The 57,671-nt window shown below is 72.8% G+C and carries 44 protein-coding genes and 3 pseudogenes (1 of these 47 running past the window's edge); 28 read left to right on the forward strand and 19 right to left on the reverse strand.

Annotated elements, in window-relative coordinates; all coding sequences use genetic code 11:
* Positions 1 to 141: 141 nt before the first annotated feature.
* The 5 genes from ACZ499_RS08115 to ACZ499_RS08135 all read right to left on the reverse strand — a co-directional run bounded on the left by ACZ499_RS08115 (position 142) and on the right by ACZ499_RS08135 (position 2,899).
* Positions 142 to 450: a glycine-rich domain-containing protein gene (locus ACZ499_RS08115; RefSeq protein WP_468673248.1), complete on the reverse strand. Its 309-nt coding sequence runs from the start codon at positions 448 to 450 to the stop codon at positions 142 to 144.
* A gap of 289 nt (positions 451 to 739) precedes the next feature.
* A complete protein-coding gene (locus ACZ499_RS08120; RefSeq protein ID WP_468673249.1) occupies positions 740 to 958 on the reverse strand; it encodes a hypothetical protein in 219 nt (72 codons plus the stop codon).
* Between the two features lie 303 nt (positions 959 to 1,261).
* Complete coding sequence (locus tag ACZ499_RS08125) at positions 1,262 to 2,110, reverse strand: helix-turn-helix domain-containing protein (protein ID WP_468673250.1); 849 nt, start codon at positions 2,108 to 2,110, stop codon at positions 1,262 to 1,264.
* Between the two features lie 26 nt (positions 2,111 to 2,136).
* Positions 2,137 to 2,667 (reverse strand): DUF6879 family protein, encoded by a 531-nt coding sequence (locus tag ACZ499_RS08130; protein WP_468673251.1) that lies wholly within the window; start codon positions 2,665 to 2,667, stop codon positions 2,137 to 2,139.
* Complete coding sequence (locus ACZ499_RS08135; RefSeq protein ID WP_399957440.1) at positions 2,642 to 2,899, reverse strand: hypothetical protein; 258 nt, start codon at positions 2,897 to 2,899, stop codon at positions 2,642 to 2,644. The genes ACZ499_RS08130 and ACZ499_RS08135 overlap by 26 nt, the downstream gene beginning before the upstream one ends.
* Before the next feature lie 432 nt (positions 2,900 to 3,331).
* Between ACZ499_RS08135 and ACZ499_RS08140 the strand changes: the two genes are divergently transcribed.
* From ACZ499_RS08140 to ACZ499_RS08155, 4 genes are all read left to right on the forward strand, one after another.
* A complete protein-coding gene (locus ACZ499_RS08140; protein ID WP_468673252.1) occupies positions 3,332 to 3,727 on the forward strand; it encodes a hypothetical protein in 396 nt (131 codons plus the stop codon).
* 521 nt (positions 3,728 to 4,248) lie between these two features.
* On the forward strand, positions 4,249 to 5,952 hold the full coding sequence (gene qcrB, locus ACZ499_RS08145; protein WP_468673253.1) for a cytochrome bc1 complex cytochrome b subunit: 1,704 nt from the start codon (positions 4,249 to 4,251) through the stop codon (positions 5,950 to 5,952).
* Between the two features lie 176 nt (positions 5,953 to 6,128).
* Complete coding sequence (locus ACZ499_RS08150) at positions 6,129 to 8,186, forward strand: phosphocholine-specific phospholipase C (RefSeq protein WP_468673254.1); 2,058 nt, start codon at positions 6,129 to 6,131, stop codon at positions 8,184 to 8,186.
* A gap of 134 nt (positions 8,187 to 8,320) precedes the next feature.
* On the forward strand, positions 8,321 to 8,500 hold the full coding sequence (locus tag ACZ499_RS08155; protein ID WP_468673255.1) for a hypothetical protein: 180 nt from the start codon (positions 8,321 to 8,323) through the stop codon (positions 8,498 to 8,500).
* 159 nt (positions 8,501 to 8,659) lie between these two features.
* Here the strand turns inward: ACZ499_RS08155 and ACZ499_RS08160 are convergent, their stop codons facing one another.
* The gene (locus ACZ499_RS08160) at positions 8,660 to 9,541 is read right to left on the reverse strand and encodes an NAD(P)-dependent oxidoreductase (RefSeq protein WP_468673256.1); all 882 of its coding nucleotides are present in this window, start codon (positions 9,539 to 9,541) and stop codon (positions 8,660 to 8,662) included.
* A gap of 88 nt (positions 9,542 to 9,629) precedes the next feature.
* Positions 9,630 to 10,091 (reverse strand): MarR family winged helix-turn-helix transcriptional regulator, encoded by a 462-nt coding sequence (locus tag ACZ499_RS08165; protein ID WP_468407262.1) that lies wholly within the window; start codon positions 10,089 to 10,091, stop codon positions 9,630 to 9,632.
* A gap of 190 nt (positions 10,092 to 10,281) precedes the next feature.
* Here ACZ499_RS08165 and ACZ499_RS08170 point away from each other — a divergent pair, with 190 nt between their 5' ends.
* Genes ACZ499_RS08170 through pcaDC form a run of 5 tightly spaced genes read left to right on the forward strand, consistent with a single transcriptional unit; the run spans position 10,282 to position 14,299 of the window.
* Positions 10,282 to 11,085, forward strand: coding sequence for a CoA transferase subunit A (locus ACZ499_RS08170; RefSeq protein ID WP_468673257.1), 804 nt, complete (start codon positions 10,282 to 10,284; stop codon positions 11,083 to 11,085).
* Positions 11,082 to 11,849 (forward strand): CoA-transferase subunit beta, encoded by a 768-nt coding sequence (locus ACZ499_RS08175; RefSeq protein WP_468673258.1) that lies wholly within the window; start codon positions 11,082 to 11,084, stop codon positions 11,847 to 11,849. Before ACZ499_RS08170 ends, ACZ499_RS08175 begins: the two co-directional genes overlap by 4 nt.
* An 11-nt stretch (positions 11,850 to 11,860) precedes the next feature.
* Entirely contained in the window at positions 11,861 to 12,649 is a 789-nt protein-coding gene (pcaH, locus tag ACZ499_RS08180) for a protocatechuate 3,4-dioxygenase subunit beta (RefSeq protein ID WP_468673259.1), read from the forward strand.
* On the forward strand, positions 12,646 to 13,167 hold the full coding sequence (pcaG, locus tag ACZ499_RS08185; protein ID WP_468407254.1) for a protocatechuate 3,4-dioxygenase subunit alpha: 522 nt from the start codon (positions 12,646 to 12,648) through the stop codon (positions 13,165 to 13,167). The genes pcaH and pcaG overlap by 4 nt, the downstream gene beginning before the upstream one ends.
* Positions 13,154 to 14,299: a bifunctional 3-oxoadipate enol-lactonase/4-carboxymuconolactone decarboxylase PcaDC gene (gene pcaDC, locus ACZ499_RS08190; protein ID WP_468673260.1), complete on the forward strand. Its 1,146-nt coding sequence runs from the start codon at positions 13,154 to 13,156 to the stop codon at positions 14,297 to 14,299. Before pcaG ends, pcaDC begins: the two co-directional genes overlap by 14 nt.
* Before the next feature lie 7 nt (positions 14,300 to 14,306).
* Here pcaDC and ACZ499_RS08195 read toward each other — a convergent pair whose 3' ends face one another.
* The 3 genes from ACZ499_RS08195 to ACZ499_RS08205 form a co-directional block, all read right to left on the reverse strand.
* Complete coding sequence (locus tag ACZ499_RS08195) at positions 14,307 to 15,068, reverse strand: hypothetical protein (protein ID WP_468673261.1); 762 nt, start codon at positions 15,066 to 15,068, stop codon at positions 14,307 to 14,309.
* Complete coding sequence (locus ACZ499_RS08200; RefSeq protein WP_468673262.1) at positions 15,068 to 16,348, reverse strand: VWA domain-containing protein; 1,281 nt, start codon at positions 16,346 to 16,348, stop codon at positions 15,068 to 15,070. Before ACZ499_RS08200 ends, ACZ499_RS08195 begins: the two co-directional genes overlap by 1 nt.
* An 89-nt stretch (positions 16,349 to 16,437) precedes the next feature.
* Positions 16,438 to 17,115, reverse strand: coding sequence for a helix-turn-helix domain-containing protein (locus ACZ499_RS08205; RefSeq protein WP_468673263.1), 678 nt, complete (start codon positions 17,113 to 17,115; stop codon positions 16,438 to 16,440).
* Between the two features lie 288 nt (positions 17,116 to 17,403).
* Between ACZ499_RS08205 and ACZ499_RS08210 the strand changes: the two genes are divergently transcribed.
* The 5 genes from ACZ499_RS08210 to ACZ499_RS08230 all read left to right on the forward strand — a co-directional run bounded on the left by ACZ499_RS08210 (position 17,404) and on the right by ACZ499_RS08230 (position 25,102).
* Positions 17,404 to 18,120: an MmyB family transcriptional regulator gene (locus ACZ499_RS08210; protein ID WP_468673264.1), complete on the forward strand. Its 717-nt coding sequence runs from the start codon at positions 17,404 to 17,406 to the stop codon at positions 18,118 to 18,120.
* Between the two features lie 40 nt (positions 18,121 to 18,160).
* Entirely contained in the window at positions 18,161 to 21,523 is a 3,363-nt protein-coding gene (locus tag ACZ499_RS08215) for an AfsR/SARP family transcriptional regulator (RefSeq protein WP_468673265.1), read from the forward strand.
* Between the two features lie 171 nt (positions 21,524 to 21,694).
* Positions 21,695 to 22,723 carry an L-threonine 3-dehydrogenase gene (gene tdh, locus ACZ499_RS08220; RefSeq protein WP_468673266.1) on the forward strand — a complete coding sequence of 343 codons (1,029 nt, stop codon included), beginning with the start codon at positions 21,695 to 21,697 and terminating at the stop codon, positions 22,721 to 22,723.
* Positions 22,724 to 23,009: 286 nt separating this feature from the next.
* Positions 23,010 to 24,191, forward strand: coding sequence for a glycine C-acetyltransferase (locus ACZ499_RS08225; RefSeq protein WP_385533398.1), 1,182 nt, complete (start codon positions 23,010 to 23,012; stop codon positions 24,189 to 24,191).
* The gene (locus ACZ499_RS08230) at positions 24,188 to 25,102 is read left to right on the forward strand and encodes a LysR family transcriptional regulator (protein ID WP_406341563.1); all 915 of its coding nucleotides are present in this window, start codon (positions 24,188 to 24,190) and stop codon (positions 25,100 to 25,102) included. The genes ACZ499_RS08225 and ACZ499_RS08230 overlap by 4 nt, the downstream gene beginning before the upstream one ends.
* A gap of 339 nt (positions 25,103 to 25,441) precedes the next feature.
* On the opposite strand, the gene ACZ499_RS08235 is transcribed toward ACZ499_RS08230, so the two are convergent.
* Together ACZ499_RS08235 and ACZ499_RS08240 are read right to left on the reverse strand one after the other, a co-directional pair.
* Complete coding sequence (locus ACZ499_RS08235; protein ID WP_468673267.1) at positions 25,442 to 25,876, reverse strand: hypothetical protein; 435 nt, start codon at positions 25,874 to 25,876, stop codon at positions 25,442 to 25,444.
* The gene (locus tag ACZ499_RS08240) at positions 25,870 to 26,334 is read right to left on the reverse strand and encodes an ATP-binding protein (RefSeq protein ID WP_468673268.1); all 465 of its coding nucleotides are present in this window, start codon (positions 26,332 to 26,334) and stop codon (positions 25,870 to 25,872) included. Before ACZ499_RS08240 ends, ACZ499_RS08235 begins: the two co-directional genes overlap by 7 nt.
* Positions 26,335 to 26,518: 184 nt before the next feature.
* Here ACZ499_RS08240 and ACZ499_RS08245 point away from each other — a divergent pair, with 184 nt between their 5' ends.
* Positions 26,519 to 27,379, forward strand: coding sequence for a helix-turn-helix domain-containing protein (locus ACZ499_RS08245; protein WP_468673269.1), 861 nt, complete (start codon positions 26,519 to 26,521; stop codon positions 27,377 to 27,379).
* The gene (locus ACZ499_RS08250) at positions 27,380 to 27,616 is read left to right on the forward strand and encodes a DUF397 domain-containing protein (RefSeq protein ID WP_385533412.1); all 237 of its coding nucleotides are present in this window, start codon (positions 27,380 to 27,382) and stop codon (positions 27,614 to 27,616) included.
* A 58-nt stretch (positions 27,617 to 27,674) separates the two neighbouring features.
* Here the strand turns inward: ACZ499_RS08250 and ACZ499_RS08255 are convergent, their stop codons facing one another.
* Together ACZ499_RS08255 and ACZ499_RS08260 are read right to left on the reverse strand one after the other, a co-directional pair.
* Positions 27,675 to 27,881 carry a hypothetical protein gene (locus tag ACZ499_RS08255; RefSeq protein WP_468673333.1) on the reverse strand — a complete coding sequence of 69 codons (207 nt, stop codon included), beginning with the start codon at positions 27,879 to 27,881 and terminating at the stop codon, positions 27,675 to 27,677.
* A 142-nt stretch (positions 27,882 to 28,023) separates the two neighbouring features.
* A pseudogene (locus ACZ499_RS08260) lies at positions 28,024 to 28,623 on the reverse strand (FAD-dependent oxidoreductase); the annotation flags it as partial.
* A gap of 166 nt (positions 28,624 to 28,789) precedes the next feature.
* Here ACZ499_RS08260 and ACZ499_RS08265 point away from each other — a divergent pair.
* Positions 28,790 to 29,206: a YchJ family protein gene (locus ACZ499_RS08265; RefSeq protein ID WP_468673270.1), complete on the forward strand. Its 417-nt coding sequence runs from the start codon at positions 28,790 to 28,792 to the stop codon at positions 29,204 to 29,206.
* Positions 29,207 to 29,274: 68 nt separating this feature from the next.
* Positions 29,275 to 31,109 (forward strand): annotated as a pseudogene (gene phsA / locus ACZ499_RS08270) (O-aminophenol oxidase PhsA).
* A gap of 42 nt (positions 31,110 to 31,151) precedes the next feature.
* Here phsA and ACZ499_RS08275 read toward each other — a convergent pair.
* Entirely contained in the window at positions 31,152 to 33,230 is a 2,079-nt protein-coding gene (locus ACZ499_RS08275; protein WP_468673271.1) for an MDR family MFS transporter, read from the reverse strand.
* A 571-nt stretch (positions 33,231 to 33,801) separates the two neighbouring features.
* On the opposite strand from ACZ499_RS08275, the pseudogene ACZ499_RS08280 reads away from it, so the two are divergent.
* From ACZ499_RS08280 to ACZ499_RS08310, 7 genes and pseudogenes are all read left to right on the forward strand, one after another.
* Positions 33,802 to 34,113, forward strand: a pseudogene (locus ACZ499_RS08280) (long-chain fatty acid--CoA ligase); the annotation flags it as partial.
* 685 nt (positions 34,114 to 34,798) lie between these two features.
* The gene (locus ACZ499_RS08285) at positions 34,799 to 41,632 is read left to right on the forward strand and encodes an SDR family NAD(P)-dependent oxidoreductase (RefSeq protein WP_468673272.1); all 6,834 of its coding nucleotides are present in this window, start codon (positions 34,799 to 34,801) and stop codon (positions 41,630 to 41,632) included.
* 1 nt (position 41,633) lies between these two features.
* The gene (locus ACZ499_RS08290) at positions 41,634 to 46,127 is read left to right on the forward strand and encodes a beta-ketoacyl synthase N-terminal-like domain-containing protein (RefSeq protein ID WP_468673273.1); all 4,494 of its coding nucleotides are present in this window, start codon (positions 41,634 to 41,636) and stop codon (positions 46,125 to 46,127) included.
* The gene (locus ACZ499_RS08295; RefSeq protein WP_468673274.1) at positions 46,124 to 46,477 is read left to right on the forward strand and encodes a phosphopantetheine-binding protein; all 354 of its coding nucleotides are present in this window, start codon (positions 46,124 to 46,126) and stop codon (positions 46,475 to 46,477) included. The genes ACZ499_RS08290 and ACZ499_RS08295 overlap by 4 nt, the downstream gene beginning before the upstream one ends.
* Positions 46,468 to 47,325 carry an alpha/beta fold hydrolase gene (locus ACZ499_RS08300; RefSeq protein WP_468673275.1) on the forward strand — a complete coding sequence of 286 codons (858 nt, stop codon included), beginning with the start codon at positions 46,468 to 46,470 and terminating at the stop codon, positions 47,323 to 47,325. Before ACZ499_RS08295 ends, ACZ499_RS08300 begins: the two co-directional genes overlap by 10 nt.
* Positions 47,322 to 48,554: a glycosyltransferase gene (locus tag ACZ499_RS08305; RefSeq protein WP_468673276.1), complete on the forward strand. Its 1,233-nt coding sequence runs from the start codon at positions 47,322 to 47,324 to the stop codon at positions 48,552 to 48,554. The genes ACZ499_RS08300 and ACZ499_RS08305 overlap by 4 nt, the downstream gene beginning before the upstream one ends.
* Complete coding sequence (locus ACZ499_RS08310; RefSeq protein ID WP_468673277.1) at positions 48,541 to 49,599, forward strand: class I SAM-dependent methyltransferase; 1,059 nt, start codon at positions 48,541 to 48,543, stop codon at positions 49,597 to 49,599. The genes ACZ499_RS08305 and ACZ499_RS08310 overlap by 14 nt, the downstream gene beginning before the upstream one ends.
* A 9-nt stretch (positions 49,600 to 49,608) precedes the next feature.
* Here the strand turns inward: ACZ499_RS08310 and ACZ499_RS08315 are convergent, their stop codons facing one another.
* Positions 49,609 to 50,679, reverse strand: coding sequence for an ATP-dependent DNA ligase (locus ACZ499_RS08315; RefSeq protein ID WP_468673278.1), 1,071 nt, complete (start codon positions 50,677 to 50,679; stop codon positions 49,609 to 49,611).
* Positions 50,680 to 50,744: 65 nt separating this feature from the next.
* Here ACZ499_RS08315 and ligD point away from each other — a divergent pair, with 65 nt between their 5' ends.
* Positions 50,745 to 51,770: a non-homologous end-joining DNA ligase gene (gene ligD, locus ACZ499_RS08320; protein ID WP_468673279.1), complete on the forward strand. Its 1,026-nt coding sequence runs from the start codon at positions 50,745 to 50,747 to the stop codon at positions 51,768 to 51,770.
* A gap of 7 nt (positions 51,771 to 51,777) precedes the next feature.
* On the opposite strand, the gene ACZ499_RS08325 is transcribed toward ligD, so the two are convergent.
* Positions 51,778 to 53,394 carry a serine/threonine-protein kinase gene (locus tag ACZ499_RS08325; RefSeq protein ID WP_468673280.1) on the reverse strand — a complete coding sequence of 539 codons (1,617 nt, stop codon included), beginning with the start codon at positions 53,392 to 53,394 and terminating at the stop codon, positions 51,778 to 51,780.
* Between the two features lie 372 nt (positions 53,395 to 53,766).
* Positions 53,767 to 54,516, reverse strand: coding sequence for an IclR family transcriptional regulator (locus ACZ499_RS08330; protein ID WP_468673281.1), 750 nt, complete (start codon positions 54,514 to 54,516; stop codon positions 53,767 to 53,769).
* 427 nt (positions 54,517 to 54,943) lie between these two features.
* Between ACZ499_RS08330 and ACZ499_RS08335 the strand changes: the two genes are divergently transcribed.
* Both ACZ499_RS08335 and ACZ499_RS08340 read left to right on the forward strand, forming a co-directional pair.
* Positions 54,944 to 55,210 (forward strand): WhiB family transcriptional regulator, encoded by a 267-nt coding sequence (locus ACZ499_RS08335; RefSeq protein ID WP_468673282.1) that lies wholly within the window; start codon positions 54,944 to 54,946, stop codon positions 55,208 to 55,210.
* 162 nt (positions 55,211 to 55,372) lie between these two features.
* Positions 55,373 to 56,977 (forward strand): GMC family oxidoreductase, encoded by a 1,605-nt coding sequence (locus tag ACZ499_RS08340; protein WP_468673283.1) that lies wholly within the window; start codon positions 55,373 to 55,375, stop codon positions 56,975 to 56,977.
* Positions 56,978 to 57,063: 86 nt separating this feature from the next.
* Here ACZ499_RS08340 and ACZ499_RS08345 read toward each other — a convergent pair whose 3' ends face one another.
* On the reverse strand, positions 57,064 to 57,671 hold the 3' portion of the coding sequence (locus ACZ499_RS08345) for an acyl-ACP desaturase (RefSeq protein ID WP_468673284.1). The gene runs 367 nt beyond the window's last position; the window shows 608 of its 975 coding nt (coding positions 368-975); the start codon falls outside the window, past its right edge; its stop codon occupies positions 57,064 to 57,066.

Consider the following 57,671-nt stretch of genomic DNA (forward strand, 5'->3'; position numbering starts at 1 on the left):
ACCGTACAAAACAGCACAAAAACCGGAACCGGATTTCTTCCGGTCGACCCCTTGTCGTTGCTGTTCGTTTTTGAACCCTTTTGCTGTGGTGTTCCCCCCCCCCCACCCCCCCCCGCCCCGCTTCCGTTCAGTGAGAGTGGATCAGCAGCCGTCGCCGTCACCGCAGCACGCGGGCGGGTTGCAGTCCTTCGCCGCGCCCCACAGCCGGTCGTCGACGTGGAACCCGGCGGCCCTGACGCGGTCCACCACGGAACCGATCAGCGGGCGGGTGCGGACGGTGGCCTTGGGCTCGTCTCCGAGGAAGAACCCGAACTGTTCCTCGCACCACGTGGCGTACGCCTGGGTGTGGAGCACGAACGAGTGCCATCCGGGGTCCACGGTGTCGGACGGGGTCATGTCGAACGCGCGGGTGTCGCCCATGACCTTGAGGAAGGCAAGGGCCTGGTCCACGATCCGGCGGGCGGTGGACAGCTCGTGTCCTTACTGCTCCGCGCAGAACTCCGACACCCTCTCGAACAGCTCGGGACTGACGAGGTCCCGCTCGTGCCGTAAGGCGACGGGGGATTCCAGCATGGTCGTCACAGTGACGTTCCCTCTCTCGACGGTTGGGGGCTGGCTGCGCGGCGGGCGGGGGCGGGAACTTCTCTCCGCCGCCCTCGGTCTTGTCGCGGGGGGGGGGGGGCAGTCGTGCCTGCACCTCCTGATCTGCTTGACGGCCTGGTGAGGCCGTCTCCCGCCCTCAGCGCGCGGAAGTCTCCCTGACCCTCATGGCCTCGGCAATCTGCTCCAGCACGGCGGCGGGGAGCATCCCCAGGTGCACGTACGGGAGGCCGTTGTAGGTGACCGTGGGCCGTATGCCACTCCATGCCGCTTCGGGGATGCCGAGGGTGGCCAAGGCGGCCCGTATGGACTCGGCGGCATCAGTGGCTCGTGTTCGGCCGTCTCTCCAGGTCTGCATGTCCATCAGTGGCCGGTCCCGTGCATCCGCAGCAGGATGTTGCAGTCAGCGATCGTGCCGCTGTCCCGCTCCATCGCAGCGGCCTTCCGGAGCTGGCCCAGCCGCGCGCACTCGGGGCAACCGGCCACCGGCCGGGGCGAGGGGCGTTCCTTCCGCGTAGGCGGCGTCACCGTTGGTTCGTGCCACCGATTCGGTTCCGTCTTCATCACGCCGCGCCCTCCCGATCGCTTCCGAAGTCGATGGAATGACCCTAGAAAGCGGGGAACGGAGCGGGCCACGGTCTTGCACAAGCTTGCACGCGAACTAACCGAGAGACGTGATCGCATCCGAGATCAGAGCCCGGGCGGGTGCACCGTAGACAGCGAGCTTGGACAGCTCGGAGAACGCCTTGGCGTACGTGGCAACCTCGCTGGGCGCCGTGACGTTCACTGCGGCCGTGAGCAGCTCCACGCTCGCTTGGCGGCCGTCGAAGAGATAGAAGGCTTCCAAGGGCCAGACAAGCCGCTGGGCCGTGAAAGGGATTACCCCGAGGCTCACGTTCGGAAGCGCCATGACGGCTAGCAGGTAGCCGAGCTGTCCAGCCATGGCGGGAGCGTCGCCAATGCGATAGCGGAGCACCGTTTCTTCCAACAGGAGAGCGAAGCGGTGGTTGCCGTCATGGAGCACGCGTGAGCGCTCGATTCGGGATGCTGCCGCCGTCTGTGAGTCGTCAGGGGTGCCTTGAAAGGCGGCAATGGTCGATAGCAGAGCTGCCGCGTACGCCTCGGTCTGGAGCATGCCCGGCACTACGTTCGAGCAGTACACGCGGAAGTGGCGGGTCTGCTCGTAGAGAGGGACAACCTCCTCCTGCGCCCGGCGCATGCCGTGCCGGTGCAGCTTTTGCCAGTGGACGTACATCTGGTCGGCTTGGCGGTTCGCCGCGATCAGGTCGTCTGTCTGGTCCTCCGCTCCGCACGCTTTGCACCAGGCGCGGATGTCGGCGGCCGATGCAGGGGTCTTGGCCCGCTCAATGCGGGACGACTTCGCGGGACTCCAGCCACACCGAAGAGCCAACTCATGCCCGGTCAGCTCCGCGTCTGTGCGTAGGCCCCCGAGGCGGGCGGCGATGGCTTCACGGGCGGCCTGGGCGCTGGACGAGGGGGACGCAGACATGAGTGGGCTCTTCGTTTTCCGTCAGGTCAGACCGTGTACTTCTCGTGCGGGATGCCGCGCTCCCAGACCGCCTCGAACGCAGCCGAGGCCAGTCGTGCCACGGCGGGTTCGGAACGAACCTCCCAGCCAGGCTCGGACCAGTTCCCATCACCGGAGAAATGGTTGAAGAGCACGATCTCTCCGTCGAACACCCAGCAGTCGTTTCCGGGAAGCGCGATGTCCGAAGCCTGCCGCCTGGGCAGCCAGCGAACCTGCTCCCCGGCGTGAAGGTTGACCACGGTGCCGGCGTGCTCGTACCGGATGTAATCCGTTACCGGTTCCGATACGACGCGGGCACGCCGGACGGTCACTCCTCGGGCCACGGTGCTGCGAATCAAATCAACCCACGGCGTCCAGTAGGTGGACGCCGGGTCGATGTCGCGCTGGCCCGTACGCTTCCAGGTCTCGAAGTCCTCGGCCTCATCACCCACGCCGTACGAGTCGCGCAGCTCCAGGTGCACAGCCGAGTGCTTGGCTGCGGCCAGCAGCTCGTTAAAGCCCGGCTCGTTCTGCGACATCGCACGCCTCCCTGAGCATCGGCACCATACGGGCCGGAATCCGAATCACGGCTTCGTGCGGCGGGATGCCCGGAGCGTGCCCGGGAACCTCGAACGCTGCACACTCTGCCTCAAGCTTCTCGTCTGGCTTCCAGCCCTGAAGCACCAGCTCCCCCTTCTCCTCGTCCACCCATACGGTGGGGGAACCCTGCTGCCCGGTGTCTGGATCAATCCCGATGAACCGTAGTGCCATGGCTGCCTCCGGTGTCGAGTGGCTTACGCCAACTTGCACGAGCTTCGTCCTGAGGGCGTGGCAAACGTCAAGGTTGACGAGCGCGTGCACGGCCGGTGTAGAGCGGTTCTCAGCCAGCCTGGAGGCCCTGCTGTGTGAAGGAGCGGACCGGGATGGTCACGTGACCAACGCATGACCAACAACGGTCCGAAACAGCCTGGAACAGCAGGTGAGGGTGGCCAACCGTGGCAGGCCCTGGACGGCCTCCACGCGGGCATTTATGCAGGTCAGCTACGTAAGAAGCTGGTGCCCGAGTGGAGAGTTCAAGTCCCCCTCGGACACCAGCGAAAACCCCCAGTTGATCTGGGGTTTTCTGCGTTTCTGGGGACAGTGCGCGTGCGGCTCGATGTCCCCCGCGACTCTCGCTATAGCCGGATGCGATACACACGGTCCATGTCCGTAGTGAGCGTCTTCCTGACCCGTCTTGATGTGAAGGACGCCGTGGTCGCCCTGCTGGCGTCGCCCGCCGGGAGGCAGGAGGCGGCCGGCGAGCCCACGGTGAAGGCCGAATTCAGCGGCAGGCCGGTCAAGGCCGCCCTGGAGCGGGTCCATCGGTATGTCGACGAGCAGCTTGCCGACGCCGGGACGTGGGGTGTGGACGAGCAGTCCGTACGGGATGAACTCGTCGAGCTTCTTGCCGCGCGCCGGGACGCGGGCGAGGAGGGGCCGCTCCTCGAAGAGGCCGACCCGGATGCCGACCGGGACGTGGCCCATCAGATCATCGCCGCCCTTGCCCGGGTGTACCCGCTCCCACGGGAGCTGCGGGCCGCGCTGCCCGTCGCGGAGTGAGCGAAGGGAGAAGGGACGAAGAAGGGGACGAGCAGATCAGACCGCTGTGCCTGGTTCTGCTCGATAGAAGGTCCCGTTAGTTTGGCTTCTGTGGCATTTGGGGCCTGATGAAGTTTGCGTCGTCGCTGGCAAAATGAACCGCTCGGTTGGTATTCTTGAGCGTTCCATCGCGAGCCGCCGTTGTTACGTCTCCGCCAGTCACCGCCATCACCCCCACCCCACCGAACACCTCGCAGGGGAGCAGCACTTGAACGCCACAGCCACAGCCGCAGCCACCGCCATGTCCGAGCCCACTTGGGAACTCGTCGCGCGCGAAGCCCCCGTCGTCGGCTGACTCGCGGGCGTCCGCCGGGCGCATCCGAGGCGCTCGGCGGACGCCGTAGCCGACCCCGCATGGAACGCAGCGTCACCGCGTGGCCCGACTCACTCAAGTCGCGGCCGGGTAAGGGCTGTTGGCCCGGGTGTTCCGATGTCTACCCTGTTACAGGCCTTGAGGGATGGAACGCCTGAGGGGGAGACGCATGAGCACCGATATCAGGAGCGGCACCGAGGACTCAGCGCGACCGGCCGAGCCGGCGAAGGGTGAGAAGCTCGCCGACTGGGCGGACGGGCGTCTTGGGATCTACTCGATCGCCAGGACCCAGATGCGCAAGATCTTCCCGGACCACTGGTCCTTCATGTTCGGCGAGATCTGCCTCTACAGCTTTCTCGTCCTCATTCTCACCGGTATCTATCTGACGCTCTTCTTCGAGCCGAGCGGTGTGGAGGTCGTCTACAACGGCTCGTACACCCCGCTGAGCGGCGTGCGGATGACCAGGGCCTACGAGTCCACCATCGACCTCAGCTTCGATGTGCGCGGCGGGCTGCTGATACGTCAGGTCCACCACTGGTCCGCGCTGGTGTTCTGCGCCGGGCTGCTGGTGCACATGATGCGTGTGTTCTTCACCGGGGCCTACCGCAAGCCGCGCGAGCTGAACTGGCTGTTCGGCTGGACCATCCTGTTCACGGCCCTCATCACCGGTCTCACCGGCTACTCGCTCCCGGACGACCTGCTCTCCGGCACCGGCATCCGGTTCGCCGACGGCGCCATCCTGTCGATCCCGGTGATCGGTACGTACATCTCCTTCTTCCTCTTCGGCGGAGAGTTCCCCGGGCACGACATCATTCCGCGGCTCTACTCGGCGCATGTGCTGCTGCTGCCGGGCCTCATCCTGGGGCTGGTCGTCACCCATCTGATCCTGGTCTTCTACCACAAACACACCCAGTTCGCCGGGCCCGGCCGGACCGAGAAGAACGTCGTGGGTGCGCCTCTGATGCCCATCTACACCGCCAAGGCGGGCGGGTTCTTCTTCCTGGTCTTCGGGCTGCTGACGATCATGGGTGCGGTGGCGACCATCAACCCCGTCTGGGCGATGGGACCCTATCGGCCGGACCTCGTCTCGACCGGCGCCCAACCCGACTGGTACCTGGGCTTCTCCGAGGGCCTGATCCGGGTGATGCCCGGCTGGGAGATCAACGCCTGGGGCCATACGCTCGCCCTCGGCGTCCTCATCCCCTTCACGCTCTTCCCGGTGCTGCTCGCCGCGATCGGCGCCTATCCGTTCATCGAGGCGTGGATCACCGGGGACAAGCGCGAGCACCACATCGCGGACCGGCCGCGCAACCACCCCGTCCGCACCGGCCTCGGTACGGCCTGGCTGGCCATGTACTTCATCTGTCTGGTCGGCGGTGGCAACGACCTGTGGGCCACCCACTTCCACCTCTCGATCAACTCGATCACCTGGTTCGTACGGATCGGCTTCTTCGCCGGACCGGTGCTGACCTTCATCGTCACCAAGCGCATCTGCCTGGGACTCCAGCTACGGGACCGGGACAAGGCGCTGCACGGCCGGGAGAGCGGCATCATCAAGCGGCTGCCGCACGGCGAGTACGTGGAGGTGCACGAGCCGCTCGACCAGGGCCAGCTCTACAAGCTCACGCAGCACGAGCAGCCCGCGCCCTTCGAACTGGGCCCGGAGGTCGACGAGAACGGCGTACGGCGCAAGGTCACCCGCTCCCGGCGGCTGCGCGCCAAGCTCGCCAAGTCCCTTTACGGGCCGGGCTCGCACGTGGCCAAGGCCACCGTCGAGGAGTACAAGCGGATCCAGAGCTCGGGCCACGGCCACGAGCCGGAAGAGGAGCAGGGGCAGGAGCAAGGGCCGGGGCAGGCGAGTCGGCCCCATTAGGACCCCATGAGGACCGGTACGTGCGCAGGGCGGGCCCCGTCGGTCGCGGCGGGGCCTGTTCGTCTTTTGTACCGCCGCGCGACACGGATACGCCACTGGGTCTTCCGTATTCGTCGCTGTTCTTGGAACACTCCAGTCGCTTCTGTCCCCACACCCTTACAGAGGTCACCTCACTCATGGCTGAACTCAATCGGCGCCGGTTCATGCAGCTCGCCGGCGGCACCGCGGCCCTCACCATGCTGTCCGACAGCATCGCCCGCGCCGCCGCCATCCCGGCGCAGGGCAGCACCGGCAGCATCCAGGACGTCGAGCACGTCGTCGTCCTGATGCAGGAGAACCGTTCTTTCGACCACTACTTCGGCTCGCTCAAGGGCGTGCGCGGCTTCGGCGACCCGCGCCCCGTCACGCTCCCCAGCGGCAAGTCGGTCTGGCACCAGGAGAGCGGCGGCAAGGAGGTGCTGCCGTTCCGGCCCAAGGCGGACAACCTCGGCCTCCAGTTCATCCAGGACCTCAACCACGACTGGGCCGGCGGCCACAAGGCGTTCAACAACGGCAAGTACGACCAGTGGGTGCCCGCCAAGACGTCCACCACGATGGCGTACCTCACCCGTGAGGACATCCCGTTCCACTACGCGCTGGCCGACGCCTTCACCATCTGCGACGCGTACCACTGCTCGTTCATCGGCGCAACCGACCCCAACCGCTACTACATGTGGACCGGGTACACCGGCAACGACGGCACCGGTGGCGGGCCCGTGCTCGGCAACGACGAGAAGGGGTACGGCTGGACGACCTACCCCGAGCGCCTGGAGAAGGCCGGGGTGTCCTGGAAGATCTACCAGGACGTCGGCGACGGCCTGGACGCGGCCGGCGGCTGGGGCTGGATCAACGACGCCTACCGCGGCAACTACGGCGACAACTCGCTGCTGTACTTCAACAACTACCGCAACGCCAAGCCGGGCGACCCGCTCTACGACAAGGCGCGCACCGGCACCAACGCCAAGGCGGGCGAGGGCTTCTTCGACATCCTCAAGGCCGATGTCAAGGCCGGGAAGCTGCCGCAGGTCTCCTGGATCGCCGCGCCCGAGGCGTTCACCGAGCACCCCAACTGGCCCGCGAACTACGGCGCCTGGTACATCTCCCAGGTGCTCGACGCGCTGACCTCCAACCCCGATGTGTGGGCGAAGACCGCGCTGTTCATCACGTACGACGAGAACGACGGCTTCTTCGACCACATCGTGCCGCCGTTCCCGCCCTCCTCGGCCAGTCAGGGCCTGTCCACGGTCTCGACCTCGGCCGACTACTACGCCGGTGGCATCAGCTACGCGGCCGGTTCCTACGGGCTCGGCCAGCGCGTCCCGATGCTCGTCGTGTCGCCCTGGTCCACCGGCGGCTACAGCTGCTCCGAGACCTTCGACCACACCTCGATCATCCGCTTCATGGAGCGCCGGTTCGGCGTCCAGGAGCCCAACATCTCGCCCTGGCGGCGGGCCATCTGCGGCGATCTGACGTCCGCGTTCGACTTCGGCAAGTCGGTCACCACGCCCGCCTCGCTGCCGTCCACCGCCGCCTATGTGCCGCCGGACCACAACCGGCACCCGGACTTCGTGCCGGTGCCGCCCACGACCGGCAGTGTGCCGAGGCAGGAGCCGGGCTCGCGGATGACCCGGCCGCTGCGGTACGCGCCGTACGTGGACGGCTCGGCCAACGTGTCCACCGGCAAGTTCACGCTGACCTTCGGCGCCGGTGCCTCGGCGGGCGCCCAGTTCTTCGTGACCTCCCCGAACCGCACCGACGGGCCGTGGACTTACACCACGGAGGCGGGCAAGACGCTCTCCGACGCGTGGAACACCGCGTACTCCAAGGGCACCACCGACCTGACGGTCTTCGGGCCCAACGGGTTCCTGCGCACCTTCCGCAGCCCCGGCAGGACCGCGGGTCCCGAGGTGACCGCCCGGCACAACGCGGCCACCGGCAACCTCGACCTGACCCTGACCAACGCGGGCACGTCGAGCGCGCGCCTCACGGTCACCAACGGGTACGGCGGCGCCTCCCAGGCGCTCACGGTCCAGCCGGGCGCCACCGTCAAGTACACGGTCGACCTGACGGCGAGCAAGCGCTGGTACGACGTGTCGGTGGTCTCCAGCTCCAGCTCCACGTTCCTGCGCCGGTTCGCCGGACATGTGGAGACCGGCACGGTCGGCGTCAGCGACCCGGCGATCCTCACCGCCTGATCGCCCTACGTCTGCGGCCGGGCCGTCCCCCAGGGGGCGGCCCGGTCCGTGTGTGTACGGGGTCCGGGGGAGCCGTGCGGTCGGTGCGTTCCATGGGGCCTGGGGGGCCTGGCCTTTGCCGAGCGAGCGGTCGGGTGGAGCGCGTCGAACTGCGCGCCACCGGCGACCCGGTCGTGGGCGCGGCCTTCCGTGAAGTCCTGTTCCTGACGGCCCCGGTGACCTCGCTGTTCGCGCCGCGCATCGCGAAGGCGGTGCTGTTCGGCCCGGTACGGGCTACGCCGCAGGAGCCGCCGCTGCGGCGGGAGGGGAACTGAGGCCTCGCTGCGGCCCGGCGCCCTTCAGGGGCGCGGGGCTGTGACATGTGCGGCTCCGCCGCGATGGGGGTCCCCCTGTTCGAGCGAAGCCGAGAACTTGGGGGGAGCGACCAGTCACGCACGGTCCGCAGCCGCACCACGACACGTCCGGCCGAGCGCTCAGCGTCCCGCGAAGTACGTCGCGATCATGTCCTCGTCGCCATGCCCCGCCGACTGCGCCCGCGTGAACCGCGCGGCGGACGCGGTCATCAGGTCGAGCCGTACGCCCGTGCGCTCGGCCGCGTCGAGGATCAGCCGTGCGTCCTTGAGCGCGGTCGAGAGCGCGAAGCTGGGGGTGAGGTCGCCGGAGAGCAGGGCCGCCGACTTGCCCTGGAGGTACGCGCTGTCCAACGGCCCGCCCGCCATGGCGTCCAGGAACACCTTGGGGTCGAGCTCAAGTGCCTCGGCGAGGTTGAGGCACTCGGCGACGCTGTTCACCAGGTTGATCACCCACGCGTTGACGACCAGCTTCAGCCGGGAGGCCGCGCCCGGCTCCTCGCCCGCCCGGATGGTGCGCTGCCCGATCGCCTCCAGGACGGGCGCGGCGGCCTCCTGGGCCTCTTCCGGACCGGCGACGAAGACGGTGAGCTTGCCCTGCTCGGCCGGGAGGCGGGTGCCGGCCACCGGCGCGTCGAGATAGGCGAGGCCCAACTCGGCCGCTCGCGCGGAGAGTTCGACGGTCGCCTCCGGGCCGACCGTGGCGCACTGGAGCCACAGAGCGCCGGGGGCCAGGCCCGGTGAGGCCGCCTCGATCGTCTCCGCGACCGAGGGGCCGTCGTGCAGCATGGTCAGGACGACGTCCGCGCCGCGCACCGCCTCCTCGGGGCTCGCGCAGACATGCGCCCCGTCGGCGGCGAGCGGCGCGGCCTTGGCGTGCGTACGGTTCCAGACGCGCACCGGCAGCTCCGCGCGCAGCAGGCTGCGGGCCATGCCGGCGCCCATGATCCCGGTGCCGAGGACGGCGACGGTCGGGCGGTCGGGGGCGGTGCGGGGGACGGACATGGCGGGTCTCCTTCGTCGGGCGCGGTCCCGTGCGTACCGGACCAGCTTGGCGCCCGAAGGGGGCGGCGGCGTGGACCGCCTCGCCCGGTCAGCTCGCCGCCGCCTCCTCGGTCGCCTCGCCCAGGCCCTCGGCCGCGTCCGCGACCCGGCGCAGCAGGTCGAGGAAGACGGTCTGTTCGGCGGGGGCCAGCGGGGCGAGGAAGACCTCGTTCATCCGGGCCGTGCGGACGGTGAGTTCGCGGTGCACGGCGCGGCCCTCGTCGGTGACGGCGAGCCGGGAGCGGCGTCCGTCGCGCGGGTCGCGCGTCTTGCGCAGCAGGCCGCGCCGGGTGAGCCGGCTGATGACCTCGGCGATGGTCGACCGGTCCAGGCCCACGCGCTCGCCGACGGTCCGCTGGTCCAGGCCCGGGGAGGCGACCAGGGTGTTGAGGACGGCGAACTGGGGGGAGGTCGTCTGCTCGGAGACCATGGTGTTCCAGAGCAGATAGTGGACCTGCTGGAGCCGCCGGGCCAGATGTCCGGGGTGGCCGCTCAAGTCGACTGCGGACACGGCGTGTTCCTCTCGTACTGCCGCTCAAAAGTGAGCGCTTTCGGTCAACCGCGTACGGTCAAGTGTTCAGCACACTGAGGGTGTTGACCCGCCCGACTCGTCCCGTTAGCTTCGGAAGGCGGTAGGTGCTCAGTGCACTGACTAAACACTGAGCCTACCGCTACGGGGAAGCGAAGGGCAGGGGGAAGCAATGGCCGAGATTCGAGGGCTGCGCGAGGCGGTGGCCGACCTGATCCGCGACGGGGACACGGTCGCCATGGAGGGGTTCACCCATCTCATTCCGTTCGCGGCGGCGCATGAGGTCATCCGGCAGGGCATCACCGATCTCACTCTGGTGCGGATGACCCCGGACGTGATCTACGACCAGCTCATCGGGGCGGGGCTGGCCAGGAAGCTGGTGTTCTCCTGGGGCGGCAACCCGGGCGTCGGCTCGCTGCACCGCTTCCGCGACGCGGTCGAGAACGGCTGGCCGCGGCCGCTGGAGCTGGACGAGCACAGCCACGCGGGTATGGCCAACCGCTATGCGGCGGGCGCCTCGCGGCTGCCGTTCGCGCTCCTCAACGGCTATCGCGGGAGCGATCTGGGACGCCGCACGACAACGCTGTCAACGATCGACTGTCCCTTCACCGGGCAGGAGCTGGCGGCGGTCGCCGCGGTCAACCCGGACGTCACGGTCATCCACGCCCAGCAGGCCGACCGCGAGGGCAACGTCCAGCTGTGGGGGCTCGCCGGGGTGCAGAAGGAGGCGGTCCTGGCGGCCGAGCGGGTGCTCGTCACCGTCGAGGAACTCGTCGAGGTGCTGGAGCCGCGCCCTGGCTGCGTGGTGCTGCCGGGCTGGGTCGTCGACGCCGTCGCCTGGGTGCCGGGCGGCGCCCATCCCTCGTACGCCGCGGGGTACTCGGAGCGGGACAACGACTACTACCGGGAGTGGGACCGCGTCTCGCGGGACCGGGGAGTGTTCCAGCAGTGGCTCAAGGAGTGTGTGACCGGATGAGCGAAGGGCCGGGCCGGGGCCGCCTCGGCGGCGACGTGCTGATGGAGGTGGGCGCGGCGCGGGCCCTCGCGGGCGCGCGGACGTGCTTCGTGGGCATCGGACTGCCGTCCACGGCCGCCAACCTCGCCCGCCGGGTGCACAACCCCGGCCTGGTCCTGATCTACGAGTCCGGGGCCATCGGCGCCAAGCCGTCCCGGCTGCCGCTCTCCATCGGCGACGGCGAACTCGCCGACACCGCCGACGCGCTGGTCCCGGTGGCCGAGATGTTCAACTACTGGCTCCAGGGCGGCCGTATCGACGTCGGGTTCCTCGGCGCGGCCCAGCTGGACCGGTACGCCAACATCAACACGACCGAGGTGGACCGGGGTTCCGGCCGCCCGCGCGGGCGGCTGCCCGGCGCGGGCGGCGCCCCCGAGATCGCCGCGCACTGCGGCGAGGTGCTGATCGCGCTGCGCCACTCGCCGCGCACCCTGGTCGAGCGCCTCGACTTCGTCACCACCCTGGGCCACGGCAGCGGCCCCGGCGACCGCGCCCGCCACGGGCTGCGCGGCCGGGGCCCGGTCGCCGTCATCACCGACCTCGGCGTCCTGCGCCCGGACCCGGAGACCGCCGAACTGGTCCTTACCGAGGTGCACCCCGGCGTCACCGTCGGCCAGGTGCGGGAGGCGACGGGGTGGCCGCTGCGGACCGCGGACCGCGTGGGGGTGACCCCGCCGCCCAGCGAAGTGGAGCTGAAGGAGCTGAATGCTCTCAAATCGGCCTGAAAGAGGGAGAGATGACATCTCGTCAGCAGTACGGGGAACCACCCGACGGTCTCGATCAGCATGTCATCGACACGGAGGCGGCCGACGTCCGAGTCGCCGTCCGGGCCGCGGCGCGGGCCGCTGACCACCCGCCCCGCGACTTCCCGCCGTACGTGGGCAGCCGGCTGCGCCACCCACGGCGGCCGCCGCTGCCGGTGCACGACCCGGAGGCCGTCGAGCTGCGCGGGCCTGTCTTCGGCGCCACCGACGTCGGCCCGCTCGACCACGATCTGACCGCGCACCACCGGGGCGAGCCGCTGGGCGAGCGCATCACGGTGAGCGGGCGGATCCTGGACCGCCGCGGGCGGCCGGTGGCGGGTCAGCTGACCGAGATCTGGCAGGCCAACGCGGCCGGGCGGTACGCCCACCAGCTCGACCGGCACCGCGCGCCCCTCGACCCGCACTTCACCGGCTTCGGCCGCTGCCTCACCGACGCGGAGGGGCGCTATGCCTTCACCACCGTCAAGCCGGGCGCCTACCCCTGGCAGAACCACGAGAACGCCTGGCGGCCCGCGCACATCCACTTCTCGCTCTTCGGGACCGCCTTCACCCAGCGGCTGATCACTCAGATGTACTTCCCGGGCGACCCGCTGCTCAACTACGACCCGATCCTGCTCTCGGTCCCCGACGAGGCCGCGCGGCGGCGGCTGGTCGCGGCGTACGATCCCGAACTGTCGGTCTCCGACTGGTCGTTGGGCTACCGGTGGGACATCGTCCTGGACGGCCCCTCGGCCACCTCCTTCGGGGAGGGGGAGCAGTGAGGCATCCGACGCCCTCCCAGACCATCGGCCCCTTCTACGGCCACGCCCTGCCCTTCGCGGGCGGTGAGGCGATGGCGCCGCCGGGGCACCCGGACACCGTCACGCTGCACGGCCACGTCTACGACGGCGAGGGCGAGCCCGTACCGGACGCCCTCCTGGAGTTCTGGCAGCCGGGGCCCGACGGCTCCCGTACCGGGAAGCCCGGCTCCCTCGGCCGCAACGGGGTCGACTTCACCGGCTTCGGCCGCGTCCCCACCGACGCGTCCGGCCACTGGACCGTCCGCACGCTGGCGCCGGCCGGGGTCCCGTACCTCTGCGTCGCGGTCTTCGCACGCGGCCTGCTGCACCACCTCTTCACCCGGGTGTATCTGACCGGGGCGCCGGACCCGCTGCTCGACTCCCTGGAGCCGGAGCTGCGCCGCACGCTGGTGGCGGTGCCCGACCCCGGGGCGCGCGGCCACCGCTTCGACATCCACCTCCAGGGCGCGAAGGAGACGGTGTTCCTTGAGTTCCGCTGACCCCGGGGACGCAGGTCTCCTCCACCACCGCTGCGAAGGCCCGGCGGGCGGCCCGGTGCTGGTCCTCGGGCCCGCCCTGGGGACGTCCACGGCCGTGTGGGACGGCGTCGCCCCCGGGCTCGCCGCCACCCACCGGGTCGTACGGTGGGACCTGCCCGGCCACGGGGGCTCGCCCACCGCGCTGATCGGGCCGGGCGCCGGCGTCGGGGACTTCGCCCGCCTCGTGCTCCGGCTCGCCGACTCCCTCGGGGTGCGCGGCTTCTCGTACGCGGGGGTCTCGCTCGGCGGGGCCGTCGGGATGTGGCTCGCCGCGCACCATCCGGACCGCGTGGACCGGCTCGCCGTGGTCTGCGCCTCGGCGGACTTCGGCGGCCGGGAACCCTGGCACGGGCGCGCCGGCGTCGTACGCCGGGAGGGGATGGAGCCGGTCGCGGCGGGCGCGGCCGGGCGGTGGTTCACACCCGGGTTCGAGGCGCCGGGCCCGCTCGCGGACCTGCGCGCCGCCGACCCGCGCGGCTACGCGGCGGCGTGCGACGCCCTGGCCGGGTACGACCTGCGGACCGAGCTGAAGAAGATCGCGGCGCCGACGCTGGTGGTCGCCGGGCGGGCCGACCCGGTCACCCCGCCCGCGCACGCGCGCGAACTCGCGGACGCCGTCCCGGGAGCCTCGCTCGTCGAGATCGCGGGCGCCTCCCACCTCGCCCCGGTGGAGCGCCCCCAGGCCGTACTGGCCGCTCTGCGCGGCCACTTCGCGCCGCCCGCGCCGGGCGGCGCCGCGATCCGCCGCGAGGTCCTCGGGGACGCCCACGTCGACCGGGCCGAGTCCCGCACCGACGCCTTCACCGCCCGCTTCCAGGACCTCGTCACCCGGTACGCCTGGGGCGAGATCTGGGGCGATCCGACGCTCACCCGGCGCGAGCGCAGCCTCATCACGCTGACCGCGCTCGTGGCCCGCGGGCACCTGGACGAGCTGGCCCTCCATGTGCGGGCCGCGCGGCGCGGCGGGCTCACCCCGGACGAGATCGGCGCGGCCCTGCTGCAGACCGCGGTCTACTGCGGGGTGCCCGCCGCCAACTCCGCCTTCGCCGTGGCCCAGCGCGTGCTGGCCGAGCCGGTGGCGCGGGCGGAGTGACGGACTGTCAGCCCTGTGGGGCGTACGACGGGCGGCCCCGGCCGCGGGTCAGCGCGTACCCGGCGACACCGGCGAGCGCGCCGAGCACACCGCCGACGGCCGTCCAGATCCAGCGGTCGGTCCACCAGCCGGACGACCAGCCGTCCTCCGGCTCGGCCTTCGGGCCGCCCGCCCCCAGTGGGGTGGAGAGGCTGCCGTCCACCGCCTTGGAGCCGCCCGTCTTCAGGGTGGTCGGCTTCATCTCCGCCTTGACGGGCAGACCCCGTTCGGAGGCGGGCAGACCGACGGCGGTCAGCCGTACGTAGTAGCTGCCCGGCAGCGGGTCGTTCGACCAGCCGTCGGCCCAGGCCCGCACCGGGCGCAGCGTGCAGGAGAGCGTCACGCTGGTGGCGTCGGGCGAGGCCGCGCGGGACTGCGCCCCGTACATGCACGGCTGGCGGCGGCGCAGCCCGTCGTACACGTCGATCCGCCAGGTCGTCGCCGCCTGGCGGCCGGCCGACGGCAGCGTCACCGTGGCGTCGACGGTGGGGCGCTGCCCCGCGTCGGCGGGGAAGACCCAGTACAGGTAGTCACCGCTGGACGCCGTCGCCGTGGCCTGCTGGCCCTGCTTGACGGGCGTCGCCGTACGGAACGTGGTGCCCGCCTCCGTCGGCGCGCCGGTGGACTTGCTCGGGCTGGGCGACGGTGTTCCGGCCAGCGCCGGGGCCGCCGGGGCGAGCAGCGCGGCGCCGGTGAGCAGCGCCGCGGCCAGCATCCTTGTGGTACGCATCAGTTGGTCCTCCAGACAGCCACGCGCCAGCGCGAGATCCAGCCCCACAGCAGACCGGCGAGCAGGCCGGTGAGCACCAGCACGCCGAGCAGCCACCAGCCGCGGCCGAGGCCGAAGGCGGCCACGTCGGAGGGCTGGTCGGGGCCGTCGACGACGTCCACGGTCAGCTCGACGGGCAGGCCGGGCGCGGTCTTCATCGACGCGGGCGCCGAGAAGGAGTTGCTGACCTGGAGGCAGACGGTCTCCACGGCGTCCTTGCCGTCCTTCGCCTTCTCCTTCGCCTCCGGCTTCGGATAGCGCAGACCCGTCGAGATCAGGTCGGTGCGGCCGTCGCCCGCCTCGGAGCCGCGGACGATCTCCCGGCCGTGCCGGGTGACGGCCCGCATCAGGACCCCGTAGTCGTTGTTGACGGGGCGGTCGGCGCCGATGCTGACGGCGGCGCGCAGCTCCTGGCCGGGCTTGACGTCGACCTTGTACCAGCGGTGCTCGCCGAACGTCTCACGGTCGGTGTACAGGCCGGGCTTGAGCTGGGGCGCGCTCTCACAGCTGGCGGCGCCGTTGGTGGCGACCGGGACCACCACCGGGTCGGCGGCGCGGTCCACCGACTGCTTGACGCGGTCCTTGAGCTCGTCCTTGTGCTTCACCGCGGTGTACGTGCCGCCGGTCGCCTGGGCGATGCAGGTCAGCTGGTCACGGGTCTTGGCGTCCGGGTTGAGGCCGAGGGTGTCGATGACCAGGTGGATGCCCTGGGCGGCGATGTCGCGCGCCACCTCGCACGGGTCGAGCGGGGCGCAGGTGTCCTCGCCGTCCGTGATGAGCACGATCCGGCGGGTCGCCTCGCCGCCCTTGAGGTCCTGCGCCGCGCCCTGGAGGGCGGGGCCGATCGGCGTCCAGCCGGTCGGGGCGAGCGTGGCGACGGCGGTCTTCGCCTCGGTGCGGTCGAGCGGGCCGACCGGGTACAGCTGGCGGGTGTCCTTGCAGCCGACCTGGCGGTCGTTGCCCGGGTAGTTGGCGCCGAGCGTGCGTATGCCGAGCTCGACCTCCGGCGGGACCGAGTCCAGTACGTCGTTGAAGGCCTGCTTGGCGACGGCGATCCGGGACTGGCCGTCGATGTCGCGGGCCCGCATCGAGCCGCTGACGTCGAGCACCAGCTCGACCTTGGGTGCGGCCTTCTGCGGGGGCGGTCCGTCGTCCGCGACCGCGTCGGCCGGGAGGATACCGGTGGCGAGGGTGGCGAGCAGCGCGCCCACCCCGGCCGCCAGCCGTTTTCTGGTGATCATCGCCGGATCCTATGGAAGATCGTATCCCCGCCCAAATCCAGCGGTGCGGCGGCCGGTTCCGCCGAGAGGCGGGCCGAAGGGCGCCCGGGTCAGGGATCCACCCGCTTCACGCTCTCCAGGAGCATGTCCAGCCACTCGGTGACCTTGTCCCGGTGCTTGTCCGTGGGGAGCTGCGCGGCCCGCCAGGCGATGCCGCGCACACCGTGGTCCTGCAGGAGGCGCTCCAGCGGGTCCTCCCCGGCCGGGGCGAGCGTGTCGAGTCCGTGCTCCCGGTCGTGCTCGCGGGCGGCGAAGGAGTGCAGCAGCTCCTGCTCGGTGCGGAGCAGGGCGTCGCCCAGGGCCTCGCTGTCCTCGGCGGTGAGATAGCCCGCGTGGACCTTGAAGAAGCGCTGGATGGCGTCGCAGTGCTCCATGGTCGGGCGGCGGTCGCCGTTGATGAGCGCACCCGCCTGCTGCCGGGACATCCCGGCGCCGTCGGCGATCTCCTGCTGGGTGTAGGGGCGGCCGTTGGGTTTGAGCCGGGAGCGGCGCAGCGCTCCGAAGCGCTGGAGGAACCGGGCCTGCACGTCCGGCTCGCCCGCCGGAAGGCCGTCGAGCAGCGCCTGGACGACGTCGGCCGGAACACCCGAGGCGTCGGAGAGCTGGTGGACGTCGAAGACCTCTGCCTGGCTCATTCCGAGCTTGCGGGCCAGTTCGCCGACGCGGGCGGCGATGTCCCCCAGGGGGCCCGTGGCCGCCGGTCCCGGATCCGAGAAGCCGTCCGTCACCAGTAATTCTCCTAGATCACACGAGTTGCTCCACACAGCTCGAACACAAAGTGAATATGTCCGGAGGCTACTTGCTCACGCCGTCGAGAACCAGAACTTGCCACAGCTGTGGCGTATTTGAGGCGTTCTCGGGCTGGAATGCCACGATGGTTGACATTGTCTTGTCGGCGGGAGCAGGATCGCAGCACGGTGCGAAGATCGACCTCTGTGCGATGAGGACGTGGAGGACGGCAGGCGCACCGCGTGCCTGCAAGAGGAGTCGCGTTCTCGATGGTGAAAGAACCGTTGGTGAACAGGTCAGCCGGCCCCGTACCGGACAACGTACGGGGCGCCACCGCCACCGCCACCGGCCAGTGGGACGCCGAGGCGCGTGCCTACGTCGACGACCACATCGCGATGATGGACGCCACGGACTTGCCGTCGTTCCTCGTCGACCGCAGCTGGAACATCGTGCACGCCAACACCGCGTACGACACGCTCTTCCGGGCCGTGGGCCCCCACCCCACCGCGATGCCGCGCCACAACTTCCTGCGCTTCGTCCTCTTCCACCCGCACGCGGGCTCCGTGCTCGCCCAGCACGAGACGGGCTGGTGCCTCCCCATGCTCGCGCAGCTCTCGTCCGCTCTGGAGCAGGACCCGCACGACCCCGAACTGCGGGCCGTGCGCCGCGAGATCGCCGACGACCCGCTGATGAGCGCGGCCTACCAGCAGGGCCTGCCGCACTGGATGCGCATGGTCGGCCCGGCCGCCGTGCACCACGACGGGACCGTACGCGCCGTGCGCCACCCCGACCCCGGCTGGGACGCCGTGGAGTGCCGCGTCCTCGACGAGTCCTCCGGCACGCTGGGCGAGCTGGGACTGCGCCGGGTCACCCTGGTCCTGCGCCGCGAGCCCGCCGAGGCCCGCGCGCACGCGCCCAAGAGCGCGCCGAGGAACGTCGTGATCATCCGGCGCCGAGGCCATCTGAGCGTCGTCCGCACGGACCCGGCCCCCGCCGAGGGCTGACCGGGAACCGCCCGCCACGACCGCCGTAGACAATGAGCGGGTGACACTCCGCTACCGCGTACTCGGACCGACACGGGCTCTGTGCCCGGACGGCAGTGAGGTGCCCCTCGGAGGCGCCCGGCTGCGGGCGCTGCTCGCCGCGCTTGCGGCGGGCGCCGGACGCGCGGTGCCGGTACCGGAGCTGGCCGCACGGGTCTGGGGCGACGACGCCACCGCACCCGCCGACGAGGCGGCGGCGGTGCAGGCGCTGGTCGGCCGGCTGCGAAGGGCGCTCGGCCGGGGCGCCGTGGAGTCCGTGCCGGGCGGCTACCGGCTGGCCGCCGGCCCCGACGACATCGACGTGTTCCGCTTCGAACGGCTGGCGCGGGAGGGCGCGGACGCGCTGGCGGACGGGGACGCGGAACAGGCGGCACGGCTGCTCGACGAGGCCCTCGCGCTGTGGCAGGGGCCGGTCCTGGCCGACCTTCCGGTACGGGAGCGGGACCCGCTGGTCGTACGGGCCGAGCGCCGCCACTCCGAGGCGCGCCGGTCCCGCCTCGCCGCCGAGACCGCCCTCGGCCGCGCCGAGCACACCCTGCCGGAACTGGCCGCCCTGGTCGCCGCGACACCCCTGGACGAGCCGTTGCAGGCCCTGCACCTTTGCGCGCTGACGGCGGCGGGTCGCCGGGCCGAGGCGCTGGTGGCGTACGAGTCGGCCCGGGTCGCCCTCGACGAGGCACTGGGCACCGCCCCCGGGCCCGAACTGCGGGCCCTGCACGCCGAGTTGCTGCGGGACGCCGCCCCGGCGCCGGAGCCGACGGCGCGGACCGGATCGCCCGCGGAGAGCGCATCGGACCCGGCGGTACGGGTACGGGCCGTGCTGCCCACGTACACCCATGGCGCACCGCATCCCGCCGCCCACCCCGGCAACCTCCGCGCCCGGCTCACCTCCTTCGTCGGGCGCGAGCCGGAACTCCTTGCCCTGCGTGCGGACTTGGCCGACGGGCGGCTCGTCACCCTCACCGGGCCCGGCGGCGCGGGCAAGACCCGGCTCGCCCTGGAGGCCGCCGAAGTCGTCGCACAGGAGTGGGCCGACGGCGTCTGGCTGGCCGAGCTCGCGCCCGTACGGGAGGCGGCGCAACTGCCGCAGGCCCTGCTCACCGCACTCGGGGCGCGCGAGAGCGTGCTGCTCACCGGGGCCGAGGGCGGACCCAGCGACCCGCTGGAACGGCTCGTCGCGCACTGCGGCCACCGCCGGATGCTGCTCGTCCTCGACAACTGCGAGCAGATCGCCGCCGGGGCCGCCGAGCTGGCGCACGAACTGCTCACCTGCTGCCCCGGTGTCACCGTTCTCGCCACCAGCAGGGAACCCCTCGGCGTCCCGGGGGAGCGGGTGCGCGGGGTCGGACCCCTGCCGCTCGACACCGCCCTGCGGCTGTTCGGCGAGCGGGGCGCGGCGGCCCGGGCCGGCTTCCGCGTCTCCGAGGACCCGGAGGCCGCCGCCGAGGTCTGCCGCCGCCTCGACGGGCTGCCGCTCGCCCTCGAACTCGCCGCCGCCCGGCTGCGGATGCTCACCCCGCGCCAGCTCGCGGACCGCCTCGACGACAGGTTCCGGCTGCTCGGGGACGGCGCCCGCACCAGCAGGACGCTGCGGCCCCGGCAGCAGACCCTGCGGGCCGTGGTCGACTGGTCCTGGGAGCTCCTCGACGCACGCGAGCGGGCCGTGCTGCGCCGCCTGGCCGTCTTCTCCGGCGGCTTCGCGCTGCCGGAGGCGGAGGCGGTCTGCGCCGATCCCGCCACCACGTCGGAACACCCCGCCGACGTACTCGGCCTGCTCGCCTCCCTCGTCGACAAGTCCCTGGTCGTGGCCGCCCCGGACGGTGGCGTGATGCGCTACCGGCTCCTTGAGACCGTCGCGGAGTACGCCGCCGAGCGCCTCGCCGAGTCCGGTGAGCGCAAGGCCGTCGAGCTGCGCCACCTGGTCGCGTACCGCGAACTCGCCCGCACCGGCGAGGCCTTGCTGCGTGGGCCCCGGCAGGCCGGCGGGATGCGGCGGTTCGAGACGGAGCACGCGAACGTGCGGACCGCGCTCGGCAGGGCGGTCGAGTACGGCCGCGAGCAGGACGCGCTCTGTCTGACCCTCTCGATGAGCTGGTTCTGGCAGCTGCGCGGCCACCAGACCGATGCCCGCGCCTGGTCGCTCGCCGCGACCGGGCTGGGGCCCGACCCGTTCGCGGAGCCGGTGCGCCCGGCCGTGCCGCTTGCGGCGCGCTGCACCGACGCGCCGCCGCCGTGGTCCGAGGAGCAGCTGTGGGAGGCCCGGCGCGGGGTGCGGATGATGCTGTTCGCGGGCGGCGGCGAGGGCGAGGGCGCGGAGTTCGCCGGCGCCGCGGCCGGGCCGTATCTGCGGCGCGTCGTGGCCGCGTACGGCTCCGCGATGCCGCAGAACTGCCGCCAGCCCGGGTCCGTCTGGTACTTCGCCCGGTTGCTCACCCATGAGTTCGCCGGGTTCCCGCGGGCCGTCGACGCGATGGTCGAGGACTGCCGCGCGCACGGCGAGCCGTGGGACCTCGCCTTCGCGCTGCTGCTCCGCTCCAAGCTCGTCGGCGGCCCCGACGCGGACGAGGCGCTGGCCCTGTTCGAACGGCTCGGGGACCCGTGGGCCATCGCGGAGACGCTCTCGGCACGCGGCGAGGACCACTCGCGGCAGGGCCGGTACGAAGAGGCCGCGGCCGACTTCGAGCGCGCCATGGAGTCCACCACCTGGACCGGTGCGTACGCCCAGGGCCCCATGTTCAAGGCGCGCCTCGCGACGGTCCGCCTCGCGGTCGCCGGGACGGACGAGGAGGGCGAGCGGGCCGAGCGGCTGCTGCTCGACGCCGTCGAGGAGTCGCGCCACTACGCGGGCGAGGGCGTCGGCACCGCCCGGATGCTGCTCGCCCACCACTACGCGGCCACCGATCGCGTGGGTCTGGCCCGCGAGCAACTGCGCCTGATGGAGGCCGAGTTCACCAAGGCCGTCCCAGAGATGTTCCGCGGTCTGGTCGCCGGGGTGGACGGCTGGCTGGACTGCCTCGGCGGCGCCTACACCGACGCGCTCGGGCGGGTGCGGGAGGCGGTGCGGCAGCTGGCGGGGCAGGCGTATCTGGTCGCACCCAACCTGATTACCAGTCAGTTCCTGGTCGCCGCCTGGGCGAAGGCGCACCTAGGCGCCGCCGAGGAGGGTGCCCGCCTGCTCGGCGCGTACGACCGGCACGCCACCGGGCAGCACGGCGGCTTCGGACTGCGCCCGCTGCCGTCCGAGCCCGCCGTCCGGCGCCGCGCCGAGGCGGAACTGCGCGCCGTGCTCGACGGCACCGCGTACCGCCGCTCCTACGAGGAGGGGCACGGACTGGCGGTGGAGGCGGCCGCGGCCCTGGTGTGAGGTGCGGTGGTGAGGCGAGTGAAGGGGGAGCAGCCAGGGGCGCGTGAAGCTCGGCTGTTGGCCCGCTTAAGAAAACCTCGATGGACGCGAGTGGCTCTTGCTCGGCAGATTAGTGATCAGCCATGGAACCATGGCTTTCGCCCTCTTTGTGCGTCCCGGGAGCCGCCCCCCATGAAGGCCCTTGTCAAGCAGCACGCCGAACCCGGACTGTGGCTCATGGACGTCCCCGAGCCGGAGACCGGCCCCGGCGACGTGCTGATCAAGGTGCTGCGCACCGGCATCTGCGGCACCGATCTGCACATCCGCTCCTGGGACGGCTGGGCGCAGGGCGCCGTCAGGACCCCCCTCGTCCTCGGCCACGAGTTCGTCGGCGAGGTCGCGGCGGTCGGCGCGGACGTCCGGGACATCGCGGTCGGTGAGCTGGTCAGCGGCGAGGGCCATCTGGTCTGCGGCAGGTGCCGCAACTGTCTGGCGGGCCGCCGTCACCTGTGCCGCTCCACGATCGGCCTCGGCGTGGGGCGCGACGGCGCCTTCGCGGAGTACGTGGCGCTGCCCGCCTCCAACGTGTGGGTGCACCGCACCCCGGTCGACCTCGACGTCGCCGCGATCTTCGACCCGTTCGGCAACGCCGTGCACACCGCGCTCTCCTTCCCGCTGGTCGGCGAGGACGTCCTGATCACCGGCGCGGGCCCGATCGGCATCATGGCGGCGGCCGTGGCCAAGCACGCGGGCGCCCGCAACGTCGTGATCACCGACGTGAGCCCCGAGCGCCTGGAGCTGGCCCGCAAGGCGGGCGCGACGCTCGCGGTGAACGTGGCGCAGTCCTCCATCGCGGACGCCCAGCGCCAGCTCGGTCTGCGCGAGGGCTTCGACGTCGGCCTGGAGATGTCCGGCCGCGGCGAAGCCATGCGCGACATGATCGACAATATGACGCACGGCGGCAAGATCGCGATGCTCGGACTGCCCGCGCAGGAGTTCGCCGTCGACTGGTCGAAGATCGTCACCTCGATGATCACGGTCAAGGGCATCTACGGCCGCGAGATGTTCGAGACGTGGTACGCGATGACGGTGCTGCTCGAAGGCGGCCTCGACCTCTCCCCGGTGATCACCGGCAGCTACGCGTACCGGGACTTCGACGCGGCCTTCGACGAGGCCGCCACCGCCCGCAGCGGCAAGATCATCCTCGACTGGACCGCCTGAGTCCGCTTCACGGCATCCAGGGGCTGTCCGGTGGATCTGGTCGGCACGCGGGGGTCGGCACGCCCTCCCCCAAGGCCTAAAGGGCCAGGGGGGACCCCCAGCGGCGTTGTCGTCAATCGCCGACGCTCCGCGTCGCCTCAATCCTCCGCCTTGCAGCATGGGGGTCTCCCCTGCTCGAACGAAGTCGAGAGCTTGGGGAAGCACCAGACCCCCGCTCACCAGCGCCGAAACCGCACTCCGCACCGAAGCCGACCAGATCCACCGGACAGCCCCTAGGAGCCTGAGCATGTACGCGTCCGTTCGCGACGACCTCCAGAACACCCTCGACGAGATCCGCGAGGCCGGTCTCTTCAAGCCCGAGCGGGTGATCTCCACCCCGCAGAACGCCTCGGTCTCCGTCCCCACCGGCGAGGTCCTGAACTTCTGCGCCAACAACTACCTGGGCCTCGCCGACCACCCCGAGGTGGTCGCCGCCGCCAAGGAGGCCCTCGACCGCTGGGGCTACGGCATGGCCTCGGTCCGCTTCATCTGCGGCACCCAGGACGTCCACAAGGAGCTGGAGGCCCGTCTTTCGGCGTTCCTCGGCCAGGAGGACACGATCCTCTACTCGTCCTGCTTCGACGCCAACGGCGGTGTCTTCGAGACCATCCTCGGCGCCGAGGACGCGGTGATCTCCGACGCCCTCAACCACGCCTCGATCATCGACGGCATCCGCCTCTCCAAGGCCGCCCGCCACCGGTACGCCAACCGCGACATGGCCGAGCTGGAGGCGAAGCTCAAGGAGGCCTCCGGTGCGCGCCGTCGCCTCATCGTCACCGACGGTGTCTTCTCCATGGACGGCTACGTCGCCCCGCTCCAGGAGATCTGCGACCTCGCCGACCGCTACGACGCGATGGTCATGGTCGACGACTCGCACGCCGTCGGCTTCGTCGGCCCGGGCGGCCGCGGCACGCCCGAGCTGCACGGCGTCATGGACCGCGTCGACATCATCACCGGCACCCTCGGCAAGGCCCTCGGCGGCGCCTCCGGCGGCTACGTCGCGGCCCGCGCCGAGATCGTCGCCCTGCTGCGCCAGCGCTCGCGCCCGTACCTCTTCTCGAACTCGCTGGCCCCGGTGATCGCCGCCGCCTCCCTGAAGGTCCTGGACCTGCTGGAATCGGCGGGCGACCTGCGAGACAAGCTCGCCGCCAACACCGCGCTCTTCCGGACGCGGATGACCGAGGCGGGCTTCGAGATCCTGCCCGGCGACCACGCCATCGCCCCCGTCATGATCGGCGACGCCGCCGAGGCCGCCCGCATGGCCGAGCTGCTCCTTGAGCGCGGTGTGTACGTGATCGGCTTCTCCTACCCGGTGGTCCCGATGGGCCAGGCCCGTATCCGCGTCCAGCTCTCCGCCGCGCACTCCACGGCCGACGTGGAGCGGGCCGTGGCGGCGTTCATCGACGCCCGGGCGACAATGGCCGGGTGATCGACCCGCGCCGGCTCCGCATCCTGCGCGCCGCGGCGGACCACCGTACGGTGACCGCCGCGGCCGCAGCGCTGTATCTGACCCCTTCCGCCGTCTCCCAGCAGCTCGCCGCCCTGGAGCAGGAGACCGGCCACACGCTGCTGACCCGCAGCGGCAAGGGCGTACGGCTCACGGCGGCCGGCGAGATCCTCCTGGAGCACGCCAACGCTGTCCTCGCCCAGCTGGAGCGGGCGGAGGCGGAGCTGGCGGCGTACGCGGGCGGTGCGGCCGGCGATGTGACGGTGGCGGCGTTCGCCACGGGTATCGCGGAGGTGCTCGCCCCGGCCGTGGCCCTGCTGCGCGGGACGCACCCCACGATCCGGGTCCGTGTCCGCGACGCCGAGGGCGACGAGTCGCTGCCCATGGTCCTGGACGGCGAGGCGGACCTGGCGCTGGCGGTCGAGTACCGGGGCGCCCCCAGGGAGGACGACCGGCGCCTGGTCCGGGTCGCGCTCTACGCGGAGCCCTTCGACGCGGTGCTTCCGGCCGGACACCCCCTGGCGCACGCGCCCGAGGTGCGCCTCTCCGCCCTGTCCGAGGACGACTGGATCGGCCCGTACCCCGGCAACCCCTGCCACGACGTGGTCTTCCTCGCCTGTGAGCTGGCGGGCTTCGAGCCGCGGCTGATCCACTCCTCGGACGACTTCCGCGCCGTGGTGGCCCTGGCGGGCGCGGGGGCGGGCGTGGCCCTGGTGCCCCGCTCGGCGCTGCGCGGCATGGAGCAGAAGAACACGGTGGTGCGCCCGGTGGCGGGTCCCGCCGCCACCCGCCGCGTCTTCGCGGCGGTCCGCAGCGGCGCCGAGCACCACCCGCTGATCAGCCCGGTCCTGGACGCCCTGGCGCGGGCGGCGGAAGGTCTGACGACGGGCTGAGCCCGTGGGCGCGGAGGTCCGGTCCGCCGGGGCGGGGAGCGAAGTCCCACCCCGGGTCGGCGCGAAGGGCGAGCGAACAGGCTAGGGCCTGTCCGGTGGGTCCGGTTGGCCTCAGCACGGGGTGCCCCTTTCGGTGCTGGTGAGCGGGGGTGTGGTGCTTGCCCAAGCTCTCAACTTCGTTCGAGCAGGGGAGACCCCCATGCTGCAAGGCGGAGGATTGAGGCGACGCGGAGCGTCGGTGATTGACGACAACGCGGCTGGGGGTCCCCCCTGGCCCTTTAGGCCTTGGGGGGAGGGCGTGCCGACCCCCGCGTGCCGACCGGACCCACCGGACAGGCTCTAGGTCCATGCCGGTGCCGTTCCAGTCAGCTGGCATACCACCAGGTACAGCGGGATGGGCGGTGTGTACGGGCTGGTGCCCTCGGGGCAGTGGATCATCCGCCGTCCCGGGGTCTCCGGAACGCGGGCGTCCGGGGCGTAGCGGGCCGGGTGCGGCCAGGTCAGGTCGTGGTCCGAGCCCGCCGGGACGACCCACCACCAGCAGTCGGCGTCCGCGAAGACGCACCCCGAGCGGGGCAGCCGCGCCAGGACCCGGAAGCCGTAGGACGCGGGCACCGCGACCGCGTCGCAGCCCAGAGACGCCCGGAGCGCCGGCGGCAGCACGAGTCTGCTGCCGCCGGTCGCTCCGGCGCCCCCTTGCGAGCCGGGCCCCCGAGGCCCCCCAGCCTCATCCCGGCCGCCTCTGGACAGAAGTGTGTGTGAGCCCTTCAGCATGTACGGCCCGCCCCGAGCCGGGCCCAGACGATCCGGCCGATGCCTCGCGGCACGTGGTGGGCGCCCCAGGCGACGCTCAGCGCGTCGACGAGCAGCAGCCCGCGCCCGCGCTCCTCGCCGTCGGCCGCGTTGCACAGCGTGGGCCCGCCCGCGCCGTACCCCTGGTCCTGGACGACGACCGTCAAGTGCCCGGCGGTGAAGGAGAGTTCGCAGGACACGCGGGTGCCCGCGGTGTGTACGACGGCGTTGGTGACGAGCTCGGAGATCACCAGGGCGGCGGCGTCGCCCAGTTCCTCGCCGAGACCCCACCGGACGGTGACCTCGGCCGTGTGGCGGCGGGCCGCGGAGGCGGATTCCGGCCGGGCCGACAGTTCGAACGCGTACCGGCGGACGTCGGCGACGGACACCGTGGGGGCCGCGCCTATGAGCTGCGGGACGAGCGCATTACCAGGGGCCACGACCGGGTCCTCACAGTGGGGAAGCGGTGTCGCACGCGACAGCCGCATGTGCTGGCGTTCACCGACCTACCTTCCACCCATCCGTGACACTTGGCAAGGGGCACTCTGAAAATTGCAGAGTGCTGTGTTCTGGGCTGAGGTGGCATGGCACACTGCTCGGCAACAGGGTTAGGGGAGGTCTGACGTGAGTGAACCCCGGTCCGCCCCGACCGTGGGGCAGGTCGTGCTGGGCCGGCGCCTGCAGGATCTGCGCGAGCGGGCCGGCCTCCGGCGCGAAGAGGCGGCGAAGGTGCTCCGGGTCGCCCCCGCCACGATCCGCCGCATGGAGACGGCCGAGGTCTCGCTGAAGATCCCGTACGTACAGCTGCTGCTCAAGGCGTACGGCATCGGGGACGAGGAGACGGACCGTTTCATCGAACTCGCGGAGGAGGCCAACAAGCCGGGGTGGTGGCAGCGCTTCCACGACATCCTGCCCGACTGGTTCAGCATGTACGTCAGCCTGGAGGGCGCGGCCTCGCTCATCCGGACGTACGAGCCGCATTTCGTTCCCGGCCTGCTGCAGACCGAGGAGTACGCGCGCTCGGTGATGGTCAGCGGCGCGCTCGGGCAGACCAGGGCCGCCGACATCGACCGGCATGTGGCGCTGCGCATGGAGCGCCAGTCGCTGCTCACCCGCGCCGACGCACCGCGGCTGTGGGTGATCATGGACGAGACGGTGCTGCGCCGCCCGGTGGGTGGCCCCGGGGTGATGCGCGGCCAGCTCGACCGGCTCCTGGAGGCGGCCGAGCTGCCCCATGTGACGCTCCAGCTGGCGGAGTTCGCGACGGGGCACCACCCGGGCACGTACGGCCCGTTCGTCCTGTTCAGATTCGCCGTGCCGGAACTCCCGGACATGGTCTACAGCGAGTACCTGACCGGCGCGGTCTATCTGGACGCGCGCCCCGAGGTCGACACGCACCTCGAAGTCATGGACCGCATGGCGGCCCAGGCCGCGACTGCACGACGCACGAAGGAGATCCTGGCGGATCTCCGCGAGGAGCTGTGAATGGATCACATATACAACGGCATGCCGGCCCGTGAGCTTGGGACCGAGGGCTGGCACAAGCCGTGGAGCGGTGGCAACGGCGGCAACTGCGTCGAGGCCATGAAGCTGTCCGACGGCCGGGTCGCGATGCGCCAGTCGGCCGACCCGGAGGGCCCCGCTCTGATCTACACCAGCAACGAGATCGCCGCGTTCATCCTCGGCGCCAAGTCGGGCCAGGCCGACTTCCTGCTGACGTGATCCACCGGACGGCCGCCGCCCGGCGCCCCGTTGGGGCCCGCGCGGCGGCCGAGCCGTGTCAGCCCATGTCGAAGACGTTGGGCAGCCCGAGGCGGTAGCGGAAGCGGTCGTCGCGCTTGAGCAGATCCAGCTCCGGGGCGCTGTACAGCGAGGCCACCGGGCAGCGCGGGGCGGCCGAACCGGCCCGGTCGAGCAGCGCGTTGGCGGCGAGGCGGCCCGAGGTGTTGGCGCCCTCCATCGTCGCCAGGTCGATGGGGACGGCCACGCAGTCGCCCGCCAGACAGAAGTTGGGGATCCTCGTGCCCGCCGAGGGGCGGTTGTGGAACGTGCCGACCGGGTGGATGAGCAGCTCGTCCTCGTTCCTCGGCTCGGGGGTGCCGATTCCGGAGACGCCCGGGTCCAGGGGTGACGAGGCGGTCGGCGAAGTACGCGACCTCGCGCGCGGGCAGTCGCTGGAAGGTGCCGAGCACCCCGGTGAGGGCGCGCCGCAGCGCGTCCAGGGTGAGCTGCTGCGGGGTGCCGGACCAGGGCAGCGGCAGACGCAGGTCCTCGTAGCCGGTCCGGGCGAACATCATCTCCTTGGGTGCGATCAGGTTGTCCCAGACGCCGTGCGCGTTGCCCGGGAAGGGGATCCGGCGCATCGTGTCCGGCAGGTTGTGGTAGATCCCCGGGATGAACCGGAAGCCGTGCTCGGCCGGGAGCGGGCCGCGGCCGCCCCGGGCGCTGTCCGGCACGTCCATGCTGCGCGCCTTGCCGCCGAGCGCCCGGCGCTCGTAGAGCGTGACGCGGAAGCCGCGTTCGGCCAGTTCGTGGGCGGCGGTCAGACCGGCGACACCGCCGCCGAGCACCACCACCGACTGCCCGGCCGCCGGGGCGGCCCCCGGGGGTGCCGCGGCCGCGGCGGGAACCGCCGCGTCGAGACCCAGGGCGGTCGCCGCGCCCGCCACCGCCGTCCCCGCGACGAACGTGCGCCTCGTACTGCCCGAAGTGCTGCCTGAACGCTCCATGATGCCCCCTATTACCGACGGTAACGGTCACGTCGGCGCAGGAGCATACGGATGCGGCGGTCAAGCTGGAAGGGGCAATCGAGCCCAGTGTTCCGTGGGTGCACGGCAGTTGCGGCCGCCACCGGCCGTGCCGTGCGCGGCCGGGCGGATGTGGTCAGATAGGGGCATGGCTCGACGCACTCCCCGCCCCGCCCGCCCGCAGCCCCCCAAGGACTGCCCCTGCGGGCTGCCCGCGCCGTACGCCGAGTGCTGCGGCCGCTACCACGCCGGGCAGGCGGCGCCCACCGCCGAAGCGCTGATGCGCTCCCGCTTCAGCGCCTTCGCGGTGCACGACGAGCCGTATCTGCTGCGCACCTGGCACCCCGACCACCGGCCCGCCGGCGTCGACTTCGACCCGGGGATGCGCTGGACCCGTCTGGAGATCCTGGACACCAAGGACGGCAGCGCCTTCCACACCACGGGCGAGGTCACCTTCCGCGCCCACTACACCGAGGGCGGCGGCGAGGGCTCGCTGCACGAGCGGAGCCGCTTCGTCCGGCACGAGGGCGCCTGGGTGTATCTGGACGCGGTGTTCACGGGCTGAACCGGATCGGCGCTTTCGGCGTCCTTCCCCATGTATGCGGTCGTAATTGTCCGGATCAGGGGGAAAAATTGTCCGACATCGCCGGGGACGAACTCGTCCCGTACACCGACCGGTTACCGATTCCCGAGGTGCTGCGGCCCGCGAAGGCCGATGTGCGCCGTGAGACCGAGATCGCCGTCCGCCCCACCTGGGTGCGGCTGCACAGCCAGCTGCCGCCCACCTTGATGTGGGGCTACAACGGCACGGTGCCCGGCCCCACCATCGAGGTGCGGCGCGGCCTGCCCGTGCGCATCGCCTGGACCAACCGGGTGCCGCGCGGCAGCGAGTACCCGGTCACCGCCGTCGAGGTGCCGCTGCGCCGCAGGGCACCCCGCCCGCCACCACCGAGGCCGGCCGCGGGGGCGTCGAGGCCAGTGCGGACGTGGCCGCGCTGCCCGCCTGGACCGTCACACACCTGCACGGCGCCCAGACCGGCGGCGGCAACGACGGCTGGGCCGACAACGCGGTGGGGGAGGGCGACGCCCAGCTCTCCGAGTACCCGAACGACCACCAGGCCGTGCAGTGGTGGTACCACGACCACGCCATGAACATCACCCGGTTCAACGTGTACGCCGGGCTCGTCGGCACGTATCTGCTGCGCGACGACGAGGAGGACGCCCTGCGACTGCCGCGCGGGGAGCGGGAGATGCCGCTGATCCTCGCCGACCGCAACCTCGACACCGACGAGGACGGGCGCCTCAACGGGCGACTGCTGCACAAGACGATCGTCGTCGACCCGAAGAACGCCGAGACGGGCCGGCCGGTCTCGGCCCCCTTCACCGGCCCGTTCACCACGGTCAACGGGGTCATCTGGCCGTACCTCGACACCGACGCCGCCTGGTACCGCTTCCGGCTCGTCAACGCCTCCAACGCGCGCATCTACGACCTGGTCCTCCTCGACGAGGAGGACAACCCGGTGCCCGGCGTGCTCCACCAGATCGGCAGCGACGGCGGACTGCTGCCCGCCCCGGTGACGGTCGGCTTCGACGCGGCGCTGCCGGCGCTGACCGTGGCACCCGCCGAGCGCATGGACCTGCTCGTCGACTTCCGCGAGCTGGCCGGCCGCAGCCTGCGCCTGGTCAACAAGGGAGCGGGAAAGCCCGCAGGGGTGCCCGACCCGGTGAACAACGTCCGCTATCCCCAGGTGATGGAGTTCCGGGTACGCGAGTGCCCCGAGCCCGACGCCTTCGTCCTGCCGCAGGTGCTCTCCGGCTCCTTCCGGCGGTACGAGCACGCGCAGCTGCACCACGGCCACCGGCTGGTCGTGCTCACCCCGCCCGGCACCGTCGGGGGCGGCGGCCACCCGGAGATCTGGGAGATGGCCGAGGTCACCGAGGGCCCGACCGGTCCGGCGGAGGGGGTGATCCAGCTCCAGGGCGCCGACGGCACGGTGAAGACGTACCGGCGGATCTCCCGCACCTTCAACGACGGCCTGGGGTTCACCGTCGCCGAGGGCACCTTCGAGCAGTGGAGCTTCCTCAACCTCGGCGGTCCGGTCCACCCGATGCACATCCACCTCGCCGACTTCCAGCTGATGGGCCGTGACGCGTACACCGTGGACGGCTTCGACGCGAAGCTGGGCGGCACTCGCAAGCCGGTGGCCTACGACGCGGGCCGGCCGGTCCCGCTCGCGCCCAACGAGCGCGGCTTGAAGGACGTCTTCCGGGTCCCGGCGGGGCAGCTGGTGCGGGTGCTCGGCCGCTTCGACGGGGCGTACGGGCGGTTCATGTACCACTGCCATCTGCTGGAGCACGAGGACATGGGCATGATGCGGCCGTTCGTGGTGGCTCCGCCGGAGGCGCTCATGTTCGACCACGCGGGCGGGCACGGCGGCCACGACGGCCACGGGGGACATTCGGGCTGAGGCACGGGGGCTCCTCGGGTTCGGGGTAGGGGCGCGGTCGGGTCAGGACCGGGTCGCGCCCACCGTCTCGCGGTCGGCCGGGGGCAGACCGTTGGCCAGGTCCTCGGCGAGCAGCCGCTTGGCGATGGCGTCGGCGGCGGCCCGCAGCTCCGCGCTGCGCGGCCGGCCCCGGTCCCGCTCCAGCTGCTCGTTGAGCCAGTCCGACCAGGACGCGCTGATCGCGCCGACCTCGCGCCGCCCGCCCTCGGTGAGCGAGAAGTAGGTGCCCTCGCGGGTGAGGAACCCTTCGTCGACCATCCGCTGGAAGACCGGCACCAGCACCTCCGGCGGCACACGCCGGCGGGCCGCGATCAGGCCGAGGCTCGCGTGCCCGACCATCCTGGTGAACAACTCGACCTGCATCACCGCCCACGCGCCCGCCATGTCGAGGCGGGAGTCGGAGCGGGTCACGATGTGGCGCGCGGTGTCGATGCCCGTGCTGCGGACGATCTTGCCGACCGACAGCTCCAGGAGCTTCTGAGAGTCGCCGGTCGACGGCTGCGCGAAGCCCTCGCCCATGTCGGTCGAGGAGGAGCGGGCGGTGTCGCGCAGCTCGACCTGCTTGAGGAACAGCGCCACCAGGAACCCGACGGCCGCCACCGGCACGGTCCACAGGAACACGGTGTGCAGCGAGTCCGCGTACGCCTGGACGATCGGCGCGGCCGTGGCCGAGGGCAGCGACTTGAGGCCCTCGGGGGACTGCGCGGCCCTGGCCAGCGCCGCCGGGTCCGCCCCGCCCGCCTTCGCCGCCGCCGCGATCCCGTCCGCCAGGTTCGGCTTGAGGGTGTTGGTGTAGATGGTGCCGAAGACCGCGGTACCGAAGGAGCTGCCCAGCGTACGGAAGAAGGTCACGCCGGATGTCGCGGTGCCGAGGTCGGCGTAGTCGACGGTGTTCTGCACCGCGATCGTCAGGACCTGCATGCACAGTCCGATGCCGAGGCCGAGCACGAACATGTACAGCGACTCCAGCCAGGCGCCGCTGTCCGGTCCCATCAGCGAGAGCAGATAGAGCCCCACGCCCATCACCAGGGCGCCCACGATGGGGAAGATCCGGTACTGGCCGGTCTTGCTGACCACGTTGCCGCTGAAGACCGACGCGATCAGCAGCCCGACCACCATCGGCAGGGTGCGCACGCCCGAGACGGTCGCGGAGTCGCCGTCCACGTACTGGAGGTAGGTCGGCAGGAACGTCATCGCGCCCAGCATCGCGAAGCCCACGATGAAGCTGAGGACCGAGCAGACCGTGAAGACGGGGTTGCGGAACAGCCGCATCGGCAGCATCGGCTCGACGGCCCGGGTCTCCACCCAGCAGAACAGGGCCAGCGAGGCCACACCGCCCGCGAAGAGCGCGAGGATGGTGGGCGAGGTCCAGGCGTATTCGTTGCCGCCCCAGCTCGTCGCCAGGATCAGGGCGCTCGCCCCGGCCGCGACCAGGCCGATGCCGAGGTAGTCGATCACCGGCTTGGCGACCGACCGGATCGAGGGGATGTTGCGGGCGGCGGCGATGACCACCAGGACCGCGATGGGGACGTTCAAATAGAACGCCCAGCGCCAGCTCAGATGGTCCGTGAACAGCCCGCCGAGCAGCGGTCCGATGACCGTCGCGACGCCGAACACCGCGCCGATCGCGCCCTGGTACTTGCCGCGCTCGCGCAGCGGGATCACATCCGCGATCAGCGCCATCGCGGTGACCATCAGACCGCCCGCGCCGATGCCCTGGAGCGCCCGCCAGGCGATGAGCAGCGACATGTTGGTCGCGAGGCCGCACAGGAACGAGCCGGTGATGAAGACGACCGCCGAGACCTGGAAGACCACCTTGCGGCCGAAGAGGTCGCCGAACTTGCCGACCAGCGCGGTCGCGACGGTCTCCGCGAGCAGGTACGAGGTGACCACCCAGGACATGTGCGCGGCGCCGCCGAGGTCCGAGACGATCGTCGGCAGGGCGGTGCCCACGATCGTCTGGTCCAGCGCGGCCAGCAGCATCCCGAGCATGATCGTGCCGAAGACGATGTTCCGCCGGCGGACGTCCAGCACGGGCGGCGCGGTGGGTGCCGAAGGTGCGGTGTCGCTGGCAGTGGTCACACTGGCACCCTCACACCACCGCAGGTGGGGCGCATGCCCTGTAGGCCGTGCGGGTGAGCCCGCGGGCGGCCTCGCGGCGGCTCGGCCGGGCAGCGCCGCGCGGGTTCCGTCCGGCTCGGCGGGCACCGGCGCCGCCGTGCGCCGCAGCCTCGGCGGCGCCGGGACCGACGCCAGGAAGACCAGGGTGGCCAGGACGAACGGCCAGGTGAAGGGACGGCCCCCGGCCGGGGCCAGAAGCGCGGGGGCGCGGGCCAGGCCGGGGCAAGAGGTGCGCTCCGGTCGGAGCCTCCCACCATCACCCGCCCGGCTCGGCGGATCCGGTGGGATTGATTTCTCGTTACGCGACGGTAAGTTGACGTCCCAGTAATTTCTCCGCACCACCCGCAAGTGCTCCGTACCACTCCGCCCTGAGCCGCGCAGAGGAGTCGACGCATGGGCGTACGGAAGGATCTGAGGACGGCCGTGCGCCGTGGTGGTCTCACCGGGCGCGCCCGGGTGGAGCTCGTGCGCGAGGGCGGCGGGGTGCGCGAGGTCCGGGTCGCGTGGTGGTGGGCGACAACCGTTCGTAATCCGCTCGTACGTCGCCGCGCTGGTCACCCTCGCCCCGGAGGCCCTTGAGTACTGGCTGGCGGTGCGCAAGCGGCTCGTGGACACCCCCGTCGAGCGGCTGCTCGACGACCAGGAGCGCATCGCGGACGTCCAGAAGGCCGTGGATCACGCCAACGAGGCGGACTCGCGGGCCGAGTCGATCCGCCGGTTCCGGCTGGTGGCGGGGGAGTTCACCGAGGCGAACGGACTGCTGACCCCGTCCCTGAAGGTCAAGCGGCGGGCGGTGGCCGCCGCGTACGCCCACGAGATCGAGGAGCTGTACGGGCAGCGGTGACCGAGGAGGCGGGCGTGATCGCGTGCCGACTCCGACAGCCCGGCAGCGATTGCAATATGACGGCACGTCAGATATGACGGAACGTCAGAGAAGGTGGGGAGCCCATGGGGAAACCGGGACGGCCGAGGAGGGCGCGGCGGGGCGCCAGGTCCTGTCGTCGAGCCGGCGCCTGCCCCGCGACGCCCGGTACGCGCGTTCGCCGCGTTGTCGGATCGCCCGAGTACGTCCGGTACACGGTCGATCTTCCGCCGTGCGATCGCACGCACCAGACGCCCCGGGGCCCGCCTTCCGGGCGGACGGCGCCAGTTCGACGACCGGACCCAGGCGCCCTGGCAGCCGCTCCCCACGATCGGTAAGGTCGGCCCCGGCCGGGCGGCAGCCGGCCGCATCGACCCGCAACGCACCACGCTCGCCCCGGTCCTCCCCGTCGGGCGGCGCCAGTCGAGAGTCCCCGCCCCACCGCGCGACCCTGCGCCACCGCAAGTCACGGCAGCGGTACGAGTCACGGCACCAGCGCAAGTCCCCGTATCAGCGCACCTCCCGGCAGTGGTACGAGCTCCACCGGCGTCCCGCGCCGCCGGACGGCCCGCCCCCGGCCGTCCGGCGGGCCCGCCGCCCCGAGCCCCCGGCGCTCACCGCTGCCGTCACCCCCCTCGCAGCTCCATCGGTCTGATTCGGAGTGTTCATGACGCCCGTAGCGCCGAACCCTGAACTTGTCATCGGATTGAGCCCGTTAGGCCTGCCCGACCCGCGTCCGGTCGCCGCGGTCCGCCAGGCCGGCGGACTCGGAGTGCTGGATCTCGGGGCGGGCGACCGCCGTGCCAGAGAGGCGCTCGCACGCGTACGGCGCTGGACGGCGGACGCGTGTGCCGTCCGGGTCGGGCCGTCCTGCGCGCTGACGCCCGAGGAGGTGGCCGAGGAGTGCGGCGGTGTCCTTCCGTCCGTGGTGCTGCTCGCCGCCGACGCGGACTGGAAGATCAGCCAACTGGCCGACGAATGCCGGGTGTTGGCAGAAGTCGGGGACCGGGAGGAGGCTCGCCGGGCAGCGGCGGACGGCGCGTACGGGCTCGTGGCGCGCGGCAGCGAGTGCGGTGGCCGCAGTGGCGAGCTGGGCACGTTCGTCCTCCTCCAGGCGCTGCTCGCCGACCCGGCGTACGACCTGCCCGTGTGGGCCTGCGGGGGCATCGGTCCCCGTACGGCGGCGGCGGCCGTGGTCGGCGGCGCTGCCGGGGTCGTCCTCGACACCCAGCTGGCCCTGCTCGCCGAGTCCGGGGTCGCGGACGAGGCGGCGGCCGCACTGCGCACGACGGACGGGTCCGAGACGAGCGTCGTCGACGGCGTCCGGGCGCTGCGGAACGCGCGCACCGGCCTCCAGCTCCCCGTCGGCCAGGACGGGTTCCTCGCCGCCCGGTTCGCCGAACGGTGGGGCACCGTGGCCGGTGCCGTGCGCGGGGTGCGCGAGGCCATTCTGGCCGCCGTGGGCGACCCGGCCGTGGCGCGGACCCTGGCGGCGGGCTCCACGATGGCGGACGCGCTCGGCACCCGTCTGCCGGTCGTGCAGGGCCCGATGACGCGGGTCAGCGACCGGGCGGGCTTCGCGGCGGCCGTGGCGCGCGAAGGGGCGCTGCCGATGCTGGCGCTCGCCCTGTCCGACGGCCAGCAGAGCCGCGCCCTCCTCGAACGGACCCGCGACGAACTGGGCGAACGGCCCTGGGGCGTGGGCATCCTCGGCTTCACGGACAGCCGGATCAGGGCGGAACAGCTGGCGGCCGTACGGGCGGTCCGGCCCACGCACGCGATCATCGCCGGGGGCCGCCCCTCCCAGGCGGCCGATCTGGAGGCGGCCGGGATCAAGACGTTCCTGCACGTGCCGTCAGCCACGCTGCTCACCCAGTTCATTGACATGGGCATGCGTAGGTTTGTCTTCGAAGGCGCCGAATGCGGCGGACATGTCGGACCGCGCAACAGCTTTCCGCTCTGGGAAGCACAGCTGACGGTGGTCGAGGAGTACGTGGCCCGCGCGCCCGGCACCGCGGGCGACTTCCAGGTACTGCTCGCGGGCGGCATCCACGACGAGCGCTCCTCGGCCATGGCCGCCGCGCTCACCGCCCCGCTCGCCGCGCGCGGGGTCGCGGTCGGCGTCCTGATGGGCACCGCGTACCTCTTCACGGCCGAGGCGGTCGAATGCGGCGCGATCCAGCCGGTGTTCCAGCGCCAGGTGATCGCCGCCGGGGCCACCGCGCTCCTGGAGAGCGCCCCGGGCCACGCCACCCGCTGCGTCGCCAGCCCGTACACCGCCGACTACGCGGCCGCCCGCGCGCGCCTGCACGCCGACGGCACCCCCGGCCGCCAGGCGTGGGAGGAGCTGGAGCGGCTGAACATCGGGCGGCTGCGGATCGCCAGCAAGGGGGTCGAGCGGGAGGGCGGCGAGCTGCGGCCCGTCTCCGAGCAACGCCAGCTGGACGCCGGGATGTTCATGGCCGGGGAGGTGGCCGTGCTGCGCTCGGCGGCCACGACCGTCGGCGCGCTGCACGACGCCGTGAGCCGGGGCGCCGCCGCCTTCGCCGGGCGGCGCGCGGCCGAGCTGGACGAAGCCCCCGGCACGGCCGAGGACGTCGTCGAGGAGCCCGCCGCGCAGCCGCTCGACATCGCTGTCGTGGGCATGGCCTGCATGTTTCCGCAGGCCCCCGATCTGGCGACGTACTGGGCGAACGTCGTCGGCGGCGTCGACGCGGTCACCGAAGTCCCCGCCGACCGCTGGGACCCGGAGATCTACCACGACGCCACGGGGGAGCGCGCCGGTACGACCGCGTCGCGGTGGGGAGGCTTCCTGCCGCCGATCCCCTTCGACCCGTTCGCGTACGGCATCCCGCCCGCCTCGCTCGGCAGCATCGAGCCCGTGCAGCTGCTCGCCCTCGAAGCGGCCCGGCGGGCGCTGGAGGACGCCGGGTACGGCGACCGGCCCTTCGACCGCTCCCGTACGTCCGTGGTCTTCGGGGCCGAGTCGGGCAGCGACCTGTCCGGCGCGACCACCCTGCGCACGGTCCTGCCCGCCTATCTGGGGGAGATTCCGGCCGCCGTCGAGGAGCAGTTGCCGACGCTCACCGAGGACTCCTTCCCCGGCATGCTCGCCAATGTCATCGCGGGCCGGATCGCCAACCGCCTCGACCTCGGCGGCGCCAACTACACGGTCGACGCGGCCTGCGCCTCCTCGCTCGCCGCGCTCGACGTGGCCTGCAAGGAACTCGCCTCCGGCACCAGCGAGTTGGTGCTCTGCGGCGGCGCCGATCTGCACAACGGGATCAACGACTACCTGCTGTTCTCGTCGGTGCGCGCCCTCTCCCCGACCGGTCGCTCCCGTACGTTCGACGCCTCCGCCGACGGCACCGTGCTCGGCGAGGGCGTGGCCTGCGTCGCGCTGAAGCGCCTGGCCGACGCCGAGCGGGACGGCGACCGCGTCTACGCCGTGGTCAAGGGCATCGGCAGCGCGAGCGACGGCCGCTCCCTCGGGCTCACCGCGCCCCGGCCCGAGGGCCAGCGGGCCGCGCTGGAACGGGCGTACCGGGCGGCCGGAGTGTCGCCCGCCCGGGTCGGCCTGGTCGAGGCGCACGGCACCGGGACCGTGGTCGGCGACCGCACCGAACTGGCCACGCTGACCGCCGTTTTCACCGAGTCGGGCGCGGCGCCGGGCGGCTGCGCCCTCGGCTCGGTCAAGTCCCAGCTGGGCCACACCAAGTGCGCGGCGGGCCTGGCGGGCCTGATCAAGGCGGCGATGGCCCTGCACACCGGAATCACCCCGCCCACGCTCCACCTCCAGCAGCCGAACGCGGCCTGGGACCCCGCGACCAGCCCCTTCGCCTTCCACACCGAGGCCCGGCCGTGGGCGGCCCCGGTGGCCGAACGGATCGCCGGGGTCAGCGCGTTCGGCTTCGGCGGCACCAACTTCCACGCGGTGCTCACCGCCCACGACGCGGACGCGCCACCGGCCCAGGGGTACGAGGCATGGCCGGCCGAACTGTTCCTGTTCCGGGGCGCCGACACGGCGGCGGCCGGACGGGAGGCGCAGTGGCTGCTGGGCGCGCTGGGTGAGCCGGGTGAGCCGGGTGAGCCGGGCACGGGCCTGCGGCTGCGGGACGCGGCGCTGGTGGCGTCCCGGCGCGCCGAAACCCGGCCGGGACCGGTGCGGATCGCTGTCGTCGCGGAGAGCGTGGACGAGCTGCGTGGGCTCCTGCGGAAGGCGGGGGCCGGGGAGCGGGGGCGGGGGGTGTATCTGGCCGACGGGCCCGGGACGGACGGGTCCGAGTCGGGCGGGCTCGGGACGGGCACGCCCGGGACGGACGGGCCCGGGGACAGCGCCCTCGGAGCCGGCCCCAAGGTCGCCTTCCTCTTCCCCGGCCAGGGCAGCCAGCGGCCCGGCATGCTCGCCGAGCTCCTCGTCGCGTTCCCGGAGGCCGCGCAACTGGTGCGGCAAGGCGGGGCGTACGCCCATGCGCTCTATCCGCCGAAGGCCTTCGGCCCGGGCGCGGACGACCGCCAGCAGGAGGCTCTGAAGGACACCCGGATGGCTCAACCGGCCCTGGGAATAGTCGAGCTGACGGCGAGTCATGTGCTGGATTGGGCAGGCGTACGGCCCGACATGGCGGGCGGGCACTCCTACGGGGAACTCGTGGCCCTGGCGGCCGCCGGAGCCCTGACCCCGGACGCGCTGCTCGATCTGAGCGCCCGCCGGGCCGGGTCGATCCTGGATTCGCTCGGGGAGGACCCCGGCGCCATGGCGGCGGTCACGGCCGCCCCCGCCGACGTGGAGCGCGTCCTCACCGGGGCGGGGCTGAGAGACCGGGTCGTCGCCGCCAACCGCAACGGCCCCCGGCAGACCATCGTCTCCGGCCCCACCGCCCTGGTGGACGAGGCGATGGACCACCTCCGGGGCGCGGGCCACCACGTGCGGCGCATCCCGGTCGCCTGCGCCTTCCACAGCCCGCTGGTCGCCGGTGCGGGCGAGCGGTTCGCCCCGGTCCTGGCCCGGCACACGGTCAGGGCGCCGGAGTTCCCGGTCTGGGCCAACCGGACGGCCGCCGTCTATCCGGCCCGGCCCGATGGCGTACGCGCCGAACTGGCCGCGCAGATCGGATCCCCGGTGCGGTTCGCCGAGCAGGTCGAGGCGATGTACGCGGCGGGGGCGAGGGTCTTCGTCGAGGCGGGCCCGGGCGCGGTGCTCACCGGCCTCGTCGGTCAGATCCTGGGCGACCGCCCGCACCTGGCGGTCGCCTGCGAGCCCCGCCCCGGCGCCGGGCTGCGCGGCCTGCTGGAGTCGCTGGCGCGGCTCGCGGTCGCGGGTGTGCCGGTACGCGCCGGGCGGCTCCTCCAGGGCCGGGGCGCGGTCACGGCGCGGCCGGAGCCGCCCGGCTGGACCGTGGACGGCCAACTGGTCCGCACCCGCTCCGGCGACCTGCTGCCCGGAGCCCTGCAACCGGCCCGACGGGTCAGTCTGGAGACGAGCACGGTGACGCGCGACAGCGATGCCCAGCATGACCTCATCGCGGACTTCCTGCGCACGACGCGCGAGCTGGTCGCGGCCCAACGGGACGTCCTGCTCACGCACTTGGGGGCGACGGGCGCAGCCGCCTCCCCGCCGCCGGTCCCTCCTCGTACGGACGCCGCTCCGCAGGCCGTTCTCCTGGCCGTGTCCGAGGAGGCTCCGCCCGCCGAGGCTCCGCGCCCGGTCGTGGTGGACATCGAGCAGGCCGTGCTCACCGTCATCAGCGAACGCACCGGCTATCCGGCCGACATGATCGAACCCGATCTGGACCTCGAAGCGGATCTGAGCATCGACTCCATCAAGCGCACCGAGATCGTCGGCGAGCTGGCCCGCCACCTCGCGGGGACCCGTACGTTCGACGACGCGGAGATGGAGGAGCTGTCGCGGGCCAGGACGGTCGCCGCGATCACGGCGTGGATCACCGGGCATGAGACTCCGGCGGAGCCGAAGCCCGAGCCCCAGCCCGCGATTGCCGGACCCGATCCGGTCCACGGCGTCGCCCCGCGCCGCTTCCTCCTTGAGGAGACCCCCCTCGAACTGCCGCCCACCCCGCCGGACGCCTCCCTCCACGGCAGGCGCTTCGCCCTGCTCGGGGGCGGTGCCACCGCAGAGGAGCTGGCGGCCCGGCTGGTGGACAGGGGCGCGGAGGCTCTCGCGTACGACACCGGCCGGCGGCTCGACCCGGCAGACGGCCCCCTCGACGGGGTCTTCCACCTGGGGGCCGTCGTCCCCGCGGCCCCGGCCGACGGTGGCGGGGCGCTGCTCCCCGGGGCCTTCGAGGTGTTCCGGGCCGCCCTGCGCCTCGGACCCCGCTGGCTGATCTGCGGCAGGACCGCGCCCGGCGCCGGAGAGGACGCGGGGGCGGGCCTGCACGGGCTGTTCCGGACCATCGGGCGGGAGTACGACGACGTCGCCGCCCGTGTCGTCGACCTCGACCCGGCGGCCACGGCCGGGCAGCGGGCCGACTTCCTGCTGGCCGAGCTGTACGCCGAGGACCGTGCCCCCGTCGTCGTGCGCACCGCCGCCGGGCGGTACGGGCACGCGCTCGTGGAGCGCGGCCTCGGCGCTCTGGCGCGGACCGGGGCCGGACCCGCCGGGGACGGGGCCGCCGAAGCGGCGGCGCTCGGGCTCGACCGGGACTCCGTCGTCGTGCTCGCCGGTGGCGCGCGCGGGATCACCGCCGACTTCGCCCTGGCGCTCGCGGCGGCCTCCCACTGCCGGATCGAGCTCCTCGGCAGGACCCCGCTGCCCGCCGCACCCGAGGACCCGGAGCTCGCGGGAGCCGGCGACGCGGCCGGGCTGCGGGCGCTGCTCGCCGCCCGGGGCGACCTGGCCCCCGCCGCCATCGAGCGCGAGGTCAGGAACGTCCTCGCGAGCCGTGAAGTCGCCCACACCCTTGACCGGTTGGGGCGGCTCGGCAGCCCCGCCGCGTACCGCGTCGCCGACATGTGCGACGGCGGGGCCGTGGCCCAGGCAGTCAAGGAGATCCAGGCGGAGCACGGGCGCATCGACGTGGTGGTGTACGCGGCGGGCGTGATCGAGGACCGGCTCATCGAGGAGAAGGACCCCGAGTCGTTCCGGCGGGTGTACGCGACGAAGGTGGACGGCGCCCGCGCGCTGCTCGACGCCGCCTCCCAGCTCCCCCACGGCCCCCGGACGGCCGTGCTGTTCGGCAGCGTCTCCGCCGTACTCGGCAACCGGGGACAGTGCGACTACGCCGCCGCCAACGACGCGCTCGCGGGCCTCGGCGAGCGGTGGGCGGCGCGGCGCACCGGGCGGCGGGCGCTGACCGTGCACTGGGGGCCGTGGGCGCCGTCCGGAGTGCACGGCGGCATGGTCACCCCGCACCTCGCCCGCGAGTACGCCCGGCGCGGTGTGGCCCTCATCGACCGCGAGGAGGGGGCGCTCGCCCTGCTGCGGGAGCTGGCCTGGGGCGACGTGTCGGCCACGTCCGTCGTCTACACGGCATCGGGCTGGTGAGATGGCCGACGACAGGCAAACCGTGGGGGAGCGTCAAGTCCCCGTCGCCATCGTCGGTATGGCCGTCCTGCTGCCCGGCGCCAAGGACCTGGACGCGTACTGGCGCAACCTCGTCGACGGTGTGGACGCCGTACGGGAGGTGCCCGAGGGGCGCTGGGACCCGGTCTACTACCGGCCCGGCGACCCCGGCGGCGCCGCCGACCGGATCTACTGCCGGCGCGGCGGCTTCGTGGACGGCCTCGCCGAGGTCGACGCCGCCCGCTTCGGCATCATGCCGAGCTCGGTCGCGGGCACCGAGCCCGACCAGCTCATCGCGCTCTCGGTCGCGTCCCGGGCGATCGCGGACGCGGGCGGCGAGGAGCGGCTGCCCGAGCGCGGCCGGGTCGGGGTGGTCCTGGGCCGGGGCGGCTACCTCAACCCGGGCCTCGTCCGGCTCGACCAACGGGTGCGCACCGCACACCAGTTGACGCACACCCTGGGCGAGCTGCTGCCCCACCTCGCGCCGGACCAGCTCGACCGGGTACGGGCCGCCTTCACCGAGACGCTGGGGCCCGAGCACCCGGAGTCGGCCATCGGGCTCGTCCCCAACCTGGCGGCGTCCCGCATCGCCAACCGCCTGGACCTGCGGGGCCCGGCGTACACGGTGGACGCGGCCTGCGCGTCCTCGCTGATCGCGGTCGACCAGGCGGTCGGCGAACTGGCCTCGGGCCGCTGCGACCTGATGCTCGCGGGCGGCGTCCACCACTGCCACGACATCACGCTGTGGAGCGTCTTCGCCCAGCTGCGCGCCCTCTCGCCGAGTCAGCGCAGCCGCCCCTTCCACGCGGCGGCCGACGGCATCCTCATCGGCGAGGGCACCGGTGTCGTCGCCCTCAAGCGCCTCGCGGACGCCGAACGCGACGGCGACCGCGTGTACGCGGTGATCCGTGGCACCGGCGTCGCGGGCGACGGCCGCGCCGCCGGGCTGATGAACCCCGACCCGGGCGGCCAGACCCGAGCGGTCCGGCAGGCCTGGCGAGCGGCGGGCCTCGACCCGCGCGGCCCCGGCTCCCTCGGCCTCCTCGAAGCGCACGGCACCGGCACCCCGGCGGGCGACGCGGCCGAACTGGCAACACTGGCCGCGGTGTTCGGGCCTGGCGCGGACGGCCCGGCCGCGCCCGTCATCGGCTCGGTGAAGTCGATGATCGGACACTGCATGCCCGCGGCGGGCGTCGCCGGACTGGTGAAGGCGGCCCTCGCCGTGCACCACGCGACCCTGCTGCCGACCCTGCACTGCGACGATCCGCACCCCGCCCTCGCCCGCACCCGGTTCCGCCCGGCGGCGGTCGCCCGCCCGTGGGAGGGGCCGCTGCGCCGGGCCGCCGTCAACGCGTTCGGGTTCGGCGGGATCAACGCCCATGTGGTGCTTGAGCAGGCACCGGGAGCCGTGCCGGCCCCACGCCGGGCGGCCGTGCGCGAACCGGAGCGGGTGCTGCGCCTGAGCGCCGGTACGGCGGAGGGCCTGGCGCGGCTCCTGGACGCGGACGACGCGACGGTACGGGAGCGGGGCGCCGCCCCGTATCCGCAGGACACCCCGGAAAACCCCGCCGCCCGGCTCGGCGTCGTCGATCCGACCGCCAAGCGGCTGGCGCTCGCCCGTCGTGCGGTGGCCCAGGGTCGCCCGTGGCGCGGCCGCAGCGACGTGTGGTTCGCCCCGCGTCCGCTGCTGGGGAAGGCGGGCGGGGGCAAGGTGGCGTTCGTCTTCCCCGGTCTGGAGGCCGAGTTCGCGCCCCGGGTGGACGAGGTGGCCGAGCACTACGGGCTGCGGCTGCCGGGCCGTGCGTACACCGAGGCGACCGACGTCGCCCGGCACGGGCTCGGCGTCCTCCGCGTCGGCCGGGTCCTCGACGAGGCCCTGCGCGCGCTCGGCGTCCGGCCCGACGGGGTCGCCGGACACAGCGTCGGGGAGTGGACGGCGATGATCGCGGGCGGCATGTTCGCGGCCGGCAAGGCCGACGACTTCTTCGCCTCCTTCGACCCCGACTCGCTCCGGGTGCCGGGCCTGGCGTTCGCGGCGATCGGCGCCCCGGCGGCCCGGGTGGCCGAGGCGCTCACCGACTGGCCCGATCTCGTCCTCTCGCACGACAACTCGCCCGGCCAGTCGATGGTGTGCGGCCCGGAGCGGCCGGTCGAGGAGTTCGCGGCGAAGCTCCGGGCCGAGCGCCTGATCTGCCAGGTGCTCCCGTTCCGCTCCGGCTTCCACACGCCGATGCTCGCCCCGTACCTGGGCCCCATGAAGCGGGGTGTGGACGCGGCGGAGATCCTTCCGCAGCGGGTCCCGGTCTGGTCCGGCACCACGGCGGCGCCGTTCCCGGCCGACCCCGACGAGGTCCGCGCCCTGTTCGTCCGCCACCTCCTGGAGCCGGTACGGTTCCGGCCGCTCGTCGACGCCATGTACGCGGCGGGTTTCCGGGCCTTCGTCCAGGTGGGCACGGGCCGACTGACCTCGCTGATCGACGACACCCTCAAGACCCGCGACCACCTCACGCTGTCCGCCAACTCGCCCCGGCGCGGCGGACTCGCGCAGCTGCTGCGGGTGGAGGCGGGGCTGTGGGCGGAGGGGTACGCGCTCTCCCCCGCCCGGCCGGACGGGCCGCGCTCCTCCGCCGCCCCGATCCCCCTCGACCTCGGAGCCGCGCTGGTCCCCCTCGACCCCCACCGCCTGGACGAGTTACGTGCCGAGCTGAGTCCCCGTACCGGGGCAGGGGCCGAACACTCCGTATCCACGGGCCTGTTGGGAGACTCGCTCACCCGCCGCCACCCCGTCGCCGCAGAGCTCGACGCGCTGATGCGGGAGACGGCGGACAGCGTGAAGGCCGTACTGGAGGCGGCGACGGCCCCGCCGAGGCCGACCACCGGCACACCGGCCGCACCGCAGAGAGCGCCCGCACCCGACACGCCTGCACCACCCCCCGAGCACCGCACCCGACTCCGCGTGTCCACCGCCGACATGCCCTACCTCCTCGACCACTGCTTCTTCCCGCAGCGGCCCGGCTGGCCCGATCCCGCCGACCGGCATCCGGTCGTGCCCGCCACCACCGTCCTGCACCATCTGATGGCCGCCGCCGAGCGGGCCGTGCCCGGGCAACGGGCCGTCGCCGTCCATGACGTGCGGCTGGAGAAGTGGGTCAACGCCATCCCGGCCGTGGACGTGACGATCACCGCCCGGCCGGACGGTCCCGGACGGTGGGCCGTCGCGTTCGGGCCGTACGCCCGCGCGAGCGTCCACCTGGCCCCCGCCTACCCGGCCCCGCCGCCCGCGCCACCGCTGGACGCGGCCGACGAGCGCCCGCCCGGCATCGCGGCGGCCCAGCTGTACGAGGACCGGTGGATGTTCCACGGGCCCGCCTTCCAGGGCGTCACCGCGCTGCGAGGGCTCGGGCCCGGCCACGTCCGGGGCACGATCACCACGCCGTCCGCGCCGGGCGCGCTCCTCGACAACGTGGGCCAACTCCTGGGCTACTGGCTGATGTCGACCCACCCCACCCGGACGGTGATCTTCCCCGTCGCCCTGGCGGCGGCCCGCTTCTTCGGGCCGCCCCCGCCCAGCGGCACCCCCGTCGACTGCCACGCCGTCATCACCTCGCTCACCGAGGACACCCTCCTCGCCGACGTCCGGCTCACCCTGCCCGACGGGACGGTGTGGGCGGAGCTCGCCGGCTGGCGCGACCGCCGGTTCTCCGGGCTCGACGCACGCAGGTCCGGCGGCTATCCGGAACACCTCGCCCTCGCCGAGGCCCAGCCCGGCGGCTGGTGCCTGCTGCGGGACGCGTGGCCTGACCTGGCCTCCCGCGACCTGCTGATGCGCATGCAGCTCGGCCGGGCCGAGCGCGAGGCGTACGAGACGAAGCCGCCGCGTGGCCGTCGGCAGTGGCTGCTCGGCCGGATCGCCGCCAAGGACGCGGTACGGCGGTGGCTGTGGGAGCGCGGCGAGGGCGCGGTGTTCCCGGCCGAGATCGAGATCGTGAACGAGGAGTCGGGGCGGCCCCGTGCCGTGGGGGTGCACGGCCGTACGCTCCCGGCGCTCGACCTGTCCCTCGCCCACCGGGGCGACCTCGCGGTCGCACTCGTACGCCCGGCCGGGCCCGGCCCGTATCCGTACGACACCGGTGTCGGCATCGACATCGAAGAGATCACGGACCGCACCCCCCAGACCCGCCGCGTCGCCCTCGGCCCCCGCGAACTCGGCCTCCTGGACCGGCTCGTCACCGGGACCGGGGAGTCCGAGGCCCTGTGGTTCACCCGGTTCTGGGCGGCCAAGGAGGCCGCCGCCAAGGCGGAGGGCACCGGGTTCGGCGGGCGGCCGCACGCCTTCCAAGTGACCGGTGCGGCCCCCGGCTCCCTCACCGTCACCGTCGACGGCCGCCGCCACCACGTCCATTGCACGCTCGTCGACCCCACCCATGTCGTGGCCTGGACCACGTCTGCGACGACCCTCAAGGAGAACACCCAGTGACCACCAGCGAACGGCTGCCCGGCCCCGTCCCGCTCGCCCCGCCGGACGAGGAGCAGGTTCTGGCCGAGATCGCCGGGCTGATCGTGGAGGTGCTCGGGGACTACGCCCCCGACCCCGCCGACATCCGCCCCGAGACCCTGTTCGGCGACGATCTGGAGCTGGAGAGCATCGATCTCGTCATGCTGTCCGGACACCTCCAGGAGCGGTACGGCGAACAGGTCAACTTCGCCGAGTTCGTGGCCTCTCTGGAGATCGACGAGGTCATCGCGCTGTCCGTCGGACGGCTCGTCGACCATGTCCTGCGCAGCCTCGGCACGGCCCCGGAAGCGGGAGCCGCTCCATGGTCATGATCCGCGCGAACGGTCTCGGCCTGCACGTCCAGCGGCTGCGCCCGCCCGACCGACGGCCGGACGCGACCGTGGTGTTCGTACACGGCGCCTTCATCGACAGCCTCGCCAGCTACTACTTCACCCTCGGCCCCAAGTTCGCCGAGGCCGGGTTCGACGCAGTCATGTACGACCTGCGGGGGCACGGCCGCAGCGAACGCCCGCCCAGCGGCTACGCCCTGGAGCACTTCACCGCCGATCTCGACGCACTGCTCGATGAACTGGGCATCGCCCACCCCGTCCACCTCGTCGGCAACTCCTTCGGCGGCACGGTCGCCCTCGACTTCGTCGTCCACCGGCCCGATCGCGTCGCCACCGTCACCGTGGTCGAGTCGGGGCCCGCCAGCCGGGCCTGGTCGCACACGATGACGTCCGCCCTGCGCCACGCCGGGGACATGGGGGACGATGAGGCGCTGGTGTGGTTCACCGAGCAGTACGGGACGCTTTCCTCGACCCGGACCGGCGACGCCCGCCACGACGCGCACATCCGCCGCCTCGGCCGGGCCGCCGCCCGGCTCGTACGCTCCACCACCATCGCCGAGGACATGCCCACCGGACGGGTGCTCACCGACGAACAGCTGGGCGGGGTGCGCTGTCCGGTGCTGCTGGTCAACGGGCAGGAGGGGCTGGTGGCTGCCGAGTCCGCCCGGCTGCGGTCGCTGCTGCCGCGCTGCCGGGTCGCGGTGGTGCCGGGGCAGAAGCACTCGGTCCTGGTCGAGGCCTCCGACGCGGTCGGGCGGCTCGCCCTGGACTGGGTCCGCGAGCACGCCGGGGCCGCGCCCGAGCCCAGTGGACCGGGGCCGGTCCGGTGAGCCGCTTCCTGTTCGTGGTGCCGCCGCTGACCGGCCACATCAACCCGGCCGCCGCCGTCGCCGCCGAGCTGACCGCGCGGGGCCACGAAGTGGCGTGGGCGGGGCGGCCGGCGATCGTCGAGCGGCTGGCGGGGGAGCGGCCCCGGGTGTACGGGTGTGCCGGGCCCGACCACCTCGCGGGACGGCCGCCGCAGCTGCGCGGAGTGGCGGCGCTGAAGTTCCTGTGGGCCGACTTCCTCGGCCCGCTCGCCGAGGCGATGGCGCCCGGGGTGGCGGCGGCGATCGCCGCGTTCCGGCCGGACGTGGTGGTGGCCGACCAGCAGACCGTGGCGGGCGCCCTGGTGGCGGAGCGGCTCGGGGTGCCCTTCGCGACCTCGTCGACCACCTCGGCCGAACTCACCGACAGCATGGCCGGAATGCCGGGCGTGCACAGCTGGCTCACCGGGCTGCTCGGCGAGCTGAGGCAACGCATCGGCGATCCGGCCGCCACCCACGACCCGCGCTTCTCCCCGGCCCTCACCCTCGCCTTCACCACCCCGGAGCTGACCGGCCCGTACACCACACCTCAGACGGATCTGCGCTTCGTCGGGCCGGCGCTGGCCGCCCGGCGCTCCGCCTGCGGGGACTTCCCCTGGCAGTGGCTGGACCTGGCGCCGGGGACGGCGGCGGTCCTGATCACGCTGGGGACGGCCAACACGGATGCGGGCGGCCGCTTCCTCACCGAGAGCGTCGCGGCGGTACGCGCCCGCACCGGCCGGCTGCGGGCGGTGGTCTGCGACCCCGGCGGGCTGCTCGGGGCGATACCGCCCGGCCCCGATGTGCTGATCAGGGCGGAGCTGCCGCAAGTCGCCCTGCTTGAGCGGATGTCGGCGGTCGTCTGCCACGCGGGGCACAACACCGTCACCGAGGCGCTGTGGCACGGGGTGCCGCTGGTGGTGGCGCCGATCCGGGACGACCAGCCGGTCGTGGCGGCCCAAGTGGTGGGCGCCGGGGCCGGGGTGAGGGTGAAGTTCGCGCGGGCGGGGCGCGAGCAGATCGGCGCGGCCCTGGACGCGGTGGTGACCGAGCCCGGCTACCGGGACGCGGCCCGACGCATCCGGGACGCGTTCCGCGCGGCCGGCGGCGAGTCGGCCGCCGCCACGCACCTCGAGAAGCTCGCCGCCGCAGCACCCGTCGCAGGACACCCCCGACAGAGCCCGACCGAGAGGGACGCACATGCCCGACAGTGAACGGATCGCCGCCCTCCGCCCGTCGTACCAGGACGAGCTGGCCCGTGGCACGGGCCGCTTCTTCCTGCCGGCGCGCACCGACTGCCCGTGGTGCCTGGGCACGGACCTGCGCCGCAAGTTCCGCACCACGGACCTCATCCAGGGCAAGCCCGGCGAGTTCGTCCTCGACCAGTGCCGCGGTTGCGGTCACATCTTCCAGAACCCGAGGCTGAGCCAGGAGGGCCTGGACTTCTACTACCGGGACTTCTACGACGGCCTCGGCGCGGAGACCACCGCCAAGATGTTCGAGGGCAACGGCAGCAAGAAGCGGTTCCGCCGCAGCGCCCGGGCGCTGCGGCGCGTCGCCCTGCCCGGCCGGTGGCTGGACGTCGGCACCTCGCTCGGCCACTTCTGCGCCACCGCCAAAGAAGTGCTGCCCGACACCGGGTTCGACGGTCTCGACATGGGCGAGGGCGTCGAGCTCGCGGCCAAGGAGGGCCGGATCGAGGAGGCCTACCGGGGCCTTTTCGTGGACGTCGCCGACGAGATGGCGGGCCGCTATGACGCGGTCAGCATGTTCCACTACCTGGAGCACACCCTCGACCCGCACCGCGAACTCGCCGCCGCGCACACGGCGTTGGCCCCCGGCGGCCATCTGCTGATCGAGGTCCCCGACCCCGAGTCGCTGTCGGGGCGGCTGCTTGGCCGACTCTGGCTGCCCTGGTTCCAGCCCCAGCACCTGAACCTCGTCCCGATGGGCAATCTGTGCCGACGGCTGCGCGACCTCGGCTTCACCGTCGTGGTGGCCGAGCGGCGCGACGCCCACATCCCCGCCGACCTGGTGTGCGCCACCTGGTTCCTCTTCGACCGGCTGCTGCCGCGCGACGACGCACCCTGGCGGGGCCGCCGCCCCGGCCGCGCCGCACGAGCCGTCCGGTTCGCGCTGGTGTGGGCGGCCGTGCCGGTGCTGATCGCGGTGTACGGACTCGACCAGCTGCTCAACCCGCTGGTGCGGCGGACGCGGTTCTCCAACGCGTACCGGGTGATCGCCCGCCGCGACGGGTGAGCGCGCCGGTCACCCGCCCGACAGCACCTCCGTCAGGTCGTAGCGGACCGGTTCCTCCAGCTGGGTGTACGTACAGCTGCCGGGGGACCGGTCCGGGCGCCAGCGGCGGAACTGGGCGGTGTGCCGGAAGCGGTCGCCCTCCATGTGGTCGTAGGCCACCTCGCACACCCGCTCCGGGCGCAGCGCCACCCACGAAAGGTCCTTCTTGCCGGTCCAGCGGCTCTGCGCCCCCGGCAGCCGGGCGCCCTCGTGGGCGGACGCGTCCAGCCAGGCCGCCCAGGGGTGCCCGCCGCCCACCGGGTCGTCCATCAGGAGCGGCGCCAGCTCCTCGACGAGCTCGGCCCGCCGCCTCATCGGGAAGGCCGCGCAGACGCCGACGTGCTGGAGGGCGCCGGAGCCCTCGTACAGGCCGAGCAGGAGCGATCCGACGACCGGACCGCTCTTGTGGAAGCGGTAGCCCGCCACCACCACGTCGGCCGTGCGCTCGTGCTTGATCTTGTACATCAGCCGGGCGTCCGGGCGGTAGCGCAGATCGAGCGGCTTGGCCACCACCCCGTCGAGCCCGGCGCCCTCATACCGCTCGAACCACTCCTGGGCCTCTTCGGCGTCCGTTGTGGCGGGCGCCAGGTGCACCGGCGCCGTGACGCCCTCCAGGGCCCCGGTCAGGGCCGCCCGGCGCTCGCTCAGCGGGGTGTCCAGCAGCGAGTCGTCCCCGAGGGCCAGCAGGTCGAATGCGACGAAGCTGGCCGGGGTCCGCTCGGCCAGCAGGTTCACCCGGGAGGCGGCCGGGTGGATGCGCTCGGTGAGCCGGTCGAAGTCGAGGCGGCCCTCGTGGACGATGACGATCTCGCCGTCCACCACACAGCGCTGCGGCAGCCGCTCCTTGAGGGCCTCGGCGAGCTCGGGGAAGTAGCGGGTCAGCGGCTTGCCGTTGCGGCTGCCGATGACGATCTCGTCGCCGTCGCGGTGCACGATCGCACGGAAGCCGTCCCACTTCGCCTCGTACTGCATCCCGGGCGGAATCCTGGCGACCGACTTGGCGAGCATCGGCTTCATGGGCGGCATCACCGGCAGATCCATGCCATTGATTCTCACCGGACTGTGCCGATATGCGCCATTTGCTGCTCACGCCTACCGTGGCCTGCATGGGCACGAGCAACGGCGAGGCCATCGAGCTGGACGTGGCCGGACGCGCCGTCCGGCTGTCCAACCCGAACAAGGTGTACTTCCCGGAGCGCGGCTACACCAAGCTGGACGTGGCCACGTACTACCTGGCCGTCGCCGACGGGATCACCCGCGCCCTGCGCGACCGCCCGACCACTCTGGAGCGCTACCCGGACGGCGTCGACGGCGAGTCCTTCTTCCAGAAGCGCGCCCCCAAGAACCTGCCCGAGTGGATCCCGACCGCCCGTATCTCCTTCCCCAGCGGCCGCCACGCCGACGAGATCTGCCCGACCGAGCCCGCCGCCGTCCTGTGGGCCGCCAACCTGGGCTGTCTCACCTTCCACCCGTGGCCGGTGCGGCGCGCGGCCACCGACCACCCGGACGAACTCCGCATCGACCTGGACCCCCAGCCCGGCACCGACTTCGACGACGCGGTCCCGGTCGCCCACGAACTGCGCGCCCTGCTCGACGAGTCGGGCATCAGGGGCTGGCCCAAGACGTCCGGCGGCCGCGGCATCCACGTCTTCGTCCCGATCGAGCCCCGCTGGACCTTCACCGAGGTGCGCCGCTGCGCCATCGCCCTCGGGCGCGAGCTGGAGCGGCGCATGGCGGGGAAGGTCACCACCGCGTGGTGGAAGGAGGAGCGCGGCGAGCGGATCTTCGTGGACTACAACCAGACGGCCCGCGACCGCACCATCGCCTCCGCCTACTCGGTCCGCCCCAAGCCGCACGCCCCGGTCTCCGCGCCGCTGCGCTGGGACGAGCTCGACGGCGTCCACCCCGAGGACTTCGACCTGAAGACCATGCCCGCGCGGTACGCCGAGGTGGGAGACGTCCACGCGGACATGGAGGACCACGCCTTCGGCCTGGAGCCGCTCCTCGAACTGGCCGCCCGCGACGAGCACGAACACGAGCTGGGCGACATGCCGTACCCGCCGGACTACCCCAAGATGCCCGGGGAGCCCCTGCGGGTGCAGCCGAGCCGGGCCAGGAAGAAGGAGTCCTAGCGACGCGTCATTGCGTGTCGACGTCGGCCGTGACGATGGTGCCATGGCCAACGGTGTACGTGCCCGCGAAGAACTTGTGCGTGCCGTCCGTCTGCAGCGCGTCGAGCCGCACGCCCACGGTGTCCCCGGAGACGGACTCGACGGTGACCGTATCGGAGACGGTGGTGGAGAGGCCCTTGACGTAGGAGTCGTAGGTGCCGCCCAGGTTCTTCCCCCCGAGGTCCCATGCGCGCGCGTAGTCCTTGGCGTTGACGGCAGCGAAGTAGTCCTCGACGACCTGCTGGGCGGGTGCGGTCGTGGCGGTCGTGGCGTTTGTGGCGGTCGGTGGGACTGATGTCGGTGCGGGGCTGGATCGTGCCGGTGCCGGGATCTCGCCGGCCCGGCTGGGAGGGTGCTGGGTGGCCGTCCGGGTGACAATGCTCTGCGAGATGGCGGGCGCGGGCTGCGGGGTGTCCCGGGAGCCGAGGGTCATCACCGCGGCTGCGCCGCCGCCCGCCAGTACCGCGGCCAGTGCGGCCCCGGCGATCAGCAGCGACTTGCGCCGTCTGCGCCGACCGTCGCCCGCGCCGCCCGGATGGTCGTCGTGGTCGGCGGAGGCCACCCGTACGGTCGGCGGGGTGGCCGCCCGATGCTCGTCGTATGCCGCCTGACCGGACCCGGCCCGGTCGCCCAACGCGTAGGGCGGCACCGGCGTGTGCGGTGGCGTTCGGGTCGCTTCCGGGGCGAAGCGCTCCTTGCCACCGCTGTCCGTCGGCGGCGCCACCTGCGTGGGCGGATGCTCCGCCGCCCCGGGCGCGCTCACCGGTAGCCCGGCCGCCACATCGCCCAGCATCCGCTGGGCCTGCTCGGCTGTGACCCGCTCGTTCGGGTCCTTGCGAAGCAGTGCTTCTATGACCGGGGCCAGCGGGCCCGCGTGCCGGGGTTCCGGAAGCTCCTCGGCGACCACCGCCTGCAAGGTGCTCATCGTCGTGGTGCGGCGGAACGGTGACTGCCCCTCCACCGCGGCGTACAGCGTCACACCGAGCGACCACAGATCGGACTCCGGACCCGGCCGGTGGCCCATGGCACGCTCCGGGGCGAGGTAGTCCGGCGAACCGACGACGTCGCCGGTGCGCGTCAGGCCGCTGGAACCCCCCATGACGGCGATGCCGAAATCGCCCAGCACCACCCGGCCGCCGCGCTCAAGCAGCACGTTGGCCGGTTTGACGTCCCGGTGGAGAACCCCGAGCTGGTGCGCCCGGTCCAGTGCCGACAGCAACTGCGCTCCGAGTCGCGCCGCGTCCCGTGGCAGCAGCGTCCCCTCGGTGGCAATGACGTCGGCGAGTGACTGGCCGTCGATCAGCTCCATCACGATCCAAGGTCGACCGTCCTCTTCCAGCACATCGAATACGGTGACGACCCCCGGGTGTTTGACCCGCGCCGCGGCCCGTGCCTCCTGCTCCATGCGGGCGTGCAGCACCGCGAGCTCCTCGTGCGGCAGGCCGCTGACCGTCAGTTCCTTCACCGCCACCTCACGGCTGAGCACCTGATCCTGCGCCCGCCACACGGTGCCCATCCCGCCGCGGCCGAGCTGTTCGACGAGGAGATACCGGCCGGCCAGCAGCCGTTCCGCATCGGCACTCATGGTGCTCCCGAGGCGTGATCGGGCAGGCGGGGGCACCGGGCAGATGGTGTATGCGTCGTCATGGTTCCTCACTTCCGCCGTCATGCGGCCGAGGATCCCGCCCCATTCCATGCTGAGCCGACTGCTCGGTGTTGTCGCGCCGAACCGGACCGCGCAGGCCGTGCGTCGGAAGAAAGTGCTCGTGATGACTCGGTGCCGCGGTCGCCTTCTGCGTGCCCGCGACGGGCCGCCCCCGGCTCCGGACCGGCTGCGAGGCGGCCTGGACCCGGTCCCTGGGCCCTGTCGTCACCTTCCCGTCTGCCCCGCGCCCGCCTCCGGGCGGACGACGGGAAGGTGACGGCAGGACCCGGGCGGTCCCCGCCGCCCCCCCCGCTACGCCATGGGCGGCCGGCGCTCGGCCGGGGGCAGCAGGAGTATCTCCAGCGCCTGGGCGCATGCGCGCGCCTGCGCCAGGAACCAGGCGCCGCGCTCGTCCGTCATCACCGTGGGCGCTGTCCGCAGTGAGAGGGCGAAGCGGGCGTGGCCGGAGCGGTCGAGGACCGGCACGGCGAGCGTGCGCGTCCCGTACGCGCTGCCGTAGGCGCCGGTGAGGGCCGTCTCGCTCTCCTCGCGCGCGAAGCCGTCGGCCCGTACGTCCGCCAACTCCTCGTCCAGGGCCGCCGCTTCGTCCGGCCGGGGCCACGCGAGCAGCACCCGGCCCGGCGCGGTAGAGCGCAGCGGGCGGCGCAGCCCGGCCATCGGGGGAACCGGGCCGCCCGCGACGGTCACCACGTGCGGGCCGCTGCGCAGCGCGAGGTCGGCGGCGGCGCCGGTCCGCGCGGCCAGGTCGGCCAGTTCGGGGGCGGCCAGGTGCAGCCCGCGCTGGTGGTACGAGAGGCGGCCGAGCTCGGTCATGGCGGGCCCCAGCCGGTAGCGCGCGGTCCGCACGTCCTGCTCCAGGAAGCCCGCCCCGACGAGCGTGCGGGCCAGCCGGTGCGCGGTGGAGACGGGTAACCCCAGACGCCGGGAGAGATCGGACGCGCTGAGGTCGGGGCCGTTGTCGTGGAAGGCGTGCAGCACCTCCAGGGCGCGCTGCACGGCCTGCGCGCCGGTCGGTGTGCGCACCGTGGTGGCGTCGGTCATATCGGCTCCCTGCCGGGTCGTGATCGTCGAAGGCTCCACACTACGGCCGGGCCATCTGGTCGCTCAGGGCAACGGCGAAGGCGGCCGGAACCGCTCCGGCCGTACTTCGAAGCGGACGACGTGGACGCGACCGTGGCCGGGGCGCAGGCGCGCGGCGGTGCGGTCCGGATGGCGCCGGGCGAGGTGGAGGGCGGGGCCGCCTCGCCATGGCGGCCGGCCCGTTCGGGGCGCGGTTCGCCCTGATCAAGAGCGCGCCGCAGAACGGGGCGGGGGAGTGAACGGGCAGGACGGGTGCGGCCGAGGGGTGTCGCGGCAGCCGTAATCGGCCAGAGATCGTGCGGCGGGAGGTGATCGCTTGACGCAAGCGGCGGGGGGCGTTCAACGATCATTGACCGGACGTTGATCCGGCCGGGCCAGCATGAATGCCATGTCGATCAACACCACTATCGCCGGGCAGGAACTCGCCTGGCAGGAGACCGCGTTGTGCGCCCAGGCGGGGCCCGAGTTCTTCTTCCCCGCCCCCGGGAGCTCGACGCGGGAGGCCAAGCAGCTCTGCGGCAGCTGTGAGGAGCGCCAGGCCTGCCTGGAGTACGCGCTGGCGAACGACGAGCGGTTCGGCGTCTGGGGCGGCCTCTCCGAGCAGGAGAGACTCCAGCTCCAGCGCAGCCGCGAACTCCAGCGCAGCCAGGCCTGACAGACCGAGCCACGAACCAGGCCGCCTCAGGAACGGCCGGGTTCCGCCGGCGGACGCGCGTGCCCGTTTCGGGGGCGGGCCGCGCGTCCGCGCTCTGGCACGTCCGGCCCCGGCGGGTCATGCTGGGCGGGGAGGAAGACCCAACGTCACGGCCTGGGGGGCGTGTTGAGGACAGCGGGCGGCACGGCGGATCGCACATACGACTACATCGTGGTGGGAGCGGGTTCGGCGGGCTGTGTGCTCGCGGCGCGGCTCTCCGAGGACCCCGGCGTCCGGGTCGCGCTCGTCGAGTCGGGGCCACGCGACCGCAAGCCGGAGATCCGTATCCCCGCCGCCTTCCCGAAGCTCTTCAAGACCTCGTACGACTGGGACTTCACCACCGCGAAGCAGGAGGGGCTCGTCGGGCGCGAGCTCTACTGGCCGCGCGGCCACACCCTCGGCGGCTCCTCGTCCGTCAACGCCATGATGTGGGTCCGCGGCCACCGCGCCGACTACGACGCGTGGGCCGATGCCGCCGGCCCCGAGTGGGCGTACGACGAGTTCGTCCGGTACTTTCGCCGGGCCGAGCGCTGGACGGGCCCGGCGCCCCGCGACTCGGTGTACGGCACGGAAGGGCCGCTGTGGATCTCGCCGCTGCGCGACCCCAGCCCGCTCACCTTCGCCTTCCTCGCCGCCTGCCACGACCGCGGCATCACGGGGCTGAGGGAGCTCAACGGCCCCGACCACTCCGGGTACGCGACGACTCCCGTCAACCAGAAGAAGGGGCGCCGGTGGAGCGCCGCCGACGGCTATCTCAAACCGGCCGCACACCGCCCCAATCTGGACGTCCTTCCCCAAACGCGGGTGCGCGGGCTGGAGTTCGAGGGAACCAGGGTCACCGGAGTCGTCGCGGAAGGCGCCCCGGGCACCCTCACCGCCCGCCGCGAGGTCATCCTCAGCGCGGGCGCCATCGGCTCGCCGCACCTGCTGATGCTCTCCGGGATCGGCGACCCGGAGCAGCTGCGGGAGGCCGGGGTCGAGGTCAAGGTGGCGTCGCCGGACGTCGGCCGCCACCTCCAGGACCACCTCGCGTACGCGGTGACCGTGCGCTGCCCCGAGCCCGTCACGCTCACCGGCGCCGACACGCTACCCAACCTCGGCCGCTTCCTGCTGCGCGGCCGGGGTCCGCTGACCTCCAACCTCGGGGAGGCCGTCGCGTTCGTGCGCACCCGGCCCGACCTGGCGGCGCCCGACATCGAGCTGATCTTCGCCCCGGCGCCGTTCGTCGACCACGGGCTCACCCCGCCCACCGAGCACGGCGTCACGGTCGGGGTCGTCCTGCTGCAGCCCGACAGCGAGGGCCGCATCGACCTCGGCGGGACGGCCACCACCACCCCGCCCCGGATCGACCCCGGCTACCTCACCGCCGAGGAGGACCTGCGCCGGCTGATGGTGGGGGTGCGCCGGGCGGAGCAGCTGCTGGCGACCCCGGCCCTGGCCGAGCACACGTCAGGGCCGCTGGCGCCCTACCCGGGCGTCGTCGACGACGAGGCGCTCGCGTCGGCGGTGCGCGGCTCCGCCGAGACGCTGTACCACCCGGTGGGCACCTGCCGGATGGGCAGCGACCAGGGCTCGGTCACCGACCCCCGGCTCCGCGTGCGCGGCGCCGAGGGTCTGCGGGTGGTCGACGCCTCCGTCATGCCGCGCATCACGCGCGGCCACACGCACGCCCCGACGGTCGCCCTCGCCGAGAAGGCGGCGGAGCTGATCCGGGAGGACGCGCGGTAGCGAGGTTCAGCGGACCCGGCAGGTGGAGGCCGGGCGGCCGCGCTCGCGCCGAACGGGGCAGGCCCCCCGTGCCGGGCCCGTGGCCGTCAGGCCTTGCCGCGGGCCACCATCCGGGCCTTGCGCGCGGCGAGCTTCTCGTCGAACTTGCTCGCCTCCGCGTCGAGGCCGCCCATGTACAGACCGAGCTCCTCCTGCGCCTTGAGACCCTCCGGGCCGAGCCCGTCGATCTCCAGGACCTTCAGGAAGCGCAGCACGGGCTGGATCACGTCGTCGTGGTGGATGCGCAGGTTGTAGATCTCGCCGATCGCCATCTGCGCGGCGGCCCGCTCGAAGCCGGGCATGCCGTGGCCGGGCATCCGGAAGCCGACGACCACGTCGCGTACCGCCTGCATGGTCAGGTCGGGAGCCATCTCGAAGGCCGCGCCCAGCAGGTTGCGGTAGAAGACCATGTGCAGGTTCTCGTCGGTCGCGATCCGCGCCAGCATGCGGTCGCAGACCGGGTCGCCCGACTGGTGGCCGGTGTTCCGGTGCGAGATGCGGGTGGCGAGCTCCTGGAAGGCCACGTACGCGACGGAGTGGAGCATCGAGTGCCGGTTGTCGGACTCGAAGCCCTCCGACATGTGCGCCATACGGAACTGCTCCAGCTTGTCCGGGTCCACGGCGCGCGAGGCGAGCAGGTAGTCGCGCATCACGA

Source organism: Streptomyces sp. NPDC031265, assembly GCF_055570295.1.

Excerpts from the sequence above, each read along its gene's own strand:
- ACZ499_RS08120 (WP_468673249.1), bottom strand. The coding sequence starts at position 958 with ATGCAGACCTGGAGAGACGGCCGAACACGAGCCACTGATGCCGCCGAG.
- ACZ499_RS08125 (WP_468673250.1), bottom strand. The coding sequence starts at position 2,110 with ATGTCTGCGTCCCCCTCGTCCAGCGCCCAGGCCGCCCGTGAAGCCATC.
- ACZ499_RS08130 (WP_468673251.1), bottom strand. The coding sequence starts at position 2,667 with ATGTCGCAGAACGAGCCGGGCTTTAACGAGCTGCTGGCCGCAGCCAAG.
- ACZ499_RS08135 (WP_399957440.1), bottom strand. The coding sequence starts at position 2,899 with ATGGCACTACGGTTCATCGGGATTGATCCAGACACCGGGCAGCAGGGT.
- ACZ499_RS08140 (WP_468673252.1), top strand. The coding sequence starts at position 3,332 with ATGTCCGTAGTGAGCGTCTTCCTGACCCGTCTTGATGTGAAGGACGCC.
- qcrB (WP_468673253.1), top strand. The coding sequence starts at position 4,249 with ATGAGCACCGATATCAGGAGCGGCACCGAGGACTCAGCGCGACCGGCC.
- ACZ499_RS08150 (WP_468673254.1), top strand. The coding sequence starts at position 6,129 with ATGGCTGAACTCAATCGGCGCCGGTTCATGCAGCTCGCCGGCGGCACC.
- ACZ499_RS08160 (WP_468673256.1), bottom strand. The coding sequence starts at position 9,541 with ATGTCCGTCCCCCGCACCGCCCCCGACCGCCCGACCGTCGCCGTCCTC.
- ACZ499_RS08170 (WP_468673257.1), top strand. The coding sequence starts at position 10,282 with ATGGCCGAGATTCGAGGGCTGCGCGAGGCGGTGGCCGACCTGATCCGC.
- ACZ499_RS08175 (WP_468673258.1), top strand. The coding sequence starts at position 11,082 with ATGAGCGAAGGGCCGGGCCGGGGCCGCCTCGGCGGCGACGTGCTGATG.
- pcaH (WP_468673259.1), top strand. The coding sequence starts at position 11,861 with ATGACATCTCGTCAGCAGTACGGGGAACCACCCGACGGTCTCGATCAG.
- ACZ499_RS08195 (WP_468673261.1), bottom strand. The coding sequence starts at position 15,068 with ATGCGTACCACAAGGATGCTGGCCGCGGCGCTGCTCACCGGCGCCGCG.
- ACZ499_RS08200 (WP_468673262.1), bottom strand. The coding sequence starts at position 16,348 with ATGATCACCAGAAAACGGCTGGCGGCCGGGGTGGGCGCGCTGCTCGCC.
- tdh (WP_468673266.1), top strand. The coding sequence starts at position 21,695 with ATGAAGGCCCTTGTCAAGCAGCACGCCGAACCCGGACTGTGGCTCATG.
- ACZ499_RS08225 (WP_385533398.1), top strand. The coding sequence starts at position 23,010 with ATGTACGCGTCCGTTCGCGACGACCTCCAGAACACCCTCGACGAGATC.
- ACZ499_RS08235 (WP_468673267.1), bottom strand. The coding sequence starts at position 25,876 with ATGCTGAAGGGCTCACACACACTTCTGTCCAGAGGCGGCCGGGATGAG.
- ACZ499_RS08250 (WP_385533412.1), top strand. The coding sequence starts at position 27,380 with ATGGATCACATATACAACGGCATGCCGGCCCGTGAGCTTGGGACCGAG.
- ACZ499_RS08265 (WP_468673270.1), top strand. The coding sequence starts at position 28,790 with ATGGCTCGACGCACTCCCCGCCCCGCCCGCCCGCAGCCCCCCAAGGAC.
- ACZ499_RS08285 (WP_468673272.1), top strand. The coding sequence starts at position 34,799 with ATGACGCCCGTAGCGCCGAACCCTGAACTTGTCATCGGATTGAGCCCG.
- ACZ499_RS08290 (WP_468673273.1), top strand. The coding sequence starts at position 41,634 with ATGGCCGACGACAGGCAAACCGTGGGGGAGCGTCAAGTCCCCGTCGCC.
- ACZ499_RS08300 (WP_468673275.1), top strand. The coding sequence starts at position 46,468 with ATGGTCATGATCCGCGCGAACGGTCTCGGCCTGCACGTCCAGCGGCTG.
- ACZ499_RS08310 (WP_468673277.1), top strand. The coding sequence starts at position 48,541 with ATGCCCGACAGTGAACGGATCGCCGCCCTCCGCCCGTCGTACCAGGAC.
- ACZ499_RS08315 (WP_468673278.1), bottom strand. The coding sequence starts at position 50,679 with ATGGATCTGCCGGTGATGCCGCCCATGAAGCCGATGCTCGCCAAGTCG.
- ligD (WP_468673279.1), top strand. The coding sequence starts at position 50,745 with ATGGGCACGAGCAACGGCGAGGCCATCGAGCTGGACGTGGCCGGACGC.
- ACZ499_RS08325 (WP_468673280.1), bottom strand. The coding sequence starts at position 53,394 with ATGAGTGCCGATGCGGAACGGCTGCTGGCCGGCCGGTATCTCCTCGTC.
- ACZ499_RS08330 (WP_468673281.1), bottom strand. The coding sequence starts at position 54,516 with ATGACCGACGCCACCACGGTGCGCACACCGACCGGCGCGCAGGCCGTG.
- ACZ499_RS08335 (WP_468673282.1), top strand. The coding sequence starts at position 54,944 with ATGTCGATCAACACCACTATCGCCGGGCAGGAACTCGCCTGGCAGGAG.